The organism is Legionella sp. PC1000 (genome assembly GCF_014109805.1).
GTDB classification, from domain to species: Bacteria; Pseudomonadota; Gammaproteobacteria; order Legionellales; family Legionellaceae; genus Legionella; species Legionella resiliens.
Window position 1 is genome coordinate 741,371 of record NZ_CP059400.1, and the last position, 57,671, is coordinate 799,041.

The window sequence follows — 57,671 nt, forward strand, 5'->3', positions numbered from 1 at the left end:
GCTGGGGCAACACCTTCAGGAGTCTTTTTCCCAATATCGAGATTTATGTAATGGCAATGGATTCGAAAAAGGTGATACACCGTTACATACAGCAATCAAGCTGGGTGAATATCGTTACGAAGAAACAATCAGCATGTTTCGCGAGTTTATTAATGTAAAAAACGCTGCAGGTAAAACTCCTTTGGATATTGCACTGGAACGGGTTCAATCGGGGAGCTCTGATGAACATGACGTGCAAAAAAATGGAAAGCTAATTAGCAAGCATTTAATAAAAAATGGGGCGGACACCACCAAATACCCCCATCTCATTCCAATAATCCGCGCCTATACTTTTAAAAATCCTTATCTGGAAGGAGTTAATGCAAGCATGCGCTACAGCTCTTTTAAGGATATTTTAACCCAAATCGGTGAGGATCATCGATTTTGCCTTAAATTTAAAAAGAATTTGGCACGTGAATGCATTGAGCAGTTTATCAAAGTGAACGCAGGGCGTCCTGATTTTACGAAGCGCTTGGAACGGTTAAGAGACGATATCAATGGATATTCATCCGAAGAAGAATCTGCAGGCGTAAAATACATCCGCCAGTTACGCAGCAGCTTCTGGATTATTCGCCAACTGCGAGGATTGTATGGCTGGAGTTCAACTCAATGGGAAATTCATACGATGATAAACAAAGCGTTGGAAGAGAGAAAAGTTAAGGAACCCAGTTCTTTTTCATTCTTTTCTTGTGGTGATGAAATGGAAAATTCTATTAAGTCGCGGGCTGATTCATGCGCTATGACCTGACCTGGGTGCTGTGTCTGAATCTGCAACATCCCTTAAGAGCCATCCCTGCCCACGACTTGTTCGCAGAGACGGTCACAAAATATAGATGTAGTATTTTGTTTTATAAATAATTTTTAAGAAATTCCTACGTGCCGCGCTTTAGGCGCGGTATCCAGAAAATCTTAAGTTGTTCAAATTTTTTTCTTCCATCGCACTTTCTATGGATACCGCGCATAAAGCGCGGTACGTAGGCAGAATATGGCTTTAGTTTTTGACGATCTTTCAGGGACAAGCCGCGGGGAGTAGGCTGAGAACGTGAGCAAGAGGTAGGGCTGTGTAGCGGAGCCCGGAACGATTTATTTTTATCCAGACCCCTAGGAGCTAATGTGTTTGCATTTGTCCTAAGCGGAAAGGATAATCATGCCGGCAACGGGCGTATGCGGCGCCAATCTTGGCAGGATTAGGATAAAATGCATAATGGGTAGCTTTGTATGCGCAGCAGGGGACTGCACTGACAAAACAGCCTCTTTTCGCGTTCCAAAGGTAACGGCCATCTTCTGCAAGCTGCAATGTTCTGCCATCAAAACAGACATAGCGAGGCTGTGAAGGAATTTCGCCAATGACACACCCTTGGGCATAAGCAAAATGGGTTAATGTTAAGAATAAGCCAATTAGTATGATTTTCATCACTTAATCCTTTAATCTTGCTATACTAATGTTATAACGTTAGTCCATCTTACTGCCTTTATTCAAGCGGGATGTTCTTATGCGATGAAAATTTAAGGTTTATTTAATAAAATAAGTTTAAAATAGATACATAATGATTTGCGGAGTGTGCGACCATGCCTATTAAGAATAAAATTCTTTTTGATCTTGTGAATGATCCCAGATTGGCTGCAATGACAGGTACAGATGCAGAGAATCGAGATAAAGCATTAGAGGCCCTATTGGCAGTTGATATTAGTAACCCAGTAGAGTTCAGAAAAGCGGTAGTGCGGCATGGAGTTTTTTGGGAGACACTAGACCCTAATATTAAACCCAATACACGCTCAACGTGGCAACTTATTGCTCCAGAGTTTTTGGGAGGAAGGACACCAGAAGCTTTTTTTTCAAATGACGATTTTTTAAGTTCTACCGTATCAGATAATTCGCTTGCCAAAATCAAACTAGCCGCTGCCGAACAACGCGTAAAATTTGGTGTAAACGCAATAAAGGATCAAGCTGTCCTCTTACAAATTTTATCCCATAACACAGAAGAATGTAGGGCTTATTTGGCAACAAAAGTTCCTGCAATAACAGGGACTCACGGTTGGATACCCTCCGTAAAGCCAGCTTTAGTAGGCGGTGTACAACCCCCGGATACGAATAGCTCCATCAATATTTTGCCAGACATAGCGATTAAAAGAATTAAACAACAAGCAGCGAATCAATTTTTGACACAAGTTGTTACTGATGCAAAATCAGATAAGCTTTCACAATTAGAAGCTCTAATCACCCATAAAAACGATCCAGCGTCATTAAAAACTGCCATGGAGGCACTAGGTCTGCCTGTTCAGTCAACACCCTTATTTGATCGATTGAATGGAGACTTGGAACGTGCAGTAACAACTCGTATCACCGCCCTAAAAAACGAGGCTGCTATAGCTAAATTTAAAGAAGAACTGCAAAAGTTTGAAGACGGCCTTAAAAAGCCAGAGGATCTTTTGAGGGAATCAGTCCTCTTAAATGATACTGTGGACAACTTCCGAAACGCTGTGGGAGGTAGATTCCCTCCTCCTCCTCCCGACGATTATATAAATAGGGCGAAGGCTGATGGAACTGTGCAGACGCTTGTCGAAGACATGCATAAGCGTTTATGCGTTAGATATGTTGAAGAGGAATTAAAAAAAGTTCCAGATGTTCCTGCTCCTATTAACGTAGCCCATATGGCTGAGGCATTGAAAAAAACGACTTTCGGAGATATAAAAACTCAAATAAGAACTAATTTCCTTCCTGGCAAAGATGAGATTCTTAATCGAGCTATAGTTGACAATCCAGAGCAAAACCGTTTATTTAAAGCAGCTTTGGTAAAACGTTATATAAAGGAATTGACGGGTACGCCGAACAAAGCGTTTCTTGAAAAGCTTGCCAAACCAGAAACAGATATTAAGGAAATTAGAAGAGAGTTAGCAGCAAAAATAGGTAATGGTCTTACCCATGAGCATTTAGACTGCCTGCAAGAGTCTGATTTGAAAGAGATAAAACAACCTGCTCGACGCGAAGTGTTTAAATTGTTAGTTGGAGAAGGGCATCCTAAATTAATCGAGGCATTTAGTTCATTACCTGATAAGAAGCAAGAGGAACTCATTAAGCTTAAGCCTGAGGAATTACGTTTTAGATTGAACGCACAGACCAAATCAGTACTTAAGAGTTATTTGGGAAATGATGTTAATGGAAAAGATGATTATCTTGCCGGGATAGTTACTGAAAATAAAAACAATGCCTTTTTTAAACAAATAAATAATACAGAAATAGCAAAAATTTTGGCGGGTTATAACCCACCTATCACGGATATGAACGATGCCAAAGTTAAAGCAATCAATGATATTTTATTGGCAAAGCGTGGCAATGATCTTACCGACTTGGCGCAGATAGCTGATTATAAAGCGATAGTTGATGTGCTTTTCACACAATCCGGAATAGCAGACGATGCCCCTGCCCATAATAATAAACAAGCTTTTTACGCGGCATTTAATTTAAATCCAGCAGGGACGGCTTTTGGAGCATCTGTTGCAATCACCAATGCAATTAAAACACAACATGATCATAATCTGCTCTTACATAATAAGTTGCATACAGTTAAAGCGCTCCCTGTTCCTCCACCCCACTCTGGTTATGAAAAATTACTGGATGTTTTATTAAAGGTAGAAAAAACAGCTCAATTTGATCCTAATGCAGGTGGACTAGATAATATACGAAATAAATTTTATGAAAGTCCGACTCTAGAGAAGTTTCTAGATGTGCCTGAGGTGCAACTTATAAAAGACAAGCTCAAAGAGCAGCTTTCTGATGAGTTTGATAATATACGACAAGGACTCAAAGTCGATAAAGCGGGTAGTGTTAATGCTGTTGATACCCCTCAACAAAAGAAGGATATCCAGGAAGCAGAAAAAGCGTTTTTAAAAATTGATGCAAGAAGGGACGCGCTGCAAGATAAGCTGGGTGAGATCGCGGTTATTACCCGAATTAGTACAAGTCACGATAAAAAGGCTCCTGAGTTTGTAGGGCAATCCCAGGAAAAACTTAGAGAAGACCATGATACCTACACGACTGCAAAAAATAAGTGCTTGGATTACATCAGCTATTTAGAAAAAGCTCAGAAAGACCTCCAAGCCCTTAGACCTGCAATTCCTGCTAAGCTGAATCCCCCCTCCACTGCCAAAGAGGTATCAGCTCGTAACGACTTAAGAAGAGAAGCATATCAGTTGGATTTGAAGATTCAAGCTGAACTAACCCAAGTTAAAAAGCTCTTGGGTAAATATCAAACGGCGTATACGGTAATAACACAAGAAATATTACCTGCAGTTGAAGAGGCATCTAAGGACTCTAAAAGAGTAACGTATCAAGCTACAGATCTTACGATTGTTCGTCGGGGCCGTAAAGAAGCTTTGGACATGGGGCATAAATATACAGATCCAGATGATCCACATATCATCGCCAAACCAAAAGCTCGAAACACTAATGTCCTTCCGGGGCAGGATCCAGAGTCGCTTTTTAAAGCAACGGGAAAACCAGATCCCAACGAGGTGATTTGTTTTGATACATCGAAACCAGTAACAATTGTGGTTCCAGGGCCTGGCGGTACTAGGACGAATGAAAACGTCGTCATTGAAGGACGTTTTACTTACGATCCATCACCCAAAGGCGGTATTTCTGGAACGATGACGGGATCTGATGTTACCCGAGCTATGCCAGGAAAATATGAAGTCATCCAGTCTCCTCGACCTACGAATGATCCCCAGGGTAAGAAGAAAGCGGGGGAAATTACAGATGAACAAATCGATTTCTATATGAAAATGGCAACGCAGATCCTTTCAAATGTCAAACTACCGCTTAACAAAAAAATAGTAGTAGAGGGTGTGCGTGGCAAGGATGACGAAGTAAAGTTTTTACATACTGCATTACTTCTTGTTGGTGAAAAGAAGGGGCTTAAGCCCGATGACTTTAGGGTCACTGGCGATGCTGACTATAATCCGCAAGCACAAAGAAAGAAAACAGCTGGCATAGACAGAGGATTTTCTGACACCTCTTGGTATAAGAAGCATTTCGTAAATCCAGATGGTACTGTCAAGAACATGGTCAAGAACCATCTTGATCAATTCGAGACAGAAGTCAAGGGGAAAAAAGAGCAAGTCAAGACAACAGAAAAGGTAAGCAGCAGTCTGCAGAGTACTATGAAGGAAGAATTCCAAGTGGGTAGGGAAATTCAGGATGAGGCTAAGAAGCGAAAAGAGCAAGAAGGCATAACACCAGAGGTTGCACGAGTAATAGCTAATAACGGGTAATGTTATACACTATAACTATGAACGAATAACAATAAGGGGTTATACAATTGAACTCAAACCAATTGGCAATTGGTGTATTTGACTCAGGGATGGGCGGCCTGACTGTTCTGCGTGCTTTGCGGGAGGGGTTGCCGCACGAATCATTTATCTATTTGGGGGATACTGCTCGACTTCCTTACGGCACTAAAAGTCCGGATACAGTAAAACAATATGCCATGCAAATGGCAAAATTGCTGGTAGAGCGACGAATTAAAGCATTGGTGATTGCTTGTAATACCGCAACGACAGCAGCATTGCCCTATTTGCAAGAAATGTTGCCTGATATGCCGGTGCTTGGGGTGGTGGCTCCTGGTGCTGCAGCTGCAGTTGCAGCGACTGAAAACAATCGCATTATTGTTTTGGCGACTGAAACAACCATTGCATCAAATGCGTACCAGCAGCTCATTACCCAACACTTGCCGCAGGCAATCATTAATACTCGAGCATGCAGCGTTTTGGTTGCTTTGGCAGAAGAGGGAATGGTGACCAATCAAGTGGCTCGCGAAGCATTAAAGCATTATCTGGATGGTTTTACTAACGAAGATACGGTTCTTTTGGGATGTACACACTTCCCGGTATTTAAGCCTTTATTAAACAAATTATTACCTCAAGGGGTTACTGTAGTTGATTCAGCACATGCAACTGCACTGGCACTGCATCAGCTGCTCGAAAAACAGGATTTGTTGAATGACGTTCCTTCCTTAAGTAGTAAAGTAGCCTATTTAGTAACTGATTCAATCAAACGTTTCCAGATTGTAGGCGAGATATTTTTGGGCGAACGATTGGCATTGGATAATATCGAACTTGTAGATGTGAAGCCCTAAATAAAACTTCCATGAGTCACAGGGCTTCCTAAGAGGCGTTATTTTTTTCATTATTCTTTATTCCTACGTCCCACGGCTTGTCCACGGGATCCAGTTTATTGCAACCATTTATAGATCCCGCGGACAAGCCCTGAACGATCGTCAGTTTTTTAAATTTATCATGTACCACTTAAGTTTCTCTACGTGCTGCTTAAATTTCTCTACGTACGGCTTTCCTACGTACCGCGCTTTATGCGCGGTATCCAGAACGATATTTTAAGATGCCGCTGAGCATTTCTATAGCAAGATCCCCTGGATACCGCGCATAAAGCGCGGTACGTAGACTAAGAAATTAAGCGCGGTAGGTAGGCGAAAAATTTAGTGGAGGTTTCTCAAAACTGACGATACCTCAGGTAAACAGATCCTGAACGATCGTCAGTTTTTTAAATTTATCATGTACCACTTAAGTTTCTCTACGTACTGCTTTAAATTTCTCTACGTACCGCGCTTTATGCCTGAGAGATGGTCACTTTTTGTGACCATCTCTCAGGGACAAGCCGCGGGACGTAGGAATCTAGTGATGTATTTCTTAAATAACGGCAATACATCGAAGGCTTCAAATTACCCCAGTGCTTCCTTCATACGATATTTTCGTAATATGGAGTTACTCTTCCTTAGGTGGGCGGCTCATTAGATTTTGAACGACCTGTTTTGGACTAATTTTTCCTTGCAACAAGGAGTTAATTTGCTCACAGATAGGCATTTCTACTTGATGTTGTTTGGCGATAAAGCAGACTTGTGATGCATTATATTTTCCTTCTACTACTTGGCCAATTTGCTTTTCTGCTTCGGGGATGCTGATATTATTCCCTAGAAGTAAACCAAAACGGCGGTTTCGTGATTGATCATCAGTACAGGTTAATACTAAATCACCTACACCAGCCAAGCCAAGGAAGGTCTCTGCTCGAGCTCCCAAAGCAAGTCCCAGGCGTTCCATTTCTGCTAACCCTCTGGTGATTAATGCTGCTTTGGCATTCGCTCCATAACCCAAACCATCACTGATACCACATCCAATTGCCAAAACATTTTTAATCGCACCACAAATCTGGACACCAATAAGGTCCTCACTCAAGTAAACTCGAAGAGTATTATGGTGAAGCAATTCACGAATTTCTTTTTGATATTCTGGATCATTAGAGGCTAGAGTTACTGCAGTAGGGAGAAAGTGTGCCACTTCTTTGGCGAATGATGGTCCTGAAAGAATTGCCTGGGGAAAAGTAGAACCAAAAATTTGACCCACTAAATCACTGAGTAGTAGATGACTTTGTGGATCAATTCCTTTGGTCAGCCAGGTTAAGCCACGAGGTGTATTTTTTATTTTGGCAATGGTTGTTGCAAATGCATGGGAGGGTACGGCAATAATGATGTAATCGGCTTCGTCGGTACATTGTTCAAAATGAGCTGTGGGTTCCAGTGTTTTGGGAAAATCAATATCAGGTAAATAGCGTGAGTTTGTTTTTTTTTCCTTCATAAGAGCAACATGCTGCGGATCATGCCCCCAGAGTAAAACATGATGCCCTACTTTGGCGAGATGAATTGCAACTGCAGTGCCCCAAGAGCCGGCACCTAATATAGCAACATTTTTTTTGTTCATTTTATGCTCTTAAATAGGGAATTAGTTCGTAAGCACATCACTATTAAGTGAGAAAATCAGATCTATCTATGTCCCGCGAACAAGTCGCGGGACGGAGTGATAAGATTAGGATCCTTAGTTTAATGGCAGCTGGATTTGCTTTTCCAGGCTATGCTATTTTAATCCATACTTTCCTAAGATTGACCTTCTTTTTGTTTTTCTGCAATTTGTTGCATGTATAACGCATCGAAATTAATTGGGGCCAATACCAGCTGTGGGAAACTGCCGCGAATTACTTGCGAAGTAATGGCTTCCCGAGCATAAGGGAACAAAATATTGGGGCAGAAACTATTTAATAAATGATCCAATTGATTTTCTGGAGCGCCTTGAATAGTGAAAATACCTGCTTGTTTTACTTCCACAAGAAATGCCGTAGTTTTTTTGTTGCTTACAGTAGTAGTTACTGTCAATACAACTTCATAAACGCCTGCTTCCAGTTTTGTGCTGCTGGTGTTGATTTCAAGATTCAGTTCAGGTTCCCATTGTTGTTGAAATACTGCAGGTGTATTAGGCGTTTCAAAAGACAAGTCTTTTGTATAAATTCTTTGAATCATGAATTGAGTTTCATTTTGATCTTGTTGTGCTGGGTTTGCTTGTTCGCTCATAATATTGCTATCCTCTTAGTAATGGGTCGAGTTCTCCCTGTGCATCCAGGGCATATAAATCATCGCAGCCACCAATATGTTGGCCATTAATGAAAATTTGCGGTACCGTACGTCTGCCGCTTTTAGTGATCATTTCCTCACGTAATTCCGGTTGTAAATCAATACGAATTTCCGTAAATGAAGTCTGCTTCTGTTGTAATAACTCCTTGGCTTTGAAACAGTATGGGCAATAGGCAGTACTGTAGATAATTACTTCAGCCATAATTTTATTTTCCTTTAACCAGGGGTAACTCTGCATTTTGCCAGGAAGTAATTCCACCACTAAGTATATGAGGTTGGTAACCTTGAGTGCGAATTTTGCTGGCAATGGTTTGAGCTTCAGAAGATCGTGCAGAGATCAAAATGATCGGAACATTTTTATACTTATCCATTTTTTGCTGTTCAAAATCTTCGCTTTTAACATTGATTGAATCAATGATATGTCCTTGTTTAAAGGCTTCTTTGTCGCGCAAATCAATGACTACAGCATTTTCATTATTGATCAAATCAACAGCAGCCTGGGGCGTTAGTTCTTTTGCTTTCTTTTTTTGAGTGACTAACTCGTTGATAAAGATGAGCACTAAAATCACAATGAGGGTGAGCCATAGCTGCCAATGATTTATGATAAATTGACCTAAGTGTTCCATGTTCTCTCTTGATATTTTATGAATGTACGAATTATCCCCAGAATGAGGTCTTAACGCAAGTAAGGGAATTATTTAAATGTAGTGGATGCCGCGAAGCATAGCTTAAACTTCAATAATGGTTGGTATAAATAACTTTATTACTTGAGTTTGATGTTCAAGGCTGGCGAACGCAATTTAAAGTTGCAGCTTAAACTCCCGCTTTGGAGTATCCTCATCCCTCTTAAGAGGTTGCGATGATAAAAAACGAAACTCGGAGACTTTAGGTTTTACTCCAGAGTTTAACTCTGTAGTTGATATAATTTGCAGATCACAAACCCCATGCTTATCAAAAAACTCTTCAAGAGCGGCCTTATGCTCTGGATTGGTTGCGATAGTCTTTATATCTCTACCGATTTTTAACTCATTATGTACCCTATATTCATAAGCTGTTTTTTTTATTGTTGAAGGATCGGGTTCCTCCAAAATAAAAATAATCGGAAAAGTTTCGGTGCATAATTTCTTTTCTTGCTGGTTAAATTCAATTACATCGCCTTTAATAGCCTTCTTTAATAACGCAACATTCTCGGTAATTTGCGAACAAGCATATTTTATTTCCATACTTAAGCGGATGGGGTCAACACGTTCTTCACTATAAAAGTAATGGTCAATGAAATCCTTTCTTTGAGGGTCAATAAGGACTGTATCAAATTTATAAGCAGAAAAATTATTTTTAGTTACATCACTTTCAGGATCCAACACGCGAAAATATTCTGAAAATTGATGAGAGTCTGTGCTTAATTTATTGCTCAATAAGTACTCTGTAAACAATGAATCAATTTTTTTAATAAACCCCTTTTGCTCTTGGATCTGACTGTCTAGAAAATCAAGAGGGATATGTTCAAGTACAAAATCCATAAAAGGGCCCTGAATTTGTGGTGCTTCAACATCAAGTCTATTTGCTTTTAGATAGTGGGTAAAAATGTAATTGCGAATGTAATGCTTTTTAACCGTATCAGCTCCTTTATCCACCAGTTCCCATAATAACGCTACTGCCTGTTCACTCAGCTTAATGTGTTCACCCATATGAATTTCGCGCATGATTTGGATAATAACTTCCCAAAGATTCACTAAGTTTCCGTGAACCATGGTCTTGATCGCTTCTGCCAACTGAAGTTCATCCTGGTATTTTTTTTTCCAACCATACGTACCATATTGAGTAATAAGCTGACTTACAGGCCAAAAATTTTCTTCTGCTGAGGCAAATGCGATGCCTGGACTAACCGTGCATCCTCTGTGGCCACCTAAAGAAATTTCACCCGCTATCGGCGCGACGCCATATTGACGAATTAACACATCAGAACTACATAAGACAAATTGGGATTTTTTAAGCCCAACAAGTGTCGCAGAGCTTGTAGCATGATAATATTTCGTCATTTTAATAAATAATAAACCTTATAGGTCTCACATCGTACACTCGATGGTTCAGTTTGGCAATTTAAAAAACTGGATTTTGGGCATTAGTATTTAGGCGGGCATACCTGATTTTTCAATTGAGCTCAGAAACAAAGCCCAACAAGTTATCTCTTTCTTTTAAGTAATACATAAACTGCCCCACTTCCTCCATCCTTGGGTAAAGCGCTATGAAATGCCAAGATTTCATCCATCTGTGGTAACCAGCGATTCAATAAATTCTTAATCACAGGAGGCGCACCGAGGTAGCCTCCTTTACCATGAATAATGAGTAGGCATTTTTTGCTGCTTTCTGCCTGAGTTTGAATAAAATGGCACAAGATATCACGGGCTTTTTCACTTTTTAAACCATGTAAATCCAAACGGGCTTCCCATGGGATTTTCCCATGTTTTAATGCTTTAAATTGTTGGTTGGAAAGACTCGGATGGGTATACGATAGAATGGTTTCAGAAAAAACGGTATCCACAATCATATCCGATAAGTAATATTCCTTTTTATCTTTGGTTTCCAGGGATTTATATTTTTTAGGCTGAATCGAAGGCTTGGGCGTCTCAACTTTTACCCGTTTTGTTTTTTCATTTAATGGTTTTACCGAACGCATGGATTCGCGAAATAAAGCTTTGTCCTCGTCGGTTAGAAAATCATCAGCCATTTTTTACTAGAAATGATTAAGTGATAATTGAAGTATAACTCAGGTTGTTGGGATGCTTGAATAGTAAAGCTTTGGAGTGTTACTTGAATCCGTCCAGTCTAATGAATTCGAAAGTTCTGTTTTGAAGCCTTGAGTTATACTATGCTGCCCAAGGTTACTACTTTTGTTGATTAACATAGGGTACAATTTGTACCTTTCTGAGTGAGAATTAACATCCAATGAGCAATTATATACTTAAAGAAATGGAAGAATTAGTTACAATTTTGGATTTTTTACGTTTTAGTGTGTCCTGTGCAATGAATGCGAATTTATATTATGGTCATGGCACCGATAATGCTTGGGATGATATGCATTCATTGATTCTGAGAAGCTTGTTTTTGCCTTATGATTTAGAACCAAACTGGCTTAATGCACGTTTAACGGCCAGTGAAAAAAAACATTTACATCAGCAATTGGAAAAGCGCATCAATCAACGGGTACCCGTTCCCTATTTGATTAAAGAAGCCTATTTTTGTGATATTCCCTTTTATGTAGATGAACGTGTTCTTATTCCTCGCTCGCCAATTGCCGAGCTCATCAAACATGAATTTTCTCCCTGGTGTGATGCGAATAAAGTACATCGTATTTTGGACTTGTGTACTGGCAGCGCATGCATCGCTATAGCGTGTTGCTATGCTTTTCCTGAAGCAGAGGTTGATGCAGTGGATATTTCCAGTGAAGCACTTGCGGTGGCTGCAATTAATCGTGAACGATTAGGGGTTGAGGACCAACTTACTTTAATTGAATCAGATTGTTTCTCGAAAGTGCCTCAATTAGGCTATGATTTAATTGTTAGTAATCCTCCTTATGTAGGTAAGGAAGAAATGCAAACGTTACCTGATGAGTTTCGTCATGAGCCTGTTTTGGCTTTGGAAACAAGTAATAATGGGTTGGCTATTGTTGAAACAATTCTCCATAATGCCCATGATTATTTAAATGAACACGGCATTTTGATTGTGGAAGTGGGGAATAGTGAAACAGCTTTATGTCAGGCTTATCCTCAAGTCCCTTTCACTTGGCTTGAAATGAGTCATGGCGGGCATGGCGTATTTTTATTAACAAAGCAACAACTGGAAGAGTACTTTAATGTCCGGTAATACATTTGGAACTTTATTTGCAGTAACCACTTTTGGGGAAAGCCATGGCCCGGCTATTGGTTGTGTGGTTGACGGCTGCCCTCCAGGGCTGCACCTGCGAGAAGAAGACATCCAGCCCTTTCTGGACAAACGCAAACCTGGACAATCCAAATACACAACACAACGCAGGGAAGAGGATAAGGTCCAGATTCTTTCTGGTGTTTTTGAAGGTAAAACTACAGGTGCGCCTATTGCCTTGTTAATTCATAATACCGATCAACGATCCCGGGATTATGAAGAAATCAAAAATTTATTTCGTCCGGGACATGCAGATTTTACGTATCATCATAAATACGGTCATCGAGATTATCGTGGAGGCGGTCGATCTTCAGCGCGAGAAACCGCAGCACGTGTAGCAGCTGGAGCAATTGCACGTTTGTATTTACAACAACATCTAAACCTGGAAATAGTGGGTTACTTACAGCAGATGGGCGATTTGGTTTTGCACTTTGCAGATGAGGCAGAAATTAATAATAATCCTTTTTTCTGTCCCAATGCGACTCAAATTCAGGATCTTGCTGATGCAATTGAGAGCTTAAGAAGGCAAGGAGATTCGGCAGGGGCTCGGGTGAAGGTAATTGCTAAAAATGTACCTGTAGGATTGGGCGATCCTGTGTTTGATAAACTGGATGCAACATTAGCTTACGCGATGATGTCTATTAATGCAGTTAAAGGTGTTGAGGTAGGTGCAGGATTTTCAGCAGTAAATCAGTTAGGTTCAGCACATCGCGATCAAATGTCACGACAAGGCTTTCTTAGTAACCATGCTGGTGGAATACTAGGGGGCATTTCTACAGGGCAAAATATAGAGATCAGTATTGCATTAAAACCTACATCGAGTATAACTACTCCAGGAAAAACGATCGATGTTTTTGGTGATGAAGTGACTGTAATCACTAAAGGTCGGCATGATCCTTGTGTGGGGATCAGAGCGGTGCCAATAGCCGAAGCAATGATGGCTTTAGTGTTGATGGATCATTATTTGAGACATAAGGCATTAATCAATAAATAATTGTTTCTAAAAATGCCTACATGCCGCGCTTTATGCGCGGTATCCATAGAACGCACAAGAAAATAGACGCTGAAAACGGCTCAGATCTTCTGGGTACCGCGCATAAAGCGCGGTACGTAAGATGGACATAATGAGATTATGTTTCCCTTTAGTGGAAATACTTAAGAATATAGAAGAGGTAAAAATGAGCAGAGAATTAAATGTAGCCATAGTTGGCGCCACTGGTGCAGTTGGTGAAACTTTTTTAACTGTATTGGAAGAGCGAGATTTTCCTATAAAGACTCTTTATCCATTAGCTAGTTCTCGTTCTGTAGGAAAAACGGTAACGTTTAAAAATAAGCAATTGGACGTATTAGACCTCGCCGAATTTGATTTTAGTCAGGCTGATATTGCCTTATTCTCAGCAGGCGGTTCTGTATCTAAAGAATATGCGCCTAAGGCTGCTGCAAGCGGATGTGTGGTTGTCGATAATAGTTCTTGTTTTCGTTATGAAGCGGATATTCCTCTGGTTGTTCCGGAAGTTAACCCACATCGTATTGCTGAATATAAAAAGAGAGGGATTATTGCCAACCCCAATTGCTCTACGATTCAAATGGTAGTTGCTCTGAAGCCTTTGTATGATGCAGCAGGAATTACTCGTATTAATGTCGCGACCTATCAATCTGTTTCGGGCACTGGAAAAAAAGCCATTAGTGAATTGGTTTCACAAGTAGGGGATCTTTTGAATGGCCGACCTGCCAAGGTTAGCGTTTATCCCCAGCAAATTGCGTTTAACGCAATCCCGCATATTGATCAATTTGAAGAGAATGGTTATACCCGTGAAGAAATGAAAATGCTGTGGGAAACCCGTAAGATTATGGAAGATGACAGTATTATGGTCAATCCTACAGCGGTTAGAGTACCCGTTATTTATGGACACTCCGAAGCCATTCATTTGGAACTAAAAAAACCTTTGACTGCTGAAGAGGCGCGTCACGTTCTTTCTAAAGCTCCAGGTGTTAAAGTGGTGGATAATGTGAGTAAAGCAAGTTATCCAACTGCAATAAAAAATGCGATAGGCCATGATGAAGTATTTGTTGGTCGAATCCGGCAAGATATTTCCCATCCAAATGGACTAAATTTGTGGGTAGTCGCAGATAATATTCGCAAAGGTGCTGCCTCTAATGCCGTGCAAATTGCTGAAATACTACAACGAGAATATTTATAGTTTTAATTTCTACTGGCCTATTCAAAATCGCTAGATTATGTCGTGCGGTCTTGATTTTCACACATCGAAGCAGCATATATACAAGTATGTGGGTATCGGAGCACAGAAAATCAAGACCGCGGACAAGGTGGTAGAATTGTAAATAGGCCCTAAAAAATCCTCCTACTTTTTATAACGTACGTTATACTTTGATTAACACGATTGGATTTTTGAAAATATGCTAAATGAATATTATTTAACCGATGATATCGAAGAACCGGTTCTTGCGAGTAGTATTTTATCTTATGTTACTCCCAATGTTTCTGCAAAACGGTATCATGAATTAAAAACAGGATATATGCACTGGGATGCAAAATTGGACCTTTCTGGGTTAGAGCCAGAGAGTGCCCGTAATTCCTTGTTGAAATTCATTCGCAAGCAGGTGAAAAATAATATAAAGTGCGTACTCATTATTCATGGTGTAGATGGTCCTAAAAATACTCTCCCCCTACTAAAGAATTTAATCAATCACTGGTTACCGCAAATTATAGAGGTTGCTGCTTTTCACAGCGCACAACCTAAAGATGGTGGCACTGGCGCAGTGTATGTTTTGCTCAAAACAACACAGGATCTTCCGAAACCAACTCGCATCGAAAAAAGCACTTCCTTTTTAGTTGCTGAAACTAAAGCTATGGAGCGACAGAGACGTTTGGCCGAACAGCAAGGGGAACGGAGGATCGCATTAGTGAAAGCGCGAGAACACTCTGACTATGAGGCTCAGCCCGGTCCTGAAGGGGAATTGCAAAATAATATTTTACAACATCCAGCATTAGATAGTCAGCGTTTTGACGGGGTGGATACTCCTTTAAACCCTGAGCCCCCATTAAATACTGAGGCGCGACGAGAATATGATAATGAACGACGCAATCAGGAACAAGAAAAACAACTGCGTTTAGGTCATATGCCAAAATTCACTAATACCCCTAAACCTAGAGGTCCTTATTAATGACAATAGCAAGTGACATAATCAGTCATCGAATGCCTGATTTTGAAGCTTACCTTCGAGCAGGAGAATCATTAGATGACATTGATGAATACGGTTTTACCCCTTTAATTGAATGTGCGATTACGCGTCAAATTGAAATTGCTGAGCAATTAATTGCTCGTAAAGTTGACGTAAATAAAGCAGATGTAACAGGGCGGACTCCTTTACATTGGGCGGTGGATAATAATGATGTTACGATGGCGCAATTGTTATTAAATAATGGTGCAGACCCCAACGCCTATACGCGCAATGGACTTTCTGTTTTGGTTTATCCTGTATTGCGTAATCAAGAAACACTCAAACATTTACTGTATCAAAATGGAGCTAAACTCGATTTTGCCCTTGATTTTATTAATGGCAAATTAATAGGGCATCGTTTTGAACTACAAGGTGATGTAGATATAGTCAATGCCAAGGGTGAATTTATTGAACTGGACTATGAGGGGTTCATTCTTGAATTTACTGTTGCAGTAATAAGAGATGCCTTGAGGCGTTTTATCAGCAGTTATTCAACCCGGCATTTGCGCGAGTATTTTCCGTTAGCCCATGTCATTATGGATGCATTTTTGCTTGCAGAAGAGCTTTTGCAATATCAGCATTTGCCTTTTCTGGATAAACAACACATGCAGCGGCTGAATGAATTATTAAAAGCGCCTATGTTAATTCTTCCGGCAGCAAGTCGCGGCCACGCCATGGGTTTTATTCGCTTTGGTCAATGGTGGGCTAAAATTGATCGAGGTGAAAATAGTCTGCAGGAAGGAAGCGTGAATATCTATAAAATTACTTCTCCTGAGGCATTCAATGCGCGGTTTTTACAAAATTTTCTTTATAAAAAACAAGCAAGACGTTATTTTCACCAGCAGATCAATCAGCAATTAGGTTTAGTTCCGCTGGCAAAAATGCCGATTAGTTCACAAATAAGCGGCAATTGTTCTTGGGCTAATATACAAGCGATTGTGGCAGTTGCCTATGCGATTCAAGGATTGGAAAAAAGCAATTTTTTTAATTCGGACTCTGCTATGGCCTTTTATAATGAGTGGGTAGCGTGGGATAAAGAACGAGCTATAGATGAATGCATCCAACGCTTTTATTTGGCTAGCCCTGTGCGTAAAGCAAGTATCGCGGCAATGTTAGGGGGCGTTTTATTTCAAGCATGTAATTACGCGAACAAGCGACATTTAGAAATGGCGGAGAAAATTCTTAAAATTTTAACTCTCCCTGATTATGAATACATTTTGAAAAGTTATCTTGAAGAATATTGTATTAAACGATTAACAAAAAAAGGGAATAATTTACTTAAAATCCTCGATGATTGTGGGATTAATCCTAATATTGGTGTTAATCCTATTGCCACGGATTTATGATTGTAGCCTAGGTGCAATGAACTTAATCTGATGCACATCGCTGAAAAACTAGTCCAGCTTTATTCCTACATCCCGCGGCTTGTCCCTGAGAGATGGCCACAAAAAGTGACCATCTCTCAGGCATAAAGCGCGGTACGTAGAGAAATTTAAAGCAGTACGTAGAGAAACTTAAGTGGTACATGATAAATTTAAAAAACTGACGATCGTTCAGGGTCTGTTTACCTGAGGTATCGTCAGTTTTGAGAAACCTCCACTAAATTTTTCGCCTACCTACCGCGCTTAATTTCTTCGTCTACGTACCGCGCTTTATGCGCGGTATCCAGGGGATCTTGTTATAGAAATGCTCAGCGGCATCTTAAATATCGTTCTGGATACCGCGCATAAAGCGCGGTACGTAGGAAAGCAGTACGTAGAGAAACTTAAGTGGTACATGATAAATTTAAAAAACTGACGATCGTTCAGGGTCTGTTTACCTGAGGTATCGTCAGTTTTGAGAAACCTCCACTAAATTTTTCGCCTACCTACCGCGCTTAATTTCTTCGTCTACGTACCGCGCTTTATGCGCGGTATCCAGGGGATGTTGCTATAGAAATGCTCAGCGGCATCTTACAATATCGTTCTGGATACCGCGCATAAAGCGCGGTACGTAGGAAAGCAGTACGTAGAGAAATTTAAGCAGTACGTAGAGAAATTTAAGCGGTACGTAGAGAAACTTAAGTGGTACATGATAAATTTAAAAAACTGACGATCGTTCAGGGCTTGTCCGCGGGGCGTAGGGCACAGATGTGAGCAAGAGACACCGGCTTGTCCGAGGGATCCAGGAAATCTGCGCAAACAATGGATCTTGCGGACAAGCCGGAATCTTCTATACATCGTTGAAAAACCAGTCCAGCTTTATTCCTACATCCCGCGGCTTGTCCGCGGGATCCAGAAGATCTGCGCTAAAACACTGGCCCCCGCGGACAAGCCGCGGGGCGTAGGCAGAGAGGTAATCAAGAGGTAGGTGCAGCTAGCGGCATTGGAGTTACAAAGCCTATTACACTTATTTTTTCAGCTATAATCAAAAGGTAAGAATTCTCTTATTTATAGATAGGGAGATCATTATGTTAAAGTGGGCGCTCATCTTTTTAGTTGTCGCCATTGTTGCAGGTTTATTTGGTTTTCGTGGGATTGCGTCTACGGCTACAAGTATCGCCAAAGTGCTCTTCTTTTTGTTTATTATTATTTTCCTGTCATTATTAATTTTGAGTTTATTTGGAACTGCAACACTTAGTGCTGTGCCGTAACCTGGGTGATGCGAAGCGAAACCAGGAACGAAAATCGCTCTAAAAATCTCTGACAGACTACAATGTCAAAACAAGATTTCAATCCAACGTCTTGTACGAGAGTAGTTGCCAATAGAATTTTTTAGGACAGAGAAGCCATATCAATAACAAAACGATAGCGAACATCACTTTTCACGACACGTTCATATGCTTCGTTGACTTGGTGTATGGGGATTAATTCAATATCCGATGCGATGTTGTGTTTGCCGCAAAAATCAAGCATTTCCTGAGTTTCTTTAATGCCTCCAATCATTGATCCAGCCAAGCTTCTTCGTCTGGATATCATGGAAAATGGATTAACTGGGATGGATTCTTCTGGAATGCCAACTACGACCATGGTTCCATCACGTTTAAGTAATTTGATGTATTCATTCCAATCGATTTTAGCGGAAACAGTACAAATAATAAGATCAAAATAATTAGTTAATTTATGAAAGGTATCAGGATCCGAAGTAGCAAAGAAATGATCAGCGCCCATACGTTTGCCATCTGCTTCTTTATTCAGTGAATGGCTCAATACAGTTACTTCTGCCCCCATTGCATGGGCTAATTTGACTCCCATATGTCCAAGCCCCCCCAAACCTAAAATACCCACACGTTTTCCAGGACCAGCATGCCAATGTCTTAGAGGGGAATAAAGTGTGATTCCCGCACAAAGAAGCGGTGCTGCTGCATCCATAGGTAAATTTTTAGGAATTCTTAGGACATAATTTTCATCCACTACAATTTTGGTAGAGTAGCCACCTTGAGTAAGATTACCGCTATGTCGCTCAGTATTGTTATAGGTTAAAGTCATTCCGTTCTCGCAAAACTGCTCCATTCCTTCATGGCAGTTTTCGCATTGTCGGCAAGAATCAACAAAACAACCAACTCCAACAGGATCACCCACTTTAAACTGAGTAACGGATGAACCTACCTGACTGACTACACCAACAATTTCATGTCCTGGAACCATTGGAAATAAGGAGCCGCCCCATTCATCTTTCACTTGATGAATGTCTGAATGACAAATGCCGCAGTAATGGATGTCAATCAGTACATCATTTTTCCCAACGTCGCGCCGATCAAATGAAAAAGGGGTGAGTAGCGCTTTTGCGCTTTGAGCGGCATAGCCTTTTGCAGGTATCATTTAAAACTCTCCTTGTTTTATGGAAAAATTTTCTTGTTGTGGAATGAGGAAAACTAAAAATCTTGGATTCAATTTGTAAAGCGAATAAACTTTTAATTTAAACTGTAGCCTGGGTGGAGCGCAACGGAACCCGGGTGATAAACAGTGATTTTTATCTGAGGCCCTGGGTTGCGGCTTGCGCCTCCACCCAGGCTACAATTCTTTCAACTTTATTCTTTTATTGCAGGTTCTCTTTTTTTATTGCTTTCCCCTCTAGGAGCCGAGGATTTGACATTCCCTTGCTGCTGACTTCCTTTTCTACGGTTTTGACCTGAAGCTTGGCTCGTATTTGTATTTGTATTTGTATTTGTATTTGTATTTGTATTGGTTCGTTGTTGTTGATTACCACTGGGCCGGCGTCGTCGGTTTTGTGATCTTCTGTCCCCAGAACCTTTAGAAGTTTTTGCTTGAGGCTGATTACGGCCATGCATTCTTTTAGATTGGCTTTGTGGTGCCGGACTTAAAGAGTCTGTATTCCCACCACCAAATAAACTTGACCATAAACGTTTGATAAAACTGGTTTGGGCACTTTTTGCAGGCGGATGTTCTGTAAAGGATTTGACTGCAGGTTCATCACGTAAAGAAGCTTCAGCATCACTACTGGTAACCTGTAATTCAGGTTGTTGAATTAAAGTATAACTGGGCTTTTTAGATTTACCTACGTTATCTTCTTTTAGCCGCGTGATTGAATACTGAGGTAAGTGCATAAAGGGATTAGCGATAATCATCACTGTGACACTATGTCTTTTTTCAATGTCTCTAATGAAACTGCGTTTTTCATTGATGATGAAGGTTGCCATTTCCGCAGGAAGTTGTACTTGTATTTCAGCGGTCTTTTCCTTTAATGCTTCTTCTTCAATAAGACGCGTAATAGCTAGCCCATGAGACTGAATATTACGTACCGTCCCCCGTCCTTCACATCGTGGGCAAACTTCCTGAGCGCTTTCACCCAATGATAATCTGAGGCGTTGACGAGACATTTCCAAAAGACCAAAACGCGAGATACGTCCAATCTGGATACGGGCTCTATCTGCCTGTAAGGCTTCTTTCAAGCGATTTTCTACATCACGTTGATTCTTACTGGAACTCATATCGATAAAATCGATAACGACCAAACCACCCAAATCGCGTAGACGTAACTGACGTGCAATTTCATCAGCTGCTTCGATATTTGTATTGAAGGCTGTTGCTTCAATATCTGCCCCACCAGTTGCTTTAGCTGAGTTGACATCAATTGACACCAGAGCCTCGGTTCTGTCGATCACCAAAGCGCCTCCAGACGGCAACATAACTTGTCGTTGGTATGCAGTCTCTATTTGGCTTTCAATCTGATAAAAGTTAAATAAGGGAATGCTGCTGTTATAGAGCTTCAGGTTTGGTAAAAATTCAGGTTTTACCCGCTCAATGTATTGTTTGGCTTTAATGTAAGAAATTTGATCGTCAATGATGATTTCGCTGATTGATTTGCGTAAGTTATCGCGAATAGAACGGATGATGACGTCACCTTCTTGATGAATCAAACAGGGGGCAAGTTCTGTATTATACGCTTGTTTGATTGATTGCCATTGATTGCACAGCATATCCAGGTCATCTTGCAATTCTTCTTGGCTTTTACCTACACCGGCTGTGCGGATAATAAGTCCCATATCTTCGGGTAAAGTCAGTGCGTTGAGTGTTTCACGCAGCTCATCACGCTCGTCCCCTTCGATACGTCGTGAGATTCCCCCAGAACGTGGGTTATTAGGCATCAGAACCAGGTAGCAACCTGCTAAGGTAATGTAGGTAGTCAGCGCAGCACCTTTGCTGCCTCGTTCTTCTTTATCTACTTGGACCAGTAATTCCTGACCTTCACGGATTAACGAAGTAATTGGTGGTTTTTCATCCCCAAATTCTTCAAGATTTTTGCTTAGATATTCAGGTGCAATTTCTTTAAGAGGCAAGAAACCTTGTCGTTTGGAACCGTACTCTACAAAAACAGCATCAAGGCTTGGTTCTCGTCTGGTAACGGTTGCTTTATAGATATTCCCCTTTTTTTTCACTTCACCAGGACATTCAATATCCAGGTCAAACAAATAACGGTCTTTCACAAGTGCAACACGAACTTCTTCGGTTTGTATTGCATTGATTAACATTTTTTCCATCTATTACCCCATAATTAGGGCGCAGTCATTTAAGTTGAGATAGTATAAGGCTCAAAATACCTTAGAGGTTCAATTAGCCTGTCTACAACTCTACTATCTTGAGTCGGAATGCATTGCTTTTCTGTGCCCCGAGGCTCGCATACTGATGTATGCGCTGCGCTTCAGTGCTCGAAAATCAAAGCCTTGCGACTCAATCTAGCGAATTGTAAACAAGTCCTGAGATTTACTGGTATTTCTACGCTTTTGGGTGATGTCGGGATTTTTTGTGCTTCGTTGCACACTTCAGTATGCTTTGTAGCAATGTTTGGAACCCCGGGTGTTTCACCGCAAGTAGGTAGTAGGTCAGTAGAATCTGGAATTGAACAATAAGCGATGTGAACTTTAGGCGAACCCATAGCCATAAAAACAGACTTTACGCATGTTCCCTTTTCAATGAGAGGTGCACACTGTGAAATATACTGGTTACAAATCAAACGGGTTGAAATATGAAGCCAAAGGCGTGCGAAAACCCTGAAGTAATTCATAATCGGTATAAAGCATGTCTGGCATGCGTAGGTTTCTGTCAAAAATATGCTCAATTTATCTCTGGCATTGGGTCGCTTCCTTATATCTTTAAGCTTAAATGGAAGCGCTATTTTTTATTTTAACACGTAATTATTCATTTAGGTTGGGTTAAACCCCCATTTCCTCAATGACTAGCGTATACTTTAAAGTAAATAGTCACGCTTTTTATTTAAATGCGTTATAATTCGGTTGCATGGAAATTTTCCCACGCTATAGGCGATCATATCAAAAAAATCACGCCCAGCAAACAGGTTTATTGACAATGAGTGAAGTTAGTTATAAAGAAATCAGTAATGAAGAAGAAGGGCAACGTCTGGATAATTACTTAATTCGTATTTTAAAAGGTGTTCCCAAAAGCCATATCTATAGGATTATACGTGGCGGAGAAGTCCGGGTTAACAAAAAAAGAGCGCAAATCAATTCAAGATTGCATGCTGGAGACAGTGTACGGATTCCTCCAATCCGCCTGTCAGAATCAAAAGAGGTATTTGTCAGTGATAATTTGGCAAAACGGCTGAAGGAAAGCATCATCTTCGAAGACTCTTGTTTTTTGGTAATTAACAAGCCAGCAGGTATTGCCGTTCATGGAGGTAGTGGTTTGAGTCTTGGGGTAATCGAAGCGTTGAGAAAAACCAGGAATGATTTGCATTATTTGGAATTAATTCATCGTCTTGATAAGGAAACCTCAGGGTGCCTTTTATTAGCCAAAAAAAGAAGTACGCTCAGGGCAATACATGCGTTGCTTGAGTCACGTGAGGTGCAAAAAACTTATTGGGCATTACTAACACATCGCTGGGAAAATAAAAAACAAGTAATTGTTCGTGCCGCCCTTGAAAAAAATACTTTAAAATCAGGTGAACGTATTGTATCGGTTAGAGAAGAAGGAAAAGCTTCTGAAACAGAATTTAGGCTTCTGGAAAATTATCAACAGGCATGTTGGGTTGAAGCCAGTCCCAAAACGGGGCGTACGCATCAAATTCGTGTGCACAGTGCTCATTTAGGACATGTCATTGTCGGAGATAAAAAATATGGAGCACTTGCAGGAGAAATCGAAGGGATAGATAATCAGTATCATCGTCTTTTTTTACATGCACGATCCATTCAATTTGAATTGAATGGTACAAAGCATTTTTTTCAAGCTGATGCAGATAACCATTTTTCTACCGCACTAAAACAATTACGTGCGAGGAGCGTAGTGAGCAATGAGCAATCCATATGATTTGGTAGTATTTGACTGGGAAGGTACTATTGCGGATACTTTAGGGATAATTTTACATGTAGTTGCTACAGAGGCGAATGTGCTGGGATTTGGTAACTTTGATCCCCACCAGGCGAGAAAATATGTTGATTTGGGTTTAGTACAGGCTTTGAGGAAAACCTATCCTCACTTGACAGCAACTCAACATCAACAATTATTACAGGCCGTACAATTGGCCTTGAACTCTCGCTCATCCGATGTCTGTTTGATGCCTGGCGTGCGTGAACTGATCTATCAATTGCACGAGGCTAAGATAAACCTGGCAATTGCCACCAACAAAGGACATCAATCCTTGTTACGTGCCTTGCAGGCTGCGGGCCTTGATACACTGTTTAAAGTAACGCGCTCTGCGGGGCAGGTCCCTGCAAAACCTTGTCCGCAAATGTTGGAGGAAATTATTGAGGAGTATGGGGGAACTGCTGCGACAACTTTAATGATAGGCGATTCACTAACCGATATGGAAATGGCAAAAAGTGCTCAAGTTACTGCTGTAGGAATAGATATTTATCATCAACAAGAAGAAGCAGCCCTTAAGGTCGCTGGTGCGATCGTAGTATTTGATGATTATAAACAGGTAATCGATTTCCTTAATTTAGCGAAAAGTAGTTAACTACAGACGTAATTGTTCTGCCTAGGCAAGAAACATGGTAACTTCCAGGATTCCTGGTTATGTTTCATTTTACTTAGGCTGGATTTTTGGGCTTACTCAGAGGATGGGGGTTGCTTTATTTAGTCATATGTATAGGGAGTATCAAGCGTTGAGTACATTAACCAGTTTGCCGAATTTATTAACATTGCTGCGGATTATGCTGATTCCAGTATTTGTTATTATATTTTATTTGCCTTTTTCATTTGCGCATATGTTGGCAGCAAGTATTTTTGCTGCAGCAAGTTTTACTGATTGGTTAGATGGCTATTTGGCACGTAAACTCAAGATGATGTCTCCTTTTGGTGCTTTTCTTGATCCTGTGGCAGATAAGCTATTGGTTTCCACCAGTTTGCTGTTATTGGTAGGAGCTAAGGAAATTAATTACATTACTATTCCTGCTATTGTCATTGTTGGACGTGAAATTGTTATTTCCGCATTACGTGAATGGATGGCTGAGATTGGCCGAAGGGCGAGTGTTACCGTAGGTTATGTGGGTAAGATAAAAACGTTTTTACAAATGATTGCTTTATTTTTATTGCTCGCTTTTAATCCGGTTGATACTTGGGGTGGTATCTTTGGTTTTGTCTTACTTTATGTGGCTGCAATTTTAACGATTTGGTCGATGATTATTTACCTGGTAATTGCTTGGCCAGAATTAACGAAAAAAAATTAATTTTATTATTGACAGGGTGTTAAATTTCGGTAGAATCACACCCCGTAGAGACGCGGGAATAGCTCAGTTGGTAGAGCACAACCTTGCCAAGGTTGGGGTCGCGAGTTCGAGTCTCGTTTCCCGCTCCAAATTAAAGCGACAAAAAAGTCGCTTTTTTTTTTAGAGCTACGAAGAAGATACAGAAGTATTAATTGGGGCTGTGTGGCAGAGTGGTCATGCAGCGGCCTGCAAAGCCGTGTACGCCGGTTCGATTCCGGCCTCAGCCTCCATAATCGATTGCCCAGGTGGCGAAACAGGTAGACGCAAGGGACTTAAAATCCCTCGGTGGTAACACCATGCCGGTTCGATTCCGGCCCTGGGCACCAATCAACTTATTCTGTAGCAAATAAGATTAAAGCAAGAATTGCAAAGACCATACCCAATCCATGTTTGAATGTTAGTCCTTGTTTCAGAAACACAACGCTTAACAATAGAGTAATCATAGGATACATTGATGTGACAAGCACTACGGGCATTGTAGGTCCATTACGTAGCGCAGCAATGAAAAAAATGCAGGCAACCCCACTTGCTAAACCGTTCAATAGTCCGTATGCACTCCCTTTAGGGCAAAGATCCAGTTTGAAATCAAGTAATACCAATGCGATGATGCCGGAAATTAATACACCTATGCTTGAATAAAAAGTGATGGACAGGGGATTAATAAAACTTGATGCTCTTGTGCCCCAATAGCCCCAGGCACCATAAAGACACAAAGCAATGAAGGAAGGATAATACCAAGAGCTAGGATTCATACACATTACCTTACCTGATACCAGGTTTTACATATTAGTTATATAGGATAACCGCTCGTTGATTTAAAAAATACACTACCGAGTATCCTTTCTTGATTCCTGGATCACTCCACCCAGTCATATTTGCACTTAGCTAGGAACTACTCTTTGTTCCGCTGCTGGCGAGTTGGATTGATAATCCAGTTCTCTTTGTTTACCTAACCATTCAATTAATCGAGTACGAAACGTTTTAAAAAATAAGCAGAAACGATTGGATGAGCGCACTTGAGCCATTTCATCATTTTGATACAAATCCATTACTTCTTTTGATGTGGTTAATTTTAAATTCAAGGCAACTTTATCTGCATGAAAGGCAATGTCAGTCAAGGCACAATTTTTTAATTTGAAGAAATCCTCGACAATTTCACGACCTTCTATTTTAAAATCAGTAAGCGTAAATTGATGTTTTGCGAAGTAGGTACAGTTTTTACCATTTGTTGCTTTTAATTCTTCATGGGCACCTGCTTCAATAAGTGCCCTACTTAAATCATCAAAATGATAAAATCTTGCCCAATGAAGCGCAGTCATCCCATGATTGTCTGTTTGATTTACACTACATTTTAACGCGCGCATTTTTTCCAAAATATGCGTTGCAGCCTCTTTATCGGCTAGTTTGCAGGCTAAGAGCAGGGCTGTATTGTCATACGAGGTTGCTAAGAGCAGTTTCGGGTTTGCCAAGTCCAATGCTTGATTCAGATTAAAAAAGTTGCGATCGATAATGGCTTGATGTAACGGGGTATTGGTTGGTACTACATCATCATAACTTCCTTTCGCAGGGAGAGAAAGTCGGCAAAATAGATTGAGTCTTTCTAATGTTTCTTCGCATGATCCAACAGATTGCAGTTCGTGCAGGTAGACATTGAAAAAAATATTCAGTGCGTCTAAATGATGTAATAAGGGCAGAATGTGTTTTAAAACAGTGGGGTGCAACAAATCATTACTTTGTAAATAGCCCAGGAACGATTGAAGTTTTTCTATACTTTTTTTATACCTTAATTGAGGGAGCATTTCTTCTATTATATCTTTTCGCAACAGATCGAGCTTGCCTACGAACTTAAGAAATTGTTCAAGTGTTCGCAGATCTTCCCCGGAGTAATTCACCGTAGTTAATAATTCTGCCATTAAAGGAATTAATTCAGAAGGCAGGTTTTTACAGAGCCCAAATAGATCAAAAATTAAATACCACTCGCTATATTCCTCCGTATATTGCAGGTCACCCTCATGCCTGCTAAAACGAAATGGGGTCACATGAGTTATTTGCGCATATCGAGCAAGTTTATTTTTTTGGGCTAAAAAACAGATGAGCTCATAAATTTTATCATCACGTGCAGGAGTCATCATAATTGCTTTAATCAGCGCTTTACGTGATTCCTGGCTTGTATTTTCATTAATAAACAGGCGCAAGGCCGAAACAGGGTTTGAAAACTGTTTTGCTTTAATGAAGGAAACGAGATGAATGAAATCAGTTAACTGGTCAAGTGCTTCGCCACCTTGAACTACCTGAAGTTCTTCACCCACCAGAGCATCCAGTTCATCAAAAAGAACATCAGGTTTATTGATTAAGGCAATAATCTTATCACTGAGAATGATTTTTTTTATTTCTACTTGCGATGAAGCCATAATCGTCCTCCTCTTAAGTCAAATACTGGTTTTATTGATAAAACATCTTACTTTAATTAAATTAAATTCACAATTTGTAAAATTAATGATTTTTATAGAAATATAAGGTATAAGAGAAGGCAATCGTCCTGCATAAAGAGATATCCACAAATTCTGTGGATAAGTTTGTGGGTTATCTGATGAAGAAAATAATAAATCGGAACTGGGTATAAGGTATATCTCTTGGGTGATTTTTTCTCTACAATAAGACTTTAACCAAAATCAAAGCAAATATGTATAAACCATTAGCCCTTTTTATGGGGTTGCGCTATACGCGTTCCAGAAAAAAGAATCATTTTGTTTCTTTTATTTCGTTAAGTTCGATGTTAGGCATAGGCTTAGGAGTGATGGTTCTCATTACGGTCTTATCGGTAATGAATGGATTTGACCAGCAAATCCATAATCGATTTTTCGGGATGGCCCCTGAAATTACGGTTTCCGGACCTAGTGAACGACTGAGTAATTGGCCTGAAGTGGCAAAAAAAATCCAAACAATTCCTGAAATTAAAGCACTCGCGCCCTATGTTGGGGGACAGGGATTAATGGTTAATGATGGACAGGTTTTACCTATTGTCTTGACGGGAATTTTACCCGAAAAAGAACAACAGATGAGCCACTTAAAAGATAAATTGCTTGCTGGGAGTCTAAATAATTTAAAAGATTTTGGCATTATCTTGGGTAGGGGACTTGCAGACAGCCTGGGAATGATGATTGGGGATAAGGTCACCGTTATGATTCCCCAAGCAACAGTTACCCCTGCCGGAATGATTCCTCGTTTTAAGCGATTCACAGTAGTTGGGGTTTTTTCTGCTGGAAGCGGGTTTAATTTTGATACTAAATTAGCATTTATCAATATGGGCGATGCGCAAAAATTATTGCAAATGGGAGATGAGGTAACTGGTATCAAAATGAAAATAGATAATGTTTACCAGGCACCGGAATTATCTGCTCAATTATCTCATTTATTGGGTGGCGAATATCAGGTGGGCAATTGGACGCAACAATATGGTGCATTTTTCCAAGCGGTTAAAATGGAAAAAACAATGATGTTTCTGATCTTATTACTTATTATCGCTGTGGCTGCATTTAATCTGGTATCTTCCCTGGTGATGGTTGTTAATGACAAACAAGCAGAGATCGCAATTTTAAGAACTATTGGTGCGACTCCTTCTACCATATTATGGACTTTTATCGTACAAGGAATGATGGTAGGAATTGTAGGCACCTTGTTTGGTTTACTTGGTGGATTAGTATTGGCAAAAAATGCAACCACAATTGTGAATCATCTGCAAAGCTGGTTTCATGTTAAAGTTTTATCGTCCAGTATTTATTTTGTTGATTATTTGCCTTCCGAGATTCTGTTTAGCGATCTATGGAAGGTGTGTGTAATGGCATTATTAATGAGTTTTCTCGCAACAATTTATCCTGCCTGGCGGGCCTCAAAAACAGTGATTGCGGAGGCTTTGCATTATGAGTGAGATTATTTTAAATGCGGAAAAACTATGCAAGTCATACAACGACGGTACTTCTAAAGTTGAAGTATTGCGAGGGATTGATTTGTCCATAGCTCAAGGTGAGCGCTTAGCAATTATTGGGCCTTCAGGGTCTGGGAAAAGCACTTTATTGCATTTGTTGGGGGGATTGGATAGGCCAACAAGCGGAGATGTACGGATTAAGGATGTAAATTGGCAAACAATAAATGAAAAACAACGATGTAAACTACGTAATCAGGGTTTGGGATTTATCTACCAGTTTCATCACTTGTTACCCGAGTTTACAGCACTTGAAAATGTTTGTATGCCTTTATTATTAGCAAATATTTCAGTGAAGGCTGCAGAGGCTGAAGCAAGTAAAATGTTGGATGATGTTGGTCTAAAAGAAAGAAAAACACATAAACCTGCACAGCTTTCAGGTGGAGAACGACAACGGGTTGCGATAGCTCGAGCTTTAGTGCACCAGCCTTATTGTGTATTGGCAGATGAACCTACGGGAAATCTGGATCAGACAACCGCAACAAAAGTATTTGATTTAATGCTGGGATTGAATAGAAAAATGAATACTGCTTTGGTTATTGTGACGCATGATCATCAATTAGCCAATCAAATGGATAGGGTTTTAGTGCTGGGAGAGGGTATTTTATCTGACTTTAAGTAGATTTGGGCTATTAGTTAAGATCCAACCGGAATTGTTTAGAATGATAAAATAGGAAATAATAAGATGTTTAAAAAAACTGAAAAGGCTGCTAAAAAGCAATCAACCAATGCCGATGATTTGCCTCGAAATATCCCCTTGAGTAACTCTCAAAGTTTAATAAATAAGATCACGACAGACAAAAATCAATATGTGCTCGCAGATGCTGGATCCCCATTAACTTCCCAAGGTTTCTTGTCTCTCCCAAAAAACCGTAATCCCTTAAAAGAAAAAGATATGCAATCGTCTAATATCGAGAAACTAGAAACAATACTCGAAGATCCCAATGAAGAAGAATCGTCTAAGAGTGAATTGATTCGCTTCTAACCTATTGGCCTACAATATTTTAATGAATTGGAAGAAGCAGAGTTCGTATCGAACTCTGCTTCTTATTCCAAGAAGATAGACTTATTCTTAATAATCGGCATGTCCTGGTGTGCGTGGGAAAGGAATAACATCACGTACGTTGGCTAAACCAGTAACATAGCTTACCAATCGTTCGAAACCTAAACCAAATCCCGCATGAGGTACTGTGCCATAACGACGCAAATCTCGATACCACTGATAGCTTTCTTTATTTAGATTGCATTCCTCGATGCGCCTATCCAGAATATCCAGGCGTTCTTCGCGCTGACTGCCTCCGATGATTTCACCGATTCCCGGTGCTAAAACATCCATAGCGGCAACTGTGTTTCCATCATCATTGAGACGCATGTAAAAACCTTTAATTTCTTGAGGATAGTTAGTAAGTATCACGGGTTTTTTACAATGAATTTCTGCCAGATAGCGTTCATGTTCAGACTGTAAATCCAATCCCCAACTCACAGGAAATTCAAAAGACTGACCGCTTTTTTCCAAAATTTTAATGGCATCGGTGTAAGTCATGATTTCAAAATCCGAATCCACAATATGTTCTAGGCGTTCAATACATCCGGGGGCAACGAATTGATTGAAAAAGCCCATATCATCCGCACGCTCGTCAAGAACAGCTTTACATAAATAGCGCAACATACTTTGACTTAAATCACAAATATCTTGCAAAGTTGCAAAAGCAACTTCAGGTTCGATCATCCAGAATTCAGCCAGATGGCGGCTTGTATTTGAGTTTTCAGCGCGGAAAGTTGGTCCAAAAGTATATACTTTGGACATAGCCATACAATAGGCTTCTAGGTTTAACTGTCCTGAAACAGTAAGAAAAGTCTCTTTACCAAAAAAGTCTTTGCTAAAGTCAATTTGGCCGTATTCATTTTTAGGTACATTTAAAAGATCTAAAGTGGATACGCGAAACATTTCACCCGCACCCTCACAATCGCTTGAAGTGATAATGGGAGTATGTACCCAGAAAAAACCTTGCTCATGGAAAAAACGATGGATTGCTTGTGATAGGCAATGGCGGATTCGCGTAACCGCACTAATTGTATTTGTACGAGGTCGCAGATGGGCTACCTCGCGTAGAAATTCCAGTGTATGACGTTTCGCCTGAATAGGGTAAGTGTCTGGATTCTCTACCCAACCTACGACTGTAATCGAGTCAGCCTGAATTTCAAAAGCTTGGCCTTTTCCTTGTGAAGCGACTAATTTCCCTGAGGCAATCAGAGAGCATCCGGCATTAAGTTTGCTGACTTCTTCATTATAATTAGATAAACCATCCGTAGCTACGATTTGAATAGGAGCAAAACAGGAGCCATCATGCAGGCTAATAAAAGATAAGCCCATTTTGGAATCACGTCGGGTCTTTACCCAACCTCTAACAGTAACGTGTTCATCAATGCTGATTTCACCATCTAAACACTGTTTTATGGTAAAAACTTTGGTCATTTTTTACTCCTCACTCTGTATATATTTTGCTTGGTCACAAAGCATTTTTAGGGCTTGTTTCCATTTCATTCTCTTGGCCAAACTATCCTGATTTCCGGGTTATGACATACTTTGGGTACATGCCCTTCGGTGCTCGAAAATCAGGTCATTTTGACTCAAGCGAGCGACATGGAAATATGCCTGAGTATTTTTTAAATTCTATCATTCTTATACATTTTCGATTGAAGAACTCATTAGGTTAGCAAGGCTGGATACGCCAAAAAATCGCAATTTGTGACCTCATGAAGTATAGATACCTTTAACTAAAAATGAGATGATACACTGGGGTTATCCGCATTTCTACTGTCTTGGTACAAAAGGCATGGATTTTCTGCTCCACTGCGGTACTTCTAAAACAAAATTTTAAATTTTATCTTAGCAAAAATGAAAGTGCTTAAGTCGATCTGTTTTCAATTCGCAGAATTATAAGCAGGCCACTAGAATCATTGAGGAAACATTATGTTGCGAATAGTACTCTGTATTTCATTATTCTTTTGTTCTTTTATGGCTGCAGCAAATGATACGATATTAAAACTATACAGACCTTATGGCGATGCGACAGAGCAGGCATCCCCTGAAGTGAAAAAGATAGTCGAGGGAGAGTGCTATTCTCAATCGCAACTCATCGTCCGCGAAGATGCCTGGCGCTGTAGTGCAAATGGCAAAACTTATGATCCGTGCTTTGTTAAAGCAGGTCCAAACAGAACACAGGCTATATGTCCTCAATCTCCCTGGAGTGGAGATAGTGTGCAGATTAATGTGAAGCAGCCTTTGGATAATGATCTCAATAAAACTTTGGATATGTCTCGCGCTTATCCTTGGGGTGTCGAGTTAACCACTGGAGAGCGTTGTAAAGCAATTGATTCAGGAAAAATCTACGATCAATTGCCAGTGCGTTACCAATGCAGCAAAAAAAATTACCTGGTTGGTCATTTACAACGATGTAAAACAGTATGGAGTATGCTTAAAAAAACCCCAAAAGGTGTTGTGACTGTAGAACTAAGTAAAGCATGGTTCTAGACAGAATATTGAGGAAAAATCATTTTCCGATTTGACTATTGATCGAAAATAAATTTTTATTGAATGTCGTAACAAATCAGGAAGTCTCGGCGTTTTAAGTTTCTCGAAACTGTAGCCTGGGTGAAGCACAGCATCATCCGGGGTAGGCATCATAAAACTTCGGTTATTCTATGCTTCACTGAGGCAAACACATACTACATCTGATGCGTTGCTTCAGGAGTTGCTTTTTGGAATGGTGCCAGGGTTAAACAATGAGTATTGATTTCATTGATCAGCGGATAGTTATCCATTGCGAAATGAAAACGGTTTGCATTGTAGACCTGGGGAATAAGGCTGAGATCAGCCAAAGTAATCGCATCACCGAAGCAAAAAGATTGACTGCGCTCAATATGCTGCAATTTCGCTTCAAAAGCGTCAAATCCTGCTTTAAGCCAATGATGGTACCATTCTGTAACTTGTGTTTCATTCGCTTGAAATTGCTCTTTTAATCGATTTAATACCCTTAAATTATTCAGAGGATGCATATCACAAGCAACAATCAAAGCAAGAGATCTTACAGTAGCTCTATCCAGAGGATTCTGAGGTAATAGGGCAGGGGCTGGGTAAGCCTCCTCCAGATAGTCGATAATGGCAAGCGATTGACTAATAACGTTTCCATTGACTTCCAGGCTGGGAACCAATTCTTGAGGATTTATCTTTCGATATTCAGGACTATGTTGCTCCCCACCATGATCCACTAAATGAATATCAATTTTTTCGTAAGCGATATTTTTCAAGTTCAGGGCAATACGAACGCGATAACAGGCCGTTGAACGAAAATAGTCATAAAGTTTCATTGTTTATATCCGTTCTACGACTTGATCGATTGCGCCAAACAGGCTTCTTCCTTGTTGATCGAGCATTTCAATTCGAATGTGATCCCCAAAATGCATAAAAGATGTTTTAGCCTGGCCTTGTTCTATGAGTTCCAGCATTCTTTTTTCAGCAATGCATGAGGATCCTTTGCTGCGGTCAAGATTCGAAACAGTCCCTGAACCAATAATCGTTCCAGCACCAAGGACTCTGGTTTTTGCCGCATGTTGAATGAGTTCTGGAAAAGAAAAGGTCATGTCAATTCCAGCATTGGGTTCGCCAAATAATTGTCCATTTAGATGGCTCAATAAAGGGAGGTGCAGACGCTGACCGTCCCAATCATTGCCTAATTCATCAGGGGTAATGGCAACAGGAGAAAAACTGCTGGAAGGTTTGGAATGGAAAAAACCAAAACCTTTTGCCAGTTCATCTGGAATTAAATTCCGCAATGAAACATCATTAACCAGCATCAATAATTTTATATGTTGACCTGCATCTTTAGAGCTCATGCCCATAGGGACATCATCAGTTACCACTGCAACTTCTGCTTCAAAATCTATGCCGTATGCTTCATCGGCAACTAAAATGGGGTCTCTGGGGCCAAGGAAAGAATCCGAACCTCCTTGGTACATCAAAGGATCAGTCCAAAAATTAGCTGGCAGTTCAGCACCACGGGCTTTACGCACAAGCTCAACATGATTGACGTAGGCGCTGCCATCAGCCCATTGATACGCTCGTGGTAAGGGGGACGTACAGTGTTGTGGGTCAAAGTTGATGGCATTTGCCAAATGCCCCTCATTAAGTTGTTGATAGACCTTTTGTAACTGATCTTTTACCGTGTCCCAATGTTCTAGAGCGTATTGCAAATTGGCAGCAATCTGGGGTACGCGTATGGCAAGAGTCAATGATTGATTGACTACGCATAATTCCCCATCTCGTGATGTTGATTTTAAACTGGCAAGTTTCATAAGTCCCTCATTAATAGTTGTAGCCTGGGTGCAGCGCAGCGGAACCCGGGATTGAGAAGTGATTTATGTTCATAAAACCCAGGTTTCGCTGCGCTGTACCCAGGTTACAAAATATTTCAGACCACATTCTTTAAAAAGATTCTTCTTTCAAAGTACCACGTCTGATCTGATCTCGTTCAATGGCTTCGAATAAAGCCTGAAAGTTACCTTCACCAAATCCCTGATTGCCCTTGCGTTGGATAATTTCAAAAAACACAGGGCCAAAGATATTTTCAGTAAAAATTTGCAGTAATAAACCATGTTTCGGGTCACTCTCACCATCAATTAGAATTTTCTCTTCTTGAAGTCGATCGACTTGCTCTTGATGCCAGGGAAGACGATCGTGCAACATTTCGTAATAGGTATCTGGAACATCAAGGAATTTAACGCCCTGTTCTCTTAATGTGTGCACCGTACGATAAATATTGTTAGTAGTTAGTGCGATATGTTGGATGCCTTCACCTTTATATTCGTGAAGAAATTCTTCAATTTGCGATAAATCATCTTTGGACTCATTTAAAGGGATTTTGATTTTCCCACAAGGACTGCCCAGAGCACGGCTTAATAAGCCAGTCATTTTTCCTTTAATATTAAAATAACGAATTTCCTGGAAGTTAAAAATGGACTCGTAAAACTGAGCCCATTTATCCATGTTGCCGCGAAATACGTTATGGGTTAAATGATCGATCATGATTAAACCATTTCCTTCTACATTTTTATTGGGTTGATGTTCCCAATGAGCAGAAAAGGGTTGATGTTGATCATCAACAAAATAAATGACACTTCCACCTATAGCCTGGATACCAAGTAAACCATGATGAGCATGGGTACACTCTTCAAAAGCAGTTGCTCCATGCTTGATTGCATGCTCAAACGCTGCTTGGGCATTTTTGACTTTAAATCCCATGGCGCAGGCACCTGCTCCATGAATCTTGGCATGATCTTCAGCTTGGCAATGTTCGGCTGCATTTACTATAAATTGAATTTCACCTTGTTGAAATAAAGTGATGTCTTGGTTTTTATGACGTGCAGTAGCTTGGAAACCCATGTCAGTGAATTGTTGATGCAGGCGTTTTTTATCTGGACCTGAAAATTCTAGAAAAGCAAAACCATCTAATCCACAGGGGTTGTTGTTTGTTTGCATTGTCTATTTACTCCTTTAAAATTATTCGGTACTTATATAACAATTCCTTACACTACAGAAGATGTGGGAAGCCAGTCTCCGTAGCTTGGGTGACGTGCTGTCCTGTTCTGCTCTCCTACGTCCCGCGGTTTGTCCGCGGGATCCAGAAGCTCTGCACTAAAACACTGGACCCCGCGGACAAGCTGTGGGGTATAGGCAGAGATGTGGCGCTTCACCCTGGCTGCATTCGGTCCCTAAGATGGTTGTACTAGAAATAATCCATCTGCTATGGGCAATAAACTAATAAACACACGCTGATCATTTTTAATCAATTCGTTAAGTTTCCTGATCTCTCTGGTTTGTCCACCTGTTTCATTCTCATCGATTACTTTACCATCCCAGAATATATTATCTATAGCAATTAGCCCTTGAGGTTGAATTAGTTTTAATGCCAATTCATAGTAATTTACATAGTTGGTTTTGTCGGCATCGATAAAAATGAAATCAAATTTTTGCTCCCAACCTTCAGCGATTAATGCGTGTAACGTGTCTAAAGCACGACCAAGTCGTAATTCAATTTTATGGTCTTGTTTTGCCTCTTTCCAGAAAGGATGTGCTTTACTTGTCCATTCTGCATTGATGTCACAGGTAATGAGCTTACCGTCATCAGGCAGCATTAAAGACATTGCTAAAGCACTATAACCAGTAAATGTACCTAACTCTAAAACATTTTTTGCATGAATCAAACGCAAGAGCAATTGCATAAATTGTGCTTGCTCCGGCGCGACTTGCATGTTCGCCAACTCCATAGTAGAGGTTACTTTGCGTAGGCCAGTCAGAGAGGGGTGTTCCCGCAAAGATTTATCTATCATGTATTCATAAAGATTTGGAGTTAGGCTTAAATGTTTCATAGTGTCAACAAACCTCTAAGATAATTTTTCTTTTGCCAAATTATCCGCAATTTCACTAGTAGGTAAATTTTCTTTTACAGACAGGGCAAAAATTTCAGTTAAATGGCCATAAATTGCATCGATCTGTTCGTTAATTTTTTCTTCGGGAGTATGAAGATATTTAGATGCCGCAAAAATTAATCCACCAGCATTAATGACATAGTCTACAGCAAATAAAATGCCTTTGTCGTGCAATTTTTTACCATGATACGTATGAGCCAGCTGGTTATTTGCTGCACCGGCGATAATTGTAGTTTGCAGTTGGGAAATAGTAATGTCATTGATAATTGCACCTAAAGCACAAGGTGAGAAAACGTCACAGGGTACTTTGTGAATTTGATCGGTACTTACTGCTTTAGCGCCAAATTCGGTAACAGCACGATCTACTGCAGTTGGAGAAATATCAGCAACAGTCAGAGAAGCTCCTAATTCATGCAAATGTCTGGCGAGCAAAAATCCAACATGACCTAAACCTTGAATGGCCACATGAATGTCTTTTAGGCTTTCTTTTCCTAGTTTGAAGGCGACAGCTGCTTGAATGCCTCGTAGAATACCTCTGGCTGTAGAAGGTGAAGGATCACCATGGTACTTGGATAAACTAGCTACATAGGGGGTATGTTCCCCAATAATATCCATGTCTGGCAATTCAGTTCCGCTGTCAAGTGCCGTGATGTAACGTCCATTTAATTCATTAACAAATCGACCAAATTGATGCATGTATTGGGCGCGATCAAATGGGCCATTGGGTTTGATAATAACGGATTTACCGCCTCCCAAAGGCAAGTTCACCGATGCCGCCTTGAAACTCATTCCTCGTGCAAGACGCATGGCATCTTGGATCGCAGCATACGTACTCGGATATTCAATGAACCGACAACCACCTAAAGCAGGACCTAATTTGGTATTGTGAATGGCGATTATTGCTTTCATTCCAGTTGCAGGATCTACTTTAAAATGTAAGTCACCAAAACCATGAGAGAGGGCGTAATCGAGGAAATCATCTTCAGCTATTATTGGGTTATTACTTGATATATTGTCCACTGACATCATTGTTTCTGCTCCTCTTGCAAATATTTTGCAGAAGTTATATTCCTATTTTTTGATTAAATCAATGGTAAAGGTTAATAATTTGGTGTCTTAAGGTATGCTGGTATACACTTAAATTCATTATTCATCATGTTGGAGAGAGTCATGCGCCAAGTAGCTGTCAGAATGTTGGCTTTAATGTTAGTCACGCCGTTTGCTTTTGCTGAAAATGCCTTACCGCCTTCTTTTCCTCCTCAGTTAGTTCTTGATAAAATTGATTTTCAACTTTCAGCAAAACAATGGGTGACAACTCAAACTGCTTTATTGGGAGTCAATATTAATGTGACTTTAACCAGCGCTGATTTAGTAAAGGCACGTGCTGATATTATGGAGCGATTAACCAAAATCGCAAAAGGAGAATGGCATTTGATCGAATTCAATCGATCACAGGATAGTTCTGGTCTTGAAAAGTTATATGTACAAGCACAAGCACGAGTAAGTCAGGAAGTGTTGACTGATATTTATAAAAATGCCAAAGAGGTGAGTTTACCTGGTGCTAAATATGAGATATCCAGTGTTGATTTCAAACCAAGTTTCGATGAAACTCAGGCTGTTTTAGGACAAATTCGACAACGCCTGTATCAACAAGTGAATGATGAGCTTGCTCGTATTAATAAGGCATACCCAGGACAAAATTACAGCGTCAGTAATTTGGTTTTTGTTGACGGAACTAATCCCCCTCTGCCAAGACCTTATCAAGCTAAGACGATGAATACCATGATGGTAGGAGAAGCAGCCGCCGCGGCTCCGGCTTTGACGGTCAGCAATGAATTAATACTAACTGCAATTGTTGAGGTTGCTTCGAATCGTAAGCAATAGTTTTCCTCGTACCGCGCTTTATGCGCGTAGTACGTAGGGTATAATAGGTTGAGATGATTAGAGTAGGGGGAGCAATGAATCGCAGTCTTGTACAAAAAAACAGCACTTTCACAAGGGGAATCCATTTTGTTGGTTGTTGAAAAAATTATTGGGCATCGAGGGGCGTCTGCTTATACTCCCGAGAATACTTTGGCTGCTTTTGACAAGGCTTTGGCTTTAGGATGTCGTTTTATTGAATTTGATGTGATGTGTAGTGCTGATGGAGAACCTTTTGTAATTCATGACGACAATTTAAAAAGAACAACAAATGGACGCGGTGAAGTCGGCATGGTGGAGTCCAGCTATTTGCGCTCATTGGATGCAGGCTCTTGGTTTTCACGGCAATTTAAAGGCGAACCTATTCCTCATTTTAAAGAAGTACTGAAATGGTTGTCTTTTTCAGGCGTTCAGGCAAATGTGGAAATTAAACCTTATCCTGGTACAGAAGAACAAACTGCAGTAGCAGTAATGAGCCACATTCAGCGTTATTGGCCACAGGATAAAGAGCTGCCTTTAGTTTCCAGTTTTTCTTGGGATGCTTTAGTTTTATGTCGCAGTATTGCTCCAGAAATGCCCTTAGGTTTACTACTGCATGCTTGGGATGAGCAATGGTTGCAAAAAGCAAAACAGCTAGAGTGTTTTTCCATTCATTTGAATCGGAGGGTTTTAACCGAGGAGCGGGTTAAAGCAATTAAAGCAGCGGGCTATGTACTTTGTACTTATACGGTGAATCGCAGACGTTTGGCTAATAAGTTATTTGGCTGGGGAGTTGATGCGGTTTTTAGTGATTATCCTGATTTACTGGCATGAAAAAATTATTGCTTTTCTTATTCATTCTCTTTTCTACTCTTTCTGTCCAGGCAAAGCGAGTTGAACTGGTCTTTTGGCATGGAATGGCCGGACATCTTGGAGATGAAGTCAGATTACTCGCGGACGACTTTAATCAAAGTCAAAATGAATATTTTATTAAACCTGTTTATAAAGGAAATTATGTAGAGACATTAACAAGTTTTGCTGCTGCATTCAGAGCGCATCATCCTCCGGCAATTGTGCAAATTTTTGAGGTAGGGACCGCCATTATGGAGTCGCCAAAGGGTGTCATCAAGCCAATAGACGAGCTGATGCAAGAGCAAGGGATGAGCTTACCCCAAGAAGATTTTATTCAATCGGTGCGTGAGTTTTATAGCAATAACGGTCAATTAATGGCCTTGCCCTTTAATCTCTCAGTTGCCACTTTGTATTACAATCTGGATATACTTGCCAAAGTAGGTTATTCCCAAGCCAATTTCCCACGGACTTGGGCCGAGATGGAAGTATTGGCAGAGAGATTAAAAAAAGCGGGTTATGATTGTACCTATACCACAGCTTATCCGGGATGGGTGCTTTTTGAATCGTTTTTGGCAATCCATGGATTGCCTTTAACTCAGAATAATCCTGTACGGGCTGTTTATGCCACACCGCAATTACTCCATCATTTTGAACGTTTAAAACGTTGGCATTCACTGCATTATTTTCGATATGCAGGCCGGGTTGATGATGCCACTATTTTATTTACCAGCGGTATTTGTCCTTTATTTAGCCAATCTTCTGGGGCATACAATAGTTTATCCGCCTTGGTTCCTTTTCATTTAGGCATTGCCAGCATGCCTTTGGATACAGAAGTAAGTAAGCTAAGACATGCGAATGTTGCTGGAGGCGCTGCATTATGGGCAGTGGCCGGACAAACTAAGAAACATTACAGAGGAATAGCCCTATTCTTTGCATTTATTGCCAAACCTGAAACACAAAAACGTTGGCATGAACATACAGGTTATCTTCCTATAGGGTTACACGGTGTCTATGCAGATATCTTGCGCAGCAGTCGCCATCCTACCTTACTGACAGCACGTGCTGATTTGGCAGCTGAGTTACCCGAAAAGCCATTACAACGTTTTGGTCCACAAAATCAGATTCGTAGCATCAATGATGAGGTTTTGGAAGCGATGTTTGCTGGTTTTCTAAGTCCAAGTATGGCCATTCAGGAATCTGCAGCGCGGACCGATCATATATTATTGCGTTTTGTAAGAAATACTACGGGAAAATAATGATAAGAAAATCAAAAATAATTTGTATTTTAGCAATTGCGTTTTACTGTTTCCTGGATGTTTTTGGGAATGTTTCTGATTATTATGTCAATTTTTCTGCGGTCAAGCGCACACTCATGATGAGCGATATATTTCCGGATTCTTTAATTGGTTATCGAGCCGTTACCAATCCCATACTGCATCATGCAATATATCTGGTTATCATTGGTTTTGAATTGTTAACCACGGTAATTTGTGGTGTAGGCGCATGGAAGTTATTTAAAGTGCGACATGCAAGCGCATTGGTATTTAATGGTGCCAAGCGTTGGGCTGTAGCAGGCCTTACTTTAGGATTTTTAACCTGGCACGTGCTATTTATGTCAGTAGCAGGTGAATGGTTTGGCCTATGGATGTCCTCATTGTTAAGCGGTGCTCTGACAACTTCCTTCCAAATATTTATTACTTTTTTAGTTCTTCTGATCTACTTAATTATTAAAGACGAGTAAAGGTTAGCTTGGGGATCCCATTGCTAGTACATAATAAAAAACCCTCCGCAAGCGGAGGGTTTAATGAACTATGAAGAATATTTATTCCATTATTGCACCGAAGTAAATCGCTTATTGGCTTCTTCTATTTCTTGTATCATACGCTCTTCTTGGACTCTCAGTTTCTGCAGTTCTAAACTTCCTTCTTCGTACGTAACTTGAATTTCTTTGATAGCGTCTTCCAGTTTTTCTATCTCGTGGTTTATTTGCTCAAGAGTAAAGCGTACTTTTTCTGTTGTAGCATTCAGTGTTGCTTGCTTAAGAGTTATTTTTACCCACATTAAATAAAGTGATGCATTTCGAGCATACTCAGATGGAAGTCTGGTTTCAGGAGCCTTACCTTTTCTTCCAGGGATAATTTCTAACTCTTTCGCAAGAGTTGTTATATCTCGTTCAAGATATTCTTTCTGAGACTCATATTGCTTTTCGGTTCTATCCCTTGTTAACTTGTAAGTAACCACGCTTTTCTCTTTGTCTTTTAAAAGATTATCGAGAACGTCCAATTTTTTAACAAGTCCCTCAATTCTATCATGTAAAGGTACACATTGTTGAAACAAGGTAAATGCGTCGAAACCTTTTAACTCAGTCTTCAGGAGGCGAACAACAGCCGCTTCTTTTTGAGCTTGTTTCTCCCTGTTTTCTAAAACCTCTCTTGCTTTCACTGCCGAGTTTTTAACATCAATCACGTCATGTACAGTAAGAATTAGACCTTTGCCTTCATATCGTTGATCAATGTATTGTTGAACACGAGCTTCGGTGTCTTTATTTCTTACGCAACGGCCAGTTGCCTGTGGTCCTGACAGGATTCCGTTAATCACATTGATATCTGATTCAATGACGGGCGAATTAGTATTGATAATTTGCACGTTCAAGATATCTCTGATACTAACCCCTGTTGCAATCACCTGATCCGCTACAATATGAGTTCTCAATCCTACTTCGATTTGAGCAATTTGCTCATCTTTTGTAGTTTGATTCGTACTCATATCAATAGCACCGGAATAATTCTCAGTTGCTTGCAAAGTGACTAAATTAGGCAGAGGAGCCCCTTTTATCACTTCAGATATGGGTTCAGATCCTTTGATCTTGGTTACTATTGCTTCTGCTCTATCCAATATCAATTTAGTAATGGCCTCCTTTTGTGCTGCAGGCAAATTGGAAATAGGTACGCCTAACTTTTCTAAGGCTTCTTTTAGTGTTTCCCTGTTTTTTGTTTCACATGATTCAAGCTTGGTAGCATAGGGTTCAGGTAACACTTCCTTTTTATATTTCACAATATGCTGATCGTATTCAGATAAATAGTTATCAAATTTGTGAGTTCTGTCTTTTTCCGCGATATCTGTTTGCTTTTCATTGAAGACAAGAGCAAGAGCAAAGCTATTGATTGCTCTTTGAATATCTTTTTGTTGTTCTGTATCGATATCTTGCTTTAAATTTACTACCGGTAGAACTACAGTTTTTCGGAACTCTATTTCATCTACGGCGCCAAACTTCTGTGCCAATTGCAATCGTGCGTCACATTCAGATTTTTGTCTAAGTTTTGCAACCTCACCTTGATATTTTTCAATAGTTTCTCTATCTCCATTGGCGATTTTTTGATAGATTCCAGCTAATTTTTCGCGTGTTTCTTTGTCGTCAGAAAAACTCATATTGCGTTGGCAACGGATTCGGTTCAATGCTAAAGCCTGATTAATAGCTCTTTCTTGTGCGACAGAGTCTTCAATTCCTATTTCCGCTTGTATGATCTGTTTCTTTAATGCAACAGGATCAACATAACCCATCATTCCTGCTTCGAGATAATAATCATCAAAGTAGTGAACCACGGCTTGGTCAACCAAATCACCTTCTTCCAAATAAGCCAATTCAGGTTTAATCGGTCGAATAGTTCCTAGTTCAATTGCAGCACCAAGACTTAAATCGTCTAAAGGAGCACCCTTAAAGAGATCATATAATTCAGAAGTTGGAGTGGCTGTTAATGCCAGAACTGTGTTATTTTTTTGTATCCCTTTCAAAATCTCTGTATCTTCTGGTTTAAAAGTATGTTTATGGCTTTCATCTATTAAGACCATGGAATCGCTTATTTCACTTGCGATAATCTTGAATAAGGGATGCTCAGCTTGTAAAATAAGTTGATCAAAAGGTTCAGTACCTGCAATCACTTTGCGAAAATATGCTTTGATTTTTAGTATGTCTTCTTCCTCTATATCACTTAAATCCTTCTTCAAAGCGTCCCAGAGAACGTCCACTTTTCCTTTAATAGAATCTAAAGTGAATATTCGTGGAGCTACTTTAACACCATTGACTACTCCGGCACTAAGCAGGTCAGTTGTTTCTTTTATTTGTTGCTTTACCAATGTTTCATCAGGAACAATCATGACTGTGCGTCCAACGGCTTGTGCTATACCAGCCATAACAATACTTTTGCCTGAACCGGTACCCATAACTGCAAGTCGTTGTTCTTGTCCTGCCTTTAAACTATCATGAAATTTAGCTAAAATTTCATTTTGATATGCGTATGGAACAAACGATTTGGTATCAACAGCTAGCCCTTTATGAGTTACTGCACGAAGATCACCATCTTTATCATAGGTGAGTTTCACAGTAGCTGTATGGTCATGATCGAAGAATAATTTTCCTCTGCTTACTTCAGAATTTAACTTACTGGTAATATTTACAGTATAATTTTGTGTCGTATCTACAACAAAATCATATCCATCAAACACTAAGTCAATTGTATAAACTGCGCCACCAATAGTAATTGCAGCTTCAAGATGTTGCTTTTCGTCATCTTTTTTGACCCATTTAGTGCTTTCTCCAGGATTACCTGCACTTTGTAAAATCGCTTTAACGACATTTCCAATCTTTGGATCTTTTTCTTTATTTTCTATAGCAATAATTTCTTGAGCTCGACCTATTGTAACTACAGCCCCACTAGTTACCACCTCTTTTAATAAATGTACCGCTGCAACAGTATCTGTATAATTTTTAAGATCGTCAATCTGCTTACGGACTATATCTTTACTAGCGCCCATCTTTAGTTTCCCCTCGAATACTTTTTAGAGATTTGTTTTTAAGTTAGGTCATTGTGATATTTGGCTAAATAGTTAGGTCACAATTTACCTGGCGAGGATTATACAAAAAAAATATTAAGTGACTATTAAGTGATTCTGTTGGTGGTTAATTGATCACACAAATAAAAATTTTTAGGGGGATGATGAGGGGAATGACCTATCTTAAGATCAATCAAATAACTGCGACAAAGCTTGAGAAAATCCGAAAATTTTTGCGAAAATCTTTTTTCTATCCATTGAATTCAGGATATTAAAACTCGATATCACTTCGTAAGCTGAAGTTTGAATTGGGTATCTGAGTTCGGAATCTGATTATAAACCCCCCCCGCAGAGGGCGGAGGGGTAGAGAGAGATTTAATCCATATTACATAGTTAATTTACTGTTGATTTCTTCCATTTGTTGGAGCAAACGCTCTTCTTCAACTTTCATTCTCTCCAAAGATATGGTTCCAGTTTGGATTTCTTTCTGGAGCCGTTCTATAGAGTCTGCCAGATTGGTTATTTCTTCTCTGACTTCTTCAATAGTTTGTCTCACTTCTCTTGTTTCCATTTTAAGTGACGCTCTTATAAGAGTCGTTTTTGCCCACATGCAATAAAGAGTTGGATTACGAGCATAATCAGTTGGAAGCGGGCTTCCTATTGGTTTTTTGCTCATTCCAGGAACGATATCCCTTAACTCGCTTTCAAGCTTTTCTACTTCCTCAAGTTTACCCAGTTCGAGTTTTTTGGTTCCTAAAGTTTTCTGTTGGTCCTCTAAATGTACTTTTTGTAACTCCAATTTCTCGGTGAGTGCCTCAATTTTTTGATGTAAAGGTACACATTGTTGGAACAATCCAAAAGTTTGGAAGCCTCTGATCACGCTTTGCAAGAGAATAATTGCTTCCCGTTCTTTTTGAGCTTGTTCTTCCCTGTTCTTCATAACTTCTCTTGTTCTTTCTGCTGAGTTTTTAGGATCAATGATCGCATCTACGGTAAGAATTAGACCTTTGCCTTCATATCGTTGATCAATGTATTGTTGAACACGAGCTTCGGTATCTTTATTTCTTACGCAACGGCCAGCTGCCTGTGGTCCTGACAGGATTCCGTTAATCACATTGATATCTGATTCAATAACGGGCGAATTAGTATTGATAATTTGCACGTTCAAGATATCTCTGATACTTACCCCTGTTGCAATCACCTGATCCGCTACGATATGGGTTCTCAAACCTACTTCGATTTGAGCAAGTTGCTCATCAATTGTAGATTGTGGCGTACTCATATCAATTGCACCAGAATAATTCTCAGTTGCTTGCAGAGCGACTAAATTAGGCTGAGGTGCTCCTGTTATCACTTCAGATACGGGTTGTGATGCTTTGACCTTAGTTACCATTGTCTCTGCTCTGTCCAATATCAATTTGGTAATGGCTTCCTTTTGTGCAGTAGGCAATTTGGAAATAGGTGCACCTAACTTTTCTAAAGCTTCTTTTAGTGTTTCCCTGTTTTTTGTTTCACATGATTCAAGCTTGGTAAGAAATGGTTTAGGTATTTCATCATTTTTCGTTTTATATTTCGCAATATGCTGATCCCATTCTTTCAAATAGTCCTCAAGTTTGTGAGTTCTGTCCTTTTCCGCGATATCTGTATGCTTTTCATTGAAGACAAGAGCAAGAGCATAGCTATTGATTGCTCTTTGAATATCTTTTTGTTGTTCTGTAGCGATATCCTGTTGTAAATTCACTACCGGTAGACCTACAGTTTTTCGGAACTCTACTTCATCTACGGCGCCAAATTTCTGAACCAATTGCAATCGTGCGTCACATTCAGATTTTTGTCTGTGTTTTGCAACTTCACCTTGGTATTTTTCAATAGTCTCTCTATCTCCATTGGCGATCTTTTGATAGATCTCAGCCAATTTTTCACGAGTTACTTTATCGTCAGAAAAACCCATGTTACGTTGGCAACGGATGCGGTTTAATGCTAAAGCCTGATTAATAGCTCTTTCTTGTGCCACAGAATCTTCGATTCCTGTTTCCGCTTGTATGATCTGTTTCTTTAATTCAACAGGATCAATATAACCACTCATCCCTTCTTCAAGATAATAATCATCAAAGTAGTGGGCTACCGCTTGATCAATTAAACTTTTTTCATTCACATAAGCGACTTCATCCTTAATTGGGCGAATAGTCCCAAGTTCAATTGCAGCACCAAGACTTAAGTCATCTAAAGGAGTACCCTTAAAGAGATCATATAATTCAGAAGTTGGAGTGGCAGTTAATGCCAGGATTGAATTACGATCCTTTATTCCTTTCAAAATTTCTGCATCTTCTGGTTTAAATGTATGGCGATGACTTTCATCAATTAAGACCATAGAATCTTTTATTTCGCTTGCAATGATCTTGAATAAGGGATGCTCAGCTTGTAAAACAATTTGATCAAAAGGCTCAGTACCTGCAATTACCTTGCGAAAATATGCTTTGATTTTTAGTACATCTTCTTCCTCTATATCACTTAAATCCTTTTCCAAAGCTTCCCAAAGAACATCCACTTTACCTTTAAGAGTATCCAAAGTGAAAACTCGTGGAGTTGCTTTAACACCATTAACCAATCCGGCACCAAGCAGGTCAGATGTTTCTTTTGATTGTTGGTTCACTAATGTTTGATCAGGAACAATCATGACTGTGCGCCCAACCGCTTGAGCAATACCAGCCATAACAATACTTTTACCCGAACCGGTTCCCATAATTGCTAATCGTTGTTCTTTATGATCTTTTAAACTGTCATGAAATTTAGATAAAATTTCATTCTGATATGCGTATGGAACAAACGATTTAGTATCAACGGATAATCCTTTTTTGGTTACCGCACGAAGATCACCATCTTTATCATAGGTAAGTTTCACAGTAGCTGTATGGTCATGATCGAAGAATAATTTTCCTCTGCTCACTTCAGAATTTAACTTACTTGTAATATTTACAGTATAATTTTGTGTCGTACTTACCGTGTGATCATTGCCTTCAAAGACCAAATCAATTGTATAAACTGCGCCGCCAATAGTAATAGCAGCTTCAAGATGTGGTTTTCCGTCGCCTTTATCTTCCCATTTAGTGCTTTCCCCTGGCTTACCTGCTTTTGCTAAAATCGCTTTTACGACATTTCCGATCTTAGGGTCTTTTTTATTGTTTTCTATATCAATACTTTCCTTCGCACTTCCTATTGTTACTACCGCACCATTGGTTACGACTTCTTTTAACAAATGAACCGCTGCAACGGTATCTGTATAATCTTTTAGATCTTTAATTTGTTGTTCAACAATTTCTCGACTTGCGCCCATCTTAAATTTCCCCTTAAATATATTTTTTTGACATTAATTATTAAGTTAGGTCATTGTGGATTTTATTTGAGTAGGTAGGCCACAATTTACCTAATGGTAGCCATTATATAAAATGAATCTTAAGTGACCATTAAGTGATTTCATTGAAAATAAAATGTTCATTATTGAGGGATTAAAATAATAAGAGAAAGAGGCTGTATTTTTATTATTTACTATATTTAAAATATACTTTCTTTGTTACTATCTTGATCTCAATGACTCTTTTTTTGGTGATATACGCCAAATAATAAATAAAATTCATTGATATTTATTTGAGATACTAAAGAGAAAATGGCACAGGACAGTGAGGCGGTAATGACATATCTTAAGATTAATCAAATAACTGCGGCAGAAGGTAAGATTATGACTCTCTTAAAAAAATTAGGTTTGGATCCTGATGATCGAATGTTGAAAACCCTTGAAGAGAATCCTGAGTATATTAATCGGCTTGCCTCCTTATTCATGCGCTTAAAAAAATGCAACATTAAGCTGAATGATACCCTTCATAGCCTCATTGCAAGTAACGTTTCTTATGCAGGAAGTCTAAGCAATTTATTAGATTTTATGCACAATGAAAAAATAGATGTAACTCTTTTTCCTCTAGAGCGTTTATTTGCTGCTGCACAATCAGACACAGCGTTAATACAGGGAATGCAGCTGCTCAAAACGCGTACCCCCCTTGATTTGACTACTTTAAAACTTTTCTTTGCCTATCCTGCGCACTCTTTATTGCTTGCTGATTTAATCATTAATTTTCAACAGCACGCTTATCCTACAGAGAAAATAGTCGAAAAACTCCATAAGTTTTCTGCAAAAAATATGGATACGGCTATAAGACTGCTTACCCTCCTTTTAAATAAAAATCTCTATTATTTTGAATGTTTCGATGTTCTTGCAAAGCACCAGGAGTATATCGATAAAATTTATGAGGGCACGGCGAAACTTACTGCAAAAAATAAACTCGCAGCAAGTTACTTCAGTGTCATTGAGAATAATCCAAAGAATGCCAATGTCCTAGCTAATCTTATTTTGCTATTACATAAAGAGTCACTCATTGATTATAGAAAAACAGAAGATTTATTAACGGTAAGCAAATTGGAAGTTGGAGCATTCCATTTCTTGAGTCACCTGCAGCAAGCAGGTATGTTAAATTCTGAAAGTTATAACAAAGTGTGTCGAGATACTTCAATCCTCACTCAGAAAGAGGTCATGGAGTTATTCAGTAGTCTTCCTTTATTTGAAGCATTCGATAAAGTCGAATTAGAAGAAATGCTTCGTTTAATTGCCGAACCTGGTGAGTCCCATGTAGGTGAATTTATTGAAATGATTGAAAAGCATCAATTAATTAAAAACCAAGTTTTAAATAAATGAAATTTGCTTTAAGATAAGCATTTGTGTTATATTTTCCTCCTTTGAGAACAATTTACGGACAGAGGTATGGCTGGACATAATGACACCAAAAGCTTAGAAATACCGAGCATGAGCACCCAAACTATGATTCAAGGTTTAAATCCTGGAGTTATCCAAAAAGTAGTGAAACCCTCTTCTTCTGGAAATGATAAAGAAGAAAAAACTTCTATAAGTAATGCTTTTCTTAAGCGCTTGAATAAATTGGGTCTGGGAGATGATCCTCGAATGCTCAATCTTATTACAAGATATCCTGACTGTGGTAACCGGCTGATTTCCGTATTTAAGACATTGAAAGATCTCAAAATTTCTCTGTCTGATCCACTCGAGAACATTATTACCCAAAATATTTCCAATATTGGTGGAGCGGTTAATTTATTGAGCGTGATGAATGAACTCGATATCAATCCTAATTCTGTTCCAATGGAACTGTTGTTTAAGGCTGCACGCTCCGATTCAACGGTGGCACAAAGCGCACGAACGCTACATGATGCACGTCTCCTTGATAAATCGAGTTTTAATTTAATCCTTGCTTATCCTGATGAATCAACCAATATTTCCCAATTACTTATTGAACTGCAGGAACATGCATACAACCCCGACTCTTTAATAGATAAACTTCGTGCAAGTTTGATTTCAACACCGCACATGAATACAACGCTGAGTCTGCTTAATCTATTATTAACAAAAGACATTTATGATCTGGGGGTCGTTGATATTCTTTTAAGACAAGAACGATTCATCGATAGAATTTATGAAGGTGCTAAAAAGCTTTCAGCAGTGCCCGAATTGTTAAATAACTATTTTGACTTACTAGAAAGAAATCCCGAAAATGCTAATATTTTTGCGAAAAATCTTTTGTTATTACACAGTGTCTCACTTATTAGTCGGTGTTCATCAAAGGAAGACTTTTTAAAGGTAAGTCAATTGGGTGTCGGGGCATTTCATTTCATGAACTACTTGCAGCAAGCCGGCATGCTGAATGCTGAAAATTATCAAAAAATTTATGAACATAATCGCTTTTTAGAAAGGGAAGACGTCGCTCCGACATTAACTGGTCTTCCTTTAATGACTCAATTCACGAAAGAAGAATTAGAGAAAATGTTGGCTTTAGTGTCTAAGCCTGCAATTTCCATTACCCAGAGCGATGTGGGTCGATTTAATGATGTCCTAGAGGAACATCAATTTCATATGAGTAAACAGTTGGGTCCACGTCAAGGCACAGCGCGTTAATCAATAAGCAAGCAATGAAACTTGCTTGCTTTTCTTTCCATGAAAGGACATTTCCATGCCCATTATGTCGAACTTAAAAGATGCATCCAATTTTTTTAAGGGCTTGGTGGTTCCTTAAGCTGTTGCATCTTAAGCTGTTGTATCCTAATCTGCTGCATAATTACTTGCTTTTCCGCCTCCTCCTTTTGCTGTCGAATGGCAATAGAATCATTTATTGCATTAATCGCATGTTCTTGCTCAATGACAGCTTCACTGTCTAGAGATGTATTTGCATCTGTTGGCACATCGGGATAAGCCACTTGTGGAGGATTATATCCAGGAGCATAAGTGTAATGGATTGGTTGATATGTGGTACCAACTACATAAGCTGATGGTTGTCCACAGCCGGTTAGAATAAGTATCATTCCCAAGCTAATAAAATAGGTAACTTTTATCATAAAAATCGCCTTTAAGGCATACAGGAAATCAACCCTATTACCTTTTTGGTTAATTTGTATAATTATAGAACAGAAAGAGCATTATTTTAACAATTCGAGGAAACCTGGATGTATTTAATTATGTTGGAAAAACCTGGGCGTCATTGTTCTGTACCCAGGCTTGCGGTTAAGCGTTATAAAGGCTCGAGGAAATTTCCTAGATTAGGCTTTTGACCCAAACGGTATTGATAGACTATATAGAAAGCCATAATATTTTTTAAATAGTTACGCGTTTCTTGCCAGGGAAGGGTCTCTATCCATACATCAATTTCTTTAGGGGGATGCGTTTTTAACCAAAAAACCACCTGTTTGGGTCCTGCATTATATGCTGCTGCAATGAGTATTGGATGGTTGCCAAAGCGTTTTGCAAGTTGTTTTAAATAAGCCACTCCGATATTGATGTTCTTTTGAGACAAGAACAATTGCTTTTGATCGTTATAAGGAATCTTATCTGCTTTTGAGACTACTCTCGCGGTATAAGGCATAACTTGCATTAAGCCCCGAGCACCTACCGAAGAAGTCGCATCGTCTCTGAATCCGCTTTCCTGACGAATGATGGCATAAATAAATTCTGGAGCAACCGCATATTTTTTAGAATAAAGCGAGACACTGTCTTTATATGCCAGAGGAAATCTTAACGAAAGTTGATTATTCAGGGTCTCATTATTGCTTAAGTAAACCGATTTACCATGCCATTGCAATTGCTTATCTATCCAATAAACCAAAGCGCTTGCCTCGTCTTTAGGTAATTCACTGATGAAATCATTGAGTAGGCGTGATGCCTGCAAGGTTTGCTTGGTCATGTAGAGTGTTTGAATTTGATCAATAAACGCTTGATAGGGTTTCAATACATCCAGATTTGTTGTAGGAACTTCATTGGCAAAACTGGGCGTTTTATTAAGACGAAGGCTTGCAAGAAACCCATAATACTGCCTATTTTTTGCAAGAGTTTCGTAAAGAACCTGTGCTTGTGCTTTTTCCCCTTGTGCTTCTAAAGAACGTGCTAGCCAATATTGCCAACAGGGTTCATCTTTATGTTTTGAATCATTAATTAATGCAGTGACTTGTGCCCAGTTTTTTCGTTTTAAAGCAAAGCGTATTTGCCAGTCCAATAACACATCATTGTAGTATTGTGGTTTTACTTGGGCAAACCATTGTAATGCATCTTCATGATTACGCATGGCTTTATAAAGAGCTACATGAGCTAAAAAAGCTTGTTGTTGTGCTTGGGTAAGCATTTTTTGGGTTTTGCTTTGTTGCCATAGGTTAAGCGCTTTATCCATATTAATCGAAACCATACGCTTCAAGCCGTAGAGATAGATGTCATCATTTAATTCCCCTGGGTTTAGTTTACTGATGTTCTCAGGATTTTGATAAACAGCAATTAAAGTATTCAGTTCTAGTGGATGAGGTTTTTTGTATTTCGTTAATAAATAGCGGGCTAATTGGATATTGCGTCGATCCAAAGCCAGGGCAATTCGTTGGGTAATTAAGTTTTGATCAAAATTATTATCTTTCAGAAGCAAGTCAAACAAACTGTTGCAGGAGGGGGGCCTTGAATCACCATTTAGCCACAGTGGAATGGATGCTTTTAATGCTTCCTGTTGCTTGCCTGTATTGTAATTTGCAATCTGTTCATAACAAACGAGATTGAGGTCGTTAGAGGGTTGATAATATTGACTAAATTGAGTCCAGTCCTTGCTTTTGGCTAACTCATACAGCCATTTTTCACGTAATTTGGTCGATAAAGGTGTGGTTCCGCTAATGAACTCCAAGAATGGCGCACTGGGTGTCGTAGTCGGTAACTTTTGACTAAAGGACAAGTAGTTATTAAAACGCTCCATATATTGTTCTCCCGAAAGGGCGAGACAACTCTGGAAATTAATAAATACGCATAAGAATAGAATAAATTTTTTCATAACTTTTCTTAATTAATGTCCTTTGATGGTTGCTAATTGTTTTCGCATGGCATCAATTGTTTCTTTGTAATTGTTGCTCTTGAATACTGCAGCACCAGCCACAAATTGGTTTGCACCTGCGCGCGCCAAAGTAGCAATATTATCTATGGTCACGCCACCATCGACACAAAGGTCGAGTTGAGGATAGCGTTCGCGGACTTGGGGTATTTTATCAATAATTTCAGTGATAATTTTTTGTCCTCCAAAGCCAGGATTCACGGTCATGATTAGGACAAAGTCAAGTTTATGAGCGCACCAGGTTAATACTTCAATTGGTGTTGCCGGGTTTAATACAAGACCTGCTTCACAACCTGAATCTTTGATAAGCTTTAAACTGCGGTCCAGATGAATGGTTGCATCAGGATGAATACTAATTCGTTTTGCTCCAGCTTTTGCGAATGCTTCAATCAATGTATCAACGGGGTTGATCATGAGATGGACATCAATAGGGAGCTTCGGGAACCGTTTGAGTAAGGCTTCACAGAACGCAGGGCCAAACGTTAAATTGGGGACATAATGATTATCCATAACATCAAAATGAATAAAATCTGCGCCTGCATTCATAACTGCTTCTACTTCATCACCCAGACACGTAAGATCTGCAGATAAAATGGAGGGTAAAATATGATAAGTCATACAGTATTTTTTTTAATTTGAATAAGTAGGTATATCATATGCTGTCTTGAAAAAACATTCTACGATGTTAAGCAATGAGTGTGGTATTTAATTGTTTTTGATACACTCATATGAGTGCTTCGCCGAGTTCTTGCACTTGAGAATTTGGTCAAAATATGAGACAATATGGTTCTATTTCTGCTCTTGTAATTTTGAAATTTATCTCAAGATCAGGGGTTGTTAAGCCTTTCGCTAGCCTGAGCTAAAATGGTCTGGTTCTCGAGTACCGAAGCAGCTACAGGTAGTAGAAATGTAAACAGACCCTTGGGAAATTACAGAGACCTAATCATGCTTTTTAGGGAGAATAATATGAGTCAAAACTGGCCTACCAGAGACAAAGATTTACAAACCGCCCGTGTGATTATGGAAGAATACGCTAGTGAGCGTGAAAGTGATACATTAGGTCTTTTTGAAATTGTTGTAGATCAAGCGGAAAAAAAAATGAGTTTCCGTTTATCAGGATGGGTTGTCATTTTAGCAAAACATTTTAATTCAACGTATGGCGTGAGCCAGGGTGATTTTATAACACGGCAAGTCATTACACGTTGTCTGACTCAAGGACACACATTACATTAAACGCAGACCCTAGCCTAGGGTCCTCTAATTAATATTGATTTGATGTGACTGCAGATAGTGAGAAAATTTCTTCGCATGATGCCTCAAATAACTCGGACAGGTGCTAAGCATTTAACTTCCCGGGTTTATGGCACTTTCCTCATCTACTCTTAGAATTGATACAGGTATTTATTATAATTTTGTTTGAACTCATCGGAATTTTGATATTGAACCAAGGCTTGGTTTAGTTTTGTTAATAAATCAGAATTAGCAGGATTAACAGCTATCCCATAGCCATAACCGTACATATAGCGTGGGCCTATTAATCTAAATGTGTTTGCTGAATTGGACGCCCAGTAAGTCGCCGTCGGGTTATCCAGAAGAATAATATCTACATTTCCTGCACTTAAAGCTGCGAGTTGCTCTTGAATGCCGCCATAATACTTCACAGTGGGATTTTTTACCCCCATCTCCTTAATTTGGTCGAAAAATACCGTGCCAGTTTCCAATCCTATTTTTTTAGTATTTAAGAGATCCAGGCTAAACGATTCTTTTGTATTAGACATTCTTTCTAGGTTCCGTGAACCAATTTTCTAGCGCATCCATATAAGCGCTCCGGCCAAATGTAAGAACCCGGAAAAAGCGGTCGTTGTTTTATCAAAACGAGAAAAAACACGCCGAAAGTGTTTGATTTTGGAGAAAAAAGCTTCAACTAAAAACCGCTCTTTGTACTGCTCTTTATCGATTTTTCTTGGGTTCTTCGCATTCTTTTTTGACGGAATGGTTGCAATACAGCCTTGACTCTCCAGTGTGTCAACAAGTGCCTGTGAATCATATCCTTTATCTGCAAGAACTATCGTGTCACGCTGCTCCTTCAATAGCTCTGCTGCTTGAGTAATATCGTTTCGATGTCCCCCGGTCAGGATAAACTTAATCGGATTCCCCAGTCCATCCACCAAAGCGTGAATTTTAGTGGTAAAACCTCCTTTACTGCGCCCCAATGCCTGAGCATCATTCCCTTCCTTGTCGTAACCAGATGCACACGCATGCGCGCGCACTATGGTGGCATCAATCATGACGGCTTGATCATCAACATCGCTAACTGAAGACATTAAGCCAGTCCAAATGCCGCGATCTGACCACATTTTATATCGCTTGTGAATTTTACGCCAATGTCCGTAATAGGGCGGGAGCAGGCGCCATTGACAGCCTGTACGTAATACATACCAGACTCCTTCCACAAAGCATCTTGTCTTCTCATTATTCTTAATGTGCAATCCTTTTACTCCTTGCAGAAAAGAATAAATTGTATCCCAGACTCGTTCTGATATATTATTATACATGTAGGCAGTTCCATTAGTGTTGTTAACGATCGCAATCGAATTTCACTATAAAAACTGCCTACTTTTCAAGTAATTAAAAAAATTGGTTCACGGAACCTAGAAATCGAGAGAAGCTTTGCAGATAGGGTAGGCTGAAATTGACTATTTTTGCGCGTTCAGTAGTTATAGTTATCGAGCTGAGTGCGACATCTACTTTTTGACTAGCCACTGCATCAAGTAATTGATTGAAACGCATCACATGGAAGACACAAGTCCTATTCATGATTTTGCATAGACTGTTTATCATATCCACATCAAAACCAAAGAGTTGATTATGATTTCCTTGCATGACGAACGGAGGATCAAAGCTTTCGACACCTACATTTAAAGGTTCACCTTGAGCAAAAAGTGAAGAAGTGAAACAAATAAATGCAATCAGAATTAAACGGATCATTTTATATTATAGAATTGTTATTGATTTTTATAGGTTATATTATAACGGCAGTATTCATTTTGGAATGAAAAAAATAAAATTTATGCAAATCGAAATTCCTGAGTTATTGCAATCAAAAGCATGGTTCATTGAAAAGCATCTGTCCGATTTGCACCATCCCTTGCGTGAAAGTGTCATCAAATTACTCCTCATCAGTGATTATGCATGCAGGCAAATTCAAATATTAAAAGCATTACTCATTGAGGATAAGTGTTCTTCTTTGATGGCACGGGAAGATTATTTTCGTACTTTGAAAAATGTGTCATTTAATGTGCCGCAAGCAGCTTATTTGCGTGCATTACGTCATTTCCGCAATACGCATTTTTTGCGGTTGCTTCTTCTTGAAATATCCGCTATTGCCAATACAGAGCAGATTCTGCATGCCTGGTCTGATTGTGCTGATGCGCTTATTTTGCATGCGCTAGAGTATTGTAAACAAGGTTTGTCCTTACGTTATGGTATTCCACGTGATGCAGAGGGAAATGAAGTAGAGTTATTTACTCTGGCCATGGGGAAACTAGGGGGCAGAGAGTTGAATTACTCTTCTGATGTAGATCTTATTTTTGCTTATACGGTGGTAGGAGAAACTGATGGTGAAGAGCGCATCGATAATCAACACTATTTCAGTAGATTAGTACAGCAATTTGTACAGACCTTACAAAATGTAACCCCGGATGGGTTTGTATTTCGAGTCGATTTAAGATTACGGCCTAATGGAGACAGCGGCCCACTGGTTTCAAGCTTGGCTGCCATGGAAACTTATTACCAAGAACAAGGTCGTGATTGGGAACGCTATGCTATGGTTAAGACACGGGTAATTACTGAGAAGGTGGATGAGATACAGCCATGGTTTCAGCGATTGATTGTGCCTTTTGTATATCGCCGTTACGTAGATTTTAGCGTAATTGAATCGTTGCGAAGTATGAAGGCGATGATAGAGCGAGAGGTGCAAATAAACCCTCGGCTGGATGATATCAAGCGAGGCAAAGGCGGAATCAGAGAAGTAGAGTTTGTTATTCAGAATTTTCAGCTAATCCGCGGGGGACGTTTGCCGCAATTACAAGAGCAAAATGCTTTGTCGGCTCTTGCTGTTTTAAAGCATGAAAAATTGTTACCGCATACTGATGCTTTAAAACAGGCTTATCTTTTTTTACGCAAACTCGAAAACACACTCCAGAGTTTAAATGATCAGCAGACTCACTCTTTGCCAGAAGATCCAGTGAAACAGGTACAAATTACTTTGACGATGGGGTATCGTTCCTGGGACGATTTAATTAACAAATTGCATAAATATCAACGGATTGTTAGTTATGCTTTTCATTCAGTGCTGGGCAAAGTCAAAGACTATGAAGATGAAAAAAGATTACTAACGAATCAGTTAGCTAGCCTTTGGCAAGGGCATGTTGAGACCACGATGGCAATTAATTTATTAGCCAGCTTAGGTTTTGCCAATGCCCCTCATTGTTATCAAATGATTCATTCCTTTCGTCATAGTCCTCGTTGTCGACGTTTAACACAAGGCGCACGAATGCGTTTGGATCGATTCATGGTGATGTTGCTGGTTGAATTGACTCAGGTTGAAAAAACGGACGAGGTTTTATTGCACGTGATGCATTTGCTCGAAAATATTGTGGGACGGAGCGCGTACCTTGCTCTATTAACAGAGAATCCACAGGTTTTAACCGAATTATTGTTTTGGTTCGCTCAAAGTCCATTTATTACTTCCTTGCTAGTAAATCAACCCTTTTTATTGGAAGTATTGCTGGATCAGGGGCAAGAATGGCGGCCTCAGTCGTTGCATCAATTACAAAGACTATTAACTGAAAAATTAGCGCATCATCATGATGTTGAAGTGCAAGAGGAAATCTTACGTCAATTTAAGCTAACCAATTGGTTAATGGCTGCACGCGCGGAACTTTATGGATTCTGCAATGCTGTGCGTATTGGACAATTTTTGTCGGATGTGGCTCAAGTCATTGTAAGCCAGGTTTTAGTTATTGCCAGCGAACAGTTATGTTCCCGATATCCAGAAATGGAACACACAAAATCACATTTTGCGATCATTGCTTATGGAAAGTTAGGTAGTCGTGAAATGAATTACGCTTCTGATTTGGATTTGGTGTTTTTACATTCGGCAAAACTATCAGAAGAAGCCTTAATTACTCGTTTAACTCAAAAAATTTTGCATATGTTGACTACTCGCTCCCAATCTGGGGTGCTTTATACAGTAGATACACGTCTTAGACCATCCGGAGCAGCGGGGTTATTGGTGAGCCATGTTGATGCTTTTG

At 39.7% G+C, this 57,671-nt stretch carries 49 protein-coding genes and 3 tRNA genes (2 of these 52 running past the window's edge); 27 read left to right on the forward strand and 25 right to left on the reverse strand.

Translation table 11 applies throughout. The annotated features are described in order from the left end of the window. Positions 1-787: the final stretch of a Dot/Icm T4SS effector AnkK/LegA5 gene (gene ankK / locus FOLKNPGA_RS03190; protein WP_182351721.1), read on the forward strand. It extends 1,124 nt beyond the left edge of the window; 787 of the gene's 1,911 nt are visible here — the last part of the coding sequence; its start codon lies beyond the left edge, outside the window; its stop codon occupies positions 785-787. 360 nt (positions 788-1,147) lie between these two features. Here the strand turns inward: ankK and FOLKNPGA_RS03195 are convergent, their stop codons facing one another. Continuing rightward, on the reverse strand, positions 1,148-1,453 hold the full coding sequence (locus FOLKNPGA_RS03195) for a hypothetical protein (RefSeq protein WP_182351722.1): 306 nt from the start codon (positions 1,451-1,453) through the stop codon (positions 1,148-1,150). A 155-nt stretch (positions 1,454-1,608) separates the two neighbouring features. On the opposite strand from FOLKNPGA_RS03195, the gene FOLKNPGA_RS03200 reads away from it, so the two are divergent. Then, a complete protein-coding gene (locus FOLKNPGA_RS03200) occupies positions 1,609-5,310 on the forward strand; it encodes a hypothetical protein (RefSeq protein WP_182351723.1) in 3,702 nt (1,233 codons plus the stop codon). 47 nt (positions 5,311-5,357) lie between these two features. Further along, the gene (gene murI / locus FOLKNPGA_RS03205) at positions 5,358-6,173 is read left to right on the forward strand and encodes a glutamate racemase (RefSeq protein ID WP_182351724.1); all 816 of its coding nucleotides are present in this window, start codon (positions 5,358-5,360) and stop codon (positions 6,171-6,173) included. A gap of 643 nt (positions 6,174-6,816) precedes the next feature. Here the strand turns inward: murI and FOLKNPGA_RS03210 are convergent. The 6 genes from FOLKNPGA_RS03210 to FOLKNPGA_RS03235 all read right to left on the reverse strand — a co-directional run bounded on the left by FOLKNPGA_RS03210 (position 6,817) and on the right by FOLKNPGA_RS03235 (position 11,238). Beyond that, on the reverse strand, positions 6,817-7,806 hold the full coding sequence (locus FOLKNPGA_RS03210; protein WP_182351725.1) for an NAD(P)H-dependent glycerol-3-phosphate dehydrogenase: 990 nt from the start codon (positions 7,804-7,806) through the stop codon (positions 6,817-6,819). Between the two features lie 173 nt (positions 7,807-7,979). Beyond that, positions 7,980-8,450, reverse strand: coding sequence for a protein-export chaperone SecB (gene secB / locus FOLKNPGA_RS03215; protein WP_182351726.1), 471 nt, complete (start codon positions 8,448-8,450; stop codon positions 7,980-7,982). A gap of 7 nt (positions 8,451-8,457) precedes the next feature. Continuing rightward, positions 8,458-8,712 (reverse strand): glutaredoxin 3, encoded by a 255-nt coding sequence (grxC, locus tag FOLKNPGA_RS03220; protein WP_182351727.1) that lies wholly within the window; start codon positions 8,710-8,712, stop codon positions 8,458-8,460. 4 nt (positions 8,713-8,716) lie between these two features. After that, complete coding sequence (locus tag FOLKNPGA_RS03225; protein WP_182351728.1) at positions 8,717-9,136, reverse strand: rhodanese-like domain-containing protein; 420 nt, start codon at positions 9,134-9,136, stop codon at positions 8,717-8,719. 174 nt (positions 9,137-9,310) lie between these two features. Continuing rightward, complete coding sequence (locus FOLKNPGA_RS03230) at positions 9,311-10,549, reverse strand: hypothetical protein (RefSeq protein WP_182351729.1); 1,239 nt, start codon at positions 10,547-10,549, stop codon at positions 9,311-9,313. A 143-nt stretch (positions 10,550-10,692) separates the two neighbouring features. Then, a complete protein-coding gene (locus FOLKNPGA_RS03235; protein ID WP_182351730.1) occupies positions 10,693-11,238 on the reverse strand; it encodes a Smr/MutS family protein in 546 nt (181 codons plus the stop codon). Between the two features lie 218 nt (positions 11,239-11,456). Between FOLKNPGA_RS03235 and prmB the strand changes: the two genes are divergently transcribed. The 6 genes from prmB (at position 11,457) to FOLKNPGA_RS03265 (ending at position 18,306) form a co-directional block, all read left to right on the forward strand. After that, a complete protein-coding gene (gene prmB, locus FOLKNPGA_RS03240) occupies positions 11,457-12,374 on the forward strand; it encodes a 50S ribosomal protein L3 N(5)-glutamine methyltransferase (protein ID WP_182351731.1) in 918 nt (305 codons plus the stop codon). Continuing rightward, positions 12,364-13,425 (forward strand): chorismate synthase, encoded by a 1,062-nt coding sequence (gene aroC / locus FOLKNPGA_RS03245; protein WP_182351732.1) that lies wholly within the window; start codon positions 12,364-12,366, stop codon positions 13,423-13,425. The genes prmB and aroC overlap by 11 nt, the downstream gene beginning before the upstream one ends. Positions 13,426-13,609: 184 nt before the next feature. Then, positions 13,610-14,632, forward strand: coding sequence for an aspartate-semialdehyde dehydrogenase (locus FOLKNPGA_RS03250; protein WP_182351733.1), 1,023 nt, complete (start codon positions 13,610-13,612; stop codon positions 14,630-14,632). Positions 14,633-14,849: 217 nt separating this feature from the next. Continuing rightward, complete coding sequence (locus FOLKNPGA_RS03255) at positions 14,850-15,617, forward strand: Smr/MutS family protein (protein ID WP_182351734.1); 768 nt, start codon at positions 14,850-14,852, stop codon at positions 15,615-15,617. Further along, positions 15,617-17,020 (forward strand): Dot/Icm T4SS effector AnkH/LegA3, encoded by a 1,404-nt coding sequence (ankH, locus tag FOLKNPGA_RS03260; RefSeq protein WP_182351735.1) that lies wholly within the window; start codon positions 15,617-15,619, stop codon positions 17,018-17,020. Before FOLKNPGA_RS03255 ends, ankH begins: the two co-directional genes overlap by 1 nt. Before the next feature lie 1,103 nt (positions 17,021-18,123). After that, entirely contained in the window at positions 18,124-18,306 is a 183-nt protein-coding gene (locus FOLKNPGA_RS03265; RefSeq protein WP_182351736.1) for a DUF1328 domain-containing protein, read from the forward strand. A gap of 121 nt (positions 18,307-18,427) precedes the next feature. Here FOLKNPGA_RS03265 and FOLKNPGA_RS03270 read toward each other — a convergent pair whose 3' ends face one another. Then, positions 18,428-19,474: an NAD(P)-dependent alcohol dehydrogenase gene (locus FOLKNPGA_RS03270; protein WP_182351737.1), complete on the reverse strand. Its 1,047-nt coding sequence runs from the start codon at positions 19,472-19,474 to the stop codon at positions 18,428-18,430. A 209-nt stretch (positions 19,475-19,683) separates the two neighbouring features. Next, positions 19,684-21,654: an Rne/Rng family ribonuclease gene (locus FOLKNPGA_RS03275; protein ID WP_182351738.1), complete on the reverse strand. Its 1,971-nt coding sequence runs from the start codon at positions 21,652-21,654 to the stop codon at positions 19,684-19,686. A gap of 826 nt (positions 21,655-22,480) precedes the next feature. Between FOLKNPGA_RS03275 and FOLKNPGA_RS03280 the strand changes: the two genes are divergently transcribed. The 6 genes from FOLKNPGA_RS03280 (at position 22,481) to FOLKNPGA_RS03305 (ending at position 25,163) form a co-directional block, all read left to right on the forward strand. Next, on the forward strand, positions 22,481-23,437 hold the full coding sequence (locus FOLKNPGA_RS03280; RefSeq protein WP_182351739.1) for an RluA family pseudouridine synthase: 957 nt from the start codon (positions 22,481-22,483) through the stop codon (positions 23,435-23,437). Next, positions 23,421-24,086: an HAD family hydrolase gene (locus FOLKNPGA_RS03285; protein WP_182351740.1), complete on the forward strand. Its 666-nt coding sequence runs from the start codon at positions 23,421-23,423 to the stop codon at positions 24,084-24,086. Before FOLKNPGA_RS03280 ends, FOLKNPGA_RS03285 begins: the two co-directional genes overlap by 17 nt. A 148-nt stretch (positions 24,087-24,234) precedes the next feature. Beyond that, positions 24,235-24,798 (forward strand): CDP-diacylglycerol--glycerol-3-phosphate 3-phosphatidyltransferase, encoded by a 564-nt coding sequence (pgsA, locus tag FOLKNPGA_RS03290; protein ID WP_182352744.1) that lies wholly within the window; start codon positions 24,235-24,237, stop codon positions 24,796-24,798. Positions 24,799-24,850: 52 nt separating this feature from the next. Further along, positions 24,851-24,926: transfer RNA gene (locus tag FOLKNPGA_RS03295), tRNA-Gly, on the forward strand. A gap of 67 nt (positions 24,927-24,993) precedes the next feature. Then, positions 24,994-25,067, forward strand: a tRNA-Cys gene (locus tag FOLKNPGA_RS03300). A gap of 9 nt (positions 25,068-25,076) precedes the next feature. Beyond that, positions 25,077-25,163 (forward strand) — tRNA-Leu (locus tag FOLKNPGA_RS03305). Positions 25,164-25,169: 6 nt separating this feature from the next. On the opposite strand, the gene FOLKNPGA_RS03310 is transcribed toward FOLKNPGA_RS03305, so the two are convergent. Next, positions 25,170-25,589, reverse strand: a complete 420-nt coding sequence (locus tag FOLKNPGA_RS03310) for an EamA family transporter (RefSeq protein ID WP_182351741.1) — start codon at positions 25,587-25,589, stop codon at positions 25,170-25,172. 129 nt (positions 25,590-25,718) lie between these two features. After that, positions 25,719-27,248 (reverse strand): Dot/Icm T4SS effector AnkQ/LegA10, encoded by a 1,530-nt coding sequence (gene ankQ / locus FOLKNPGA_RS03315; protein WP_182351742.1) that lies wholly within the window; start codon positions 27,246-27,248, stop codon positions 25,719-25,721. 272 nt (positions 27,249-27,520) lie between these two features. Between ankQ and FOLKNPGA_RS03320 the strand changes: the two genes are divergently transcribed. From FOLKNPGA_RS03320 to FOLKNPGA_RS03330, 3 genes are all read left to right on the forward strand, one after another. Further along, positions 27,521-28,765, forward strand: coding sequence for a lipoprotein-releasing ABC transporter permease subunit (locus FOLKNPGA_RS03320; RefSeq protein WP_182351743.1), 1,245 nt, complete (start codon positions 27,521-27,523; stop codon positions 28,763-28,765). Further along, positions 28,758-29,441 carry a lipoprotein-releasing ABC transporter ATP-binding protein LolD gene (gene lolD / locus FOLKNPGA_RS03325; RefSeq protein ID WP_182351744.1) on the forward strand — a complete coding sequence of 228 codons (684 nt, stop codon included), beginning with the start codon at positions 28,758-28,760 and terminating at the stop codon, positions 29,439-29,441. Before FOLKNPGA_RS03320 ends, lolD begins: the two co-directional genes overlap by 8 nt. Before the next feature lie 63 nt (positions 29,442-29,504). Next, positions 29,505-29,804, forward strand: a complete 300-nt coding sequence (locus FOLKNPGA_RS03330) for a hypothetical protein (RefSeq protein ID WP_182351745.1) — start codon at positions 29,505-29,507, stop codon at positions 29,802-29,804. 87 nt (positions 29,805-29,891) lie between these two features. Here the strand turns inward: FOLKNPGA_RS03330 and asnS are convergent, their stop codons facing one another. Then, positions 29,892-31,295, reverse strand: a complete 1,404-nt coding sequence (asnS, locus tag FOLKNPGA_RS03335) for an asparagine--tRNA ligase (protein ID WP_182351746.1) — start codon at positions 31,293-31,295, stop codon at positions 29,892-29,894. 498 nt (positions 31,296-31,793) lie between these two features. Here asnS and FOLKNPGA_RS03340 point away from each other — a divergent pair, with 498 nt between their 5' ends. Continuing rightward, positions 31,794-32,354 carry a hypothetical protein gene (locus FOLKNPGA_RS03340; RefSeq protein ID WP_182351747.1) on the forward strand — a complete coding sequence of 187 codons (561 nt, stop codon included), beginning with the start codon at positions 31,794-31,796 and terminating at the stop codon, positions 32,352-32,354. A gap of 194 nt (positions 32,355-32,548) precedes the next feature. Here FOLKNPGA_RS03340 and maiA read toward each other — a convergent pair whose 3' ends face one another. The 5 genes from maiA to FOLKNPGA_RS03365 form a co-directional block, all read right to left on the reverse strand. Continuing rightward, positions 32,549-33,190: a maleylacetoacetate isomerase gene (gene maiA / locus FOLKNPGA_RS03345; protein ID WP_182351748.1), complete on the reverse strand. Its 642-nt coding sequence runs from the start codon at positions 33,188-33,190 to the stop codon at positions 32,549-32,551. 3 nt (positions 33,191-33,193) lie between these two features. After that, positions 33,194-34,174 (reverse strand): fumarylacetoacetate hydrolase family protein, encoded by a 981-nt coding sequence (locus FOLKNPGA_RS03350; RefSeq protein ID WP_182351749.1) that lies wholly within the window; start codon positions 34,172-34,174, stop codon positions 33,194-33,196. Between the two features lie 130 nt (positions 34,175-34,304). After that, positions 34,305-35,357, reverse strand: a complete 1,053-nt coding sequence (gene hppD, locus FOLKNPGA_RS03355) for a 4-hydroxyphenylpyruvate dioxygenase (RefSeq protein ID WP_182351750.1) — start codon at positions 35,355-35,357, stop codon at positions 34,305-34,307. Between the two features lie 233 nt (positions 35,358-35,590). Next, entirely contained in the window at positions 35,591-36,247 is a 657-nt protein-coding gene (locus tag FOLKNPGA_RS03360) for a class I SAM-dependent methyltransferase (protein ID WP_182351751.1), read from the reverse strand. A gap of 15 nt (positions 36,248-36,262) precedes the next feature. After that, on the reverse strand, positions 36,263-37,336 hold the full coding sequence (locus tag FOLKNPGA_RS03365; protein WP_182351752.1) for an amino acid dehydrogenase: 1,074 nt from the start codon (positions 37,334-37,336) through the stop codon (positions 36,263-36,265). Between the two features lie 141 nt (positions 37,337-37,477). Between FOLKNPGA_RS03365 and FOLKNPGA_RS03370 the strand changes: the two genes are divergently transcribed. The 4 genes from FOLKNPGA_RS03370 (at position 37,478) to FOLKNPGA_RS03385 (ending at position 40,799) form a co-directional block, all read left to right on the forward strand. Next, complete coding sequence (locus FOLKNPGA_RS03370; RefSeq protein ID WP_182351753.1) at positions 37,478-38,191, forward strand: hypothetical protein; 714 nt, start codon at positions 37,478-37,480, stop codon at positions 38,189-38,191. 129 nt (positions 38,192-38,320) lie between these two features. Further along, entirely contained in the window at positions 38,321-39,040 is a 720-nt protein-coding gene (gene ugpQ, locus FOLKNPGA_RS03375) for a glycerophosphodiester phosphodiesterase (RefSeq protein WP_182352745.1), read from the forward strand. Further along, positions 39,037-40,314, forward strand: a complete 1,278-nt coding sequence (locus tag FOLKNPGA_RS03380; RefSeq protein ID WP_182351754.1) for an extracellular solute-binding protein — start codon at positions 39,037-39,039, stop codon at positions 40,312-40,314. The genes ugpQ and FOLKNPGA_RS03380 overlap by 4 nt, the downstream gene beginning before the upstream one ends. After that, a complete protein-coding gene (locus tag FOLKNPGA_RS03385) occupies positions 40,314-40,799 on the forward strand; it encodes a DUF2165 family protein (protein WP_232890541.1) in 486 nt (161 codons plus the stop codon). The genes FOLKNPGA_RS03380 and FOLKNPGA_RS03385 overlap by 1 nt, the downstream gene beginning before the upstream one ends. Positions 40,800-40,888: 89 nt before the next feature. Here FOLKNPGA_RS03385 and FOLKNPGA_RS03390 read toward each other — a convergent pair whose 3' ends face one another. After that, positions 40,889-43,870, reverse strand: coding sequence for a DEAD/DEAH box helicase family protein (locus tag FOLKNPGA_RS03390; protein ID WP_182351755.1), 2,982 nt, complete (start codon positions 43,868-43,870; stop codon positions 40,889-40,891). A gap of 403 nt (positions 43,871-44,273) precedes the next feature. Further along, positions 44,274-47,222, reverse strand: a complete 2,949-nt coding sequence (locus tag FOLKNPGA_RS03395; protein WP_182351756.1) for a DEAD/DEAH box helicase family protein — start codon at positions 47,220-47,222, stop codon at positions 44,274-44,276. A 354-nt stretch (positions 47,223-47,576) separates the two neighbouring features. On the opposite strand from FOLKNPGA_RS03395, the gene FOLKNPGA_RS03400 reads away from it, so the two are divergent. Together FOLKNPGA_RS03400 and FOLKNPGA_RS03405 are read left to right on the forward strand one after the other, a co-directional pair. Then, entirely contained in the window at positions 47,577-48,632 is a 1,056-nt protein-coding gene (locus tag FOLKNPGA_RS03400; protein ID WP_182351757.1) for a hypothetical protein, read from the forward strand. A 66-nt stretch (positions 48,633-48,698) separates the two neighbouring features. Then, complete coding sequence (locus FOLKNPGA_RS03405; protein ID WP_182351758.1) at positions 48,699-49,901, forward strand: hypothetical protein; 1,203 nt, start codon at positions 48,699-48,701, stop codon at positions 49,899-49,901. Between the two features lie 95 nt (positions 49,902-49,996). On the opposite strand, the gene FOLKNPGA_RS03410 is transcribed toward FOLKNPGA_RS03405, so the two are convergent. From FOLKNPGA_RS03410 to rpe, 3 genes are all read right to left on the reverse strand, one after another. Then, entirely contained in the window at positions 49,997-50,338 is a 342-nt protein-coding gene (locus FOLKNPGA_RS03410) for a hypothetical protein (protein ID WP_182351759.1), read from the reverse strand. 173 nt (positions 50,339-50,511) lie between these two features. After that, positions 50,512-52,296, reverse strand: coding sequence for a transglycosylase SLT domain-containing protein (locus tag FOLKNPGA_RS03415; protein WP_182351760.1), 1,785 nt, complete (start codon positions 52,294-52,296; stop codon positions 50,512-50,514). Between the two features lie 12 nt (positions 52,297-52,308). Further along, positions 52,309-52,971 carry a ribulose-phosphate 3-epimerase gene (gene rpe, locus FOLKNPGA_RS03420; RefSeq protein ID WP_182351761.1) on the reverse strand — a complete coding sequence of 221 codons (663 nt, stop codon included), beginning with the start codon at positions 52,969-52,971 and terminating at the stop codon, positions 52,309-52,311. A 348-nt stretch (positions 52,972-53,319) separates the two neighbouring features. Between rpe and FOLKNPGA_RS03425 the strand changes: the two genes are divergently transcribed. Beyond that, the gene (locus FOLKNPGA_RS03425; protein ID WP_058388603.1) at positions 53,320-53,586 is read left to right on the forward strand and encodes a hypothetical protein; all 267 of its coding nucleotides are present in this window, start codon (positions 53,320-53,322) and stop codon (positions 53,584-53,586) included. Positions 53,587-53,735: 149 nt separating this feature from the next. Here FOLKNPGA_RS03425 and FOLKNPGA_RS03430 read toward each other — a convergent pair whose 3' ends face one another. From FOLKNPGA_RS03430 to FOLKNPGA_RS03440, 3 genes are all read right to left on the reverse strand, one after another. After that, positions 53,736-54,131 (reverse strand): transporter substrate-binding domain-containing protein, encoded by a 396-nt coding sequence (locus FOLKNPGA_RS03430; RefSeq protein WP_255466047.1) that lies wholly within the window; start codon positions 54,129-54,131, stop codon positions 53,736-53,738. A 27-nt stretch (positions 54,132-54,158) separates the two neighbouring features. Then, positions 54,159-54,908 (reverse strand): IS5 family transposase, encoded by a 750-nt coding sequence (locus tag FOLKNPGA_RS03435; protein WP_058441825.1) that lies wholly within the window; start codon positions 54,906-54,908, stop codon positions 54,159-54,161. A gap of 73 nt (positions 54,909-54,981) precedes the next feature. Beyond that, a complete protein-coding gene (locus FOLKNPGA_RS03440; protein WP_255466048.1) occupies positions 54,982-55,341 on the reverse strand; it encodes a transporter substrate-binding domain-containing protein in 360 nt (119 codons plus the stop codon). Between the two features lie 64 nt (positions 55,342-55,405). Between FOLKNPGA_RS03440 and glnE the strand changes: the two genes are divergently transcribed. After that, positions 55,406-57,671, forward strand: the 5' portion of a protein-coding gene (gene glnE / locus FOLKNPGA_RS03445; RefSeq protein ID WP_182351762.1) for a bifunctional [glutamate--ammonia ligase]-adenylyl-L-tyrosine phosphorylase/[glutamate--ammonia-ligase] adenylyltransferase. It continues 488 nt past the right edge of the window; the window shows 2,266 of its 2,754 coding nt (coding positions 1-2,266); the start codon lies at positions 55,406-55,408; the stop codon falls past the right edge of the window.

Excerpts from the sequence above, each read along its gene's own strand:
- prmB (WP_182351731.1), top strand. The coding sequence starts at position 11,457 with ATGAGCAATTATATACTTAAAGAAATGGAAGAATTAGTTACAATTTTG.
- rpe (WP_182351761.1), bottom strand. The coding sequence starts at position 52,971 with ATGACTTATCATATTTTACCCTCCATTTTATCTGCAGATCTTACGTGT.
- FOLKNPGA_RS03330 (WP_182351745.1), top strand. The coding sequence starts at position 29,505 with ATGTTTAAAAAAACTGAAAAGGCTGCTAAAAAGCAATCAACCAATGCC.
- FOLKNPGA_RS03380 (WP_182351754.1), top strand. The coding sequence starts at position 39,037 with ATGAAAAAATTATTGCTTTTCTTATTCATTCTCTTTTCTACTCTTTCT.
- FOLKNPGA_RS03385 (WP_232890541.1), top strand. The coding sequence starts at position 40,314 with ATGATAAGAAAATCAAAAATAATTTGTATTTTAGCAATTGCGTTTTAC.
- FOLKNPGA_RS03415 (WP_182351760.1), bottom strand. The coding sequence starts at position 52,296 with ATGAAAAAATTTATTCTATTCTTATGCGTATTTATTAATTTCCAGAGT.
- hppD (WP_182351750.1), bottom strand. The coding sequence starts at position 35,357 with ATGCAAACAAACAACAACCCCTGTGGATTAGATGGTTTTGCTTTTCTA.
- FOLKNPGA_RS03370 (WP_182351753.1), top strand. The coding sequence starts at position 37,478 with ATGCGCCAAGTAGCTGTCAGAATGTTGGCTTTAATGTTAGTCACGCCG.
- FOLKNPGA_RS03230 (WP_182351729.1), bottom strand. The coding sequence starts at position 10,549 with ATGACGAAATATTATCATGCTACAAGCTCTGCGACACTTGTTGGGCTT.
- FOLKNPGA_RS03405 (WP_182351758.1), top strand. The coding sequence starts at position 48,699 with ATGGCTGGACATAATGACACCAAAAGCTTAGAAATACCGAGCATGAGC.
- maiA (WP_182351748.1), bottom strand. The coding sequence starts at position 33,190 with ATGAAACTTTATGACTATTTTCGTTCAACGGCCTGTTATCGCGTTCGT.
- FOLKNPGA_RS03430 (WP_255466047.1), bottom strand. The coding sequence starts at position 54,131 with ATGTCTAATACAAAAGAATCGTTTAGCCTGGATCTCTTAAATACTAAA.
- FOLKNPGA_RS03285 (WP_182351740.1), top strand. The coding sequence starts at position 23,421 with ATGAGCAATCCATATGATTTGGTAGTATTTGACTGGGAAGGTACTATT.
- FOLKNPGA_RS03320 (WP_182351743.1), top strand. The coding sequence starts at position 27,521 with ATGTATAAACCATTAGCCCTTTTTATGGGGTTGCGCTATACGCGTTCC.
- lolD (WP_182351744.1), top strand. The coding sequence starts at position 28,758 with ATGAGTGAGATTATTTTAAATGCGGAAAAACTATGCAAGTCATACAAC.
- FOLKNPGA_RS03265 (WP_182351736.1), top strand. The coding sequence starts at position 18,124 with ATGTTAAAGTGGGCGCTCATCTTTTTAGTTGTCGCCATTGTTGCAGGT.
- FOLKNPGA_RS03410 (WP_182351759.1), bottom strand. The coding sequence starts at position 50,338 with ATGATAAAAGTTACCTATTTTATTAGCTTGGGAATGATACTTATTCTA.
- FOLKNPGA_RS03275 (WP_182351738.1), bottom strand. The coding sequence starts at position 21,654 with ATGGAAAAAATGTTAATCAATGCAATACAAACCGAAGAAGTTCGTGTT.
- FOLKNPGA_RS03365 (WP_182351752.1), bottom strand. The coding sequence starts at position 37,336 with ATGATGTCAGTGGACAATATATCAAGTAATAACCCAATAATAGCTGAA.
- FOLKNPGA_RS03225 (WP_182351728.1), bottom strand. The coding sequence starts at position 9,136 with ATGGAACACTTAGGTCAATTTATCATAAATCATTGGCAGCTATGGCTC.
- FOLKNPGA_RS03255 (WP_182351734.1), top strand. The coding sequence starts at position 14,850 with ATGCTAAATGAATATTATTTAACCGATGATATCGAAGAACCGGTTCTT.
- FOLKNPGA_RS03280 (WP_182351739.1), top strand. The coding sequence starts at position 22,481 with ATGAGTGAAGTTAGTTATAAAGAAATCAGTAATGAAGAAGAAGGGCAA.
- ankH (WP_182351735.1), top strand. The coding sequence starts at position 15,617 with ATGACAATAGCAAGTGACATAATCAGTCATCGAATGCCTGATTTTGAA.
- ankQ (WP_182351742.1), bottom strand. The coding sequence starts at position 27,248 with ATGGCTTCATCGCAAGTAGAAATAAAAAAAATCATTCTCAGTGATAAG.
- FOLKNPGA_RS03390 (WP_182351755.1), bottom strand. The coding sequence starts at position 43,870 with ATGGGCGCTAGTAAAGATATAGTCCGTAAGCAGATTGACGATCTTAAA.
- FOLKNPGA_RS03210 (WP_182351725.1), bottom strand. The coding sequence starts at position 7,806 with ATGAACAAAAAAAATGTTGCTATATTAGGTGCCGGCTCTTGGGGCACT.
- FOLKNPGA_RS03340 (WP_182351747.1), top strand. The coding sequence starts at position 31,794 with ATGTTGCGAATAGTACTCTGTATTTCATTATTCTTTTGTTCTTTTATG.
- FOLKNPGA_RS03250 (WP_182351733.1), top strand. The coding sequence starts at position 13,610 with ATGAGCAGAGAATTAAATGTAGCCATAGTTGGCGCCACTGGTGCAGTT.
- FOLKNPGA_RS03360 (WP_182351751.1), bottom strand. The coding sequence starts at position 36,247 with ATGAAACATTTAAGCCTAACTCCAAATCTTTATGAATACATGATAGAT.
- FOLKNPGA_RS03350 (WP_182351749.1), bottom strand. The coding sequence starts at position 34,174 with ATGAAACTTGCCAGTTTAAAATCAACATCACGAGATGGGGAATTATGC.
- secB (WP_182351726.1), bottom strand. The coding sequence starts at position 8,450 with ATGAGCGAACAAGCAAACCCAGCACAACAAGATCAAAATGAAACTCAA.
- FOLKNPGA_RS03270 (WP_182351737.1), bottom strand. The coding sequence starts at position 19,474 with ATGATACCTGCAAAAGGCTATGCCGCTCAAAGCGCAAAAGCGCTACTC.
- FOLKNPGA_RS03200 (WP_182351723.1), top strand. The coding sequence starts at position 1,609 with ATGCCTATTAAGAATAAAATTCTTTTTGATCTTGTGAATGATCCCAGA.
- FOLKNPGA_RS03440 (WP_255466048.1), bottom strand. The coding sequence starts at position 55,341 with ATGATCCGTTTAATTCTGATTGCATTTATTTGTTTCACTTCTTCACTT.
- grxC (WP_182351727.1), bottom strand. The coding sequence starts at position 8,712 with ATGGCTGAAGTAATTATCTACAGTACTGCCTATTGCCCATACTGTTTC.
- FOLKNPGA_RS03235 (WP_182351730.1), bottom strand. The coding sequence starts at position 11,238 with ATGGCTGATGATTTTCTAACCGACGAGGACAAAGCTTTATTTCGCGAA.
- aroC (WP_182351732.1), top strand. The coding sequence starts at position 12,364 with ATGTCCGGTAATACATTTGGAACTTTATTTGCAGTAACCACTTTTGGG.
- FOLKNPGA_RS03395 (WP_182351756.1), bottom strand. The coding sequence starts at position 47,222 with ATGGGCGCAAGTCGAGAAATTGTTGAACAACAAATTAAAGATCTAAAA.
- asnS (WP_182351746.1), bottom strand. The coding sequence starts at position 31,295 with ATGACCAAAGTTTTTACCATAAAACAGTGTTTAGATGGTGAAATCAGC.
- FOLKNPGA_RS03425 (WP_058388603.1), top strand. The coding sequence starts at position 53,320 with ATGAGTCAAAACTGGCCTACCAGAGACAAAGATTTACAAACCGCCCGT.
- FOLKNPGA_RS03310 (WP_182351741.1), bottom strand. The coding sequence starts at position 25,589 with ATGAATCCTAGCTCTTGGTATTATCCTTCCTTCATTGCTTTGTGTCTT.
- FOLKNPGA_RS03400 (WP_182351757.1), top strand. The coding sequence starts at position 47,577 with ATGACATATCTTAAGATTAATCAAATAACTGCGGCAGAAGGTAAGATT.
- FOLKNPGA_RS03435 (WP_058441825.1), bottom strand. The coding sequence starts at position 54,908 with ATGTATAATAATATATCAGAACGAGTCTGGGATACAATTTATTCTTTT.
- FOLKNPGA_RS03195 (WP_182351722.1), bottom strand. The coding sequence starts at position 1,453 with ATGAAAATCATACTAATTGGCTTATTCTTAACATTAACCCATTTTGCT.